We start from the raw sequence: 56,823 nt of genomic DNA on the forward strand, positions 1-56,823 counted from the left end.
CGACGTTCGGCGGCAGGTTCACGCCGAACTGCTTGATCATGTTGGCTACCGACTGGCTGGTGAACTTCACCTGGTTCTTGTCACCGGTACCGTCCAGGCCGACCACCAGGCCGTAGCCGATCAGCTGGTTGCCGCGGATGCCTTCGATATCCACCAGATCCATCAGCGGCACCGCCTGCGCCGGCAGTTGCCAGCACAGCGCGACGACGGCAAGAAACAGCTTCACTCGCATCGGGAATCTTTCCACTTAGAGGGGGAACAGCGGGCTGGAGAAGAAGCGCGTCAGCCAGCCGGCCGAGTTGCTGTCGTTGAGCACGCCGCGCCCGGCGTAGGAGATCCGCGCGTTGGCGACGTTCTGCGACGACACCTGGTTGAAGCGGTTGATGTCGTCCATGCGCACCAGGCCGGTCAGGCGGATGTACTCGTCGCCCTGGTTGAGCTTGAGGTTCTTCTCGCCCTTGACCAGCAAGGTGCCGTTGGGCAGCACGCGGTGTACGGTGACGGCGATCGAGCCACGCAGGGTGTTCTGCTGCGAACTCTTGGCCGAGCCGTTGAATTCACGCTCGCCGCTCGCCGAGCTTTCGACGTCCGGGTAGCGCTTGCCGAGCACGGTGGGGATGCCGATGCCGACGCTCGACTCCTTGCCGAAGCTGGTACCGGCGCTCTTGCTCGACTGGGTCGACTCGTCCAGCACCACGGTGAGGATGTCGCCGACCCGCACCGCGCGCCGGTCGCTGATCAGCGAGCCGCCGTAGCCGGAGCGGAACAGGCCGCCGCTGGTGGTCGGCGGCAGGCTGTAATCCAGCTCCAGCGGCTCGTACTCGCTGGAGTCCTCGTCCGGCAGCAACTCGTTGAAGCTGGCGCAGCCGCTGAGCAACAGCAGCAGGGCGAGCAGGATCGGCGTACGCATCATCGGACTCAGACGGTCTGGTTGAGGAACTGCTGCATGCCGGAGGCGGCGTCGAGCACCTTGGCGTTGGCCTCGTAGGCGCGCTGGATGGCAATCATCGCCACCATCGCCTCGACCACCTGCACGTTGGAGCCTTCCAGCACGCCCTGCTTGAGTTGGCCGAGGCCTTCCTCGCCCGGCACGCCTTCCACCGGCTCGCCGCTGGCGACGGTTTCGCGGTAGAGGTTGCCGCCCAGCGCTTCCAGACCGCCCGGGTTGGTGAAGTTGACCAGAGTGATCTGCCCCAGCTCCGACGGCAGGGTGTCGCCCGGCAGCACCGCGGTGACGATGCCGTCGGCGCCGACGCTGAAGCCGGTGCTGCCCTGCGGCACTTCGATCGCCGGGTTCAGCGGCAGGCCCTGGGCGTTGACCATCATGCCCTCGGCGTTGAGCTGGAACTGGCCATTCTCGGTGTAGAGGATGTCGCCGTTGGGCGCCTCGACCTGGAAGAAGCCGCGGCCGACGATCGCCAGGTCCATCGGCTGGCCGGTGGTCTGGATGCTGCCTTCGGTGAACACCTTCTGCGTGCCGGCGACGCGCACGCCGCTGCCCAGCTGGATGCCCGACGGCACGGTGTTGATCTCGTCGGCCTGCGCGCCGGGCTGCTTCTCGATGCTGTAGAACAGGTCCTCGAAGACCGCGCGGTCGCTCTTGAAGCCGTTGGTGTTGACGTTGGCCAGGTTGTTGGCCACGGTCGTCATGGCCATGTCCTGGGCGGCCAGGCCGGTCTTGCTGACCCAAAGGGCGGAATTCATGCGTTATCTCCCGATCAGCTGCCGCGGATCATTCGGTTGCCGGCGTCGGAGAGGTCCTCGGCGGCTTTCATCATCTTTACCTGGGTTTCGAACAGGCGGTTCAGGCTCATGGTCGAGGCCAGCTCGTCGATCGCCGAGACGTTGCTCGCCTCGAGAAAGCCGCTGACCAGGCGCACGTCTTCGCTGGGCGCGGCGGGCTGGCCGTCGCGGGTCACCAGCAGGCCGGCGGCGTTCTTGGTCAGGTTGGCCGGCGGCACGTCGACCAGGCGGATGCGGTCGACCTCGGCCATCACCCAGTCGCCGGGCGCCATGATCGACACGGTGCCGTCGTTGCCGATCTCCATGCGGTCATGCTCGGGCAGCACGATGGCACCACCCTCGCCGAGCACCGCACGGCCGTTGAGGGTCAGGCGACCTTCGGCATCGATCTGCAGGCTGCCCTGACGGGTGTAGGCCTCGCCCTCGCCGTCCTGCAGGACGATCAGGCCGCTGCCCTTGACGGCGAAATCCAGCTCGCGGCCGGTGGCCATCAGCGGCCCGGCGGCCAGGCTGACGCCGTTGTTCTCGACCACCGCCATGTGCCGGCTGTCGTAGCCATAGCCCTCGACGGCCACCGCCTGGGCACGCTCCAGATCGGCGCGAAAGCCGGGCGTGTTGACGTTGGCCAGGTTGTTCGAGCGCACCTGCAGCGACAGCATCGTGCGGCTGGCGGCGGTCATCGCGGTGTATCCCAGACGGTCCATGGGTCAGCCTCAGAGTGCGTTGAACAGAACCTGGGTCAGTTCCTTGTTGGTGGAAATGACCTGGGTGTTGGCCTGGTAGTTGCGCTGGCCTTCCATCAGGCCCACCAGCTGCTGGGTCAGATCGACGTTGGAGCTTTCCAGCGCGCCGGAGGCCAGCGTGCCGTACTGGCCGACACCCGGTGCGCCGAGCATCGCCGCGCCGGAGGCGGCGGTTTCGTTCCAGGCGGTGCCGGAGATGTTCTTCAGCCCCTCGGCGTTGACGAAGCTGGCCAGCACCACCTGGCCCTGCAGCAGACGCTCGCCGTTGGAGTAGCTGGCGTAGACACGGCCGTCCTTCTCCACCGCCATGCCGGTCTGCTCGCCCGCCGCATAGCCGGTGGCGCGGTTGCTGGTGACGCTGAATTCCGAGCCGTACTGGCTGCTGCCGGTGTAGTCGAGGTCGATCGCCAGCGGGGCGACGCCGCCGGTCAGCGCGGCATTCAGGGTAACGGTGCCGATCGGCGCGGCGAGCACGCCGGCGCTGTCGAAGCTCAGCGGCTGCGCGGCGCCCAGCGAGGCGCCGTCGATGTAGTAGTGGGCATCCCAGTTGTTGTCGGCGGTCTTGACGAAGTACTGGGTCAGGGTGTGTTCCTTGCCCTGCGAGTCGAACAGCTTGGTGGTGTAGGTGGAGTTGTAGCTGTCGGCCACCAGCGGGTCGAAGGCCACCGCCGGCACCTCGCCGTTGGCGTCGAGGTTGGCGACGAAGCTCAGCGCGTCGGTGGCGCGTGCCGGCAGGCCGCCGGAGCGCAGCTGCAGGTCGCTGACGGTACCGGTCTGCAGGTTGCCGGTGGCGTCGGCCGGATAGCCCTGCAGGCGCTGGCCGAGGCTGTTGGTGATGTAGCTGTCCTTGTCGGTACCGAAGATGCCGGCGCGGGTGTAGGCGACGTCGCCGTTGCTGGCGCGGGTGACGAAGAAGCCACCGCCGGAAATGGCCAGGTCGAGGGTGCGGTTGGTGGTGGTCAGCGCGCCGCCCTGGCTGATGCTCTGGGTGGTACCGATCACTTCCACGCCCATCGCCTGGGTTTCGGCGTAGAGGCTGCCGAAGTCGGTGCGCGAGGACTTGAAGCCGACGGTGCCGGAGTTGGCGATGTTGTTGCCGATGGTGTTGAGCTGTTCGTTGACGGCGGAGAGGCCGGTCAGGGCGATGTTGAAACTCATGGTTGCGTCTCGTCTCTGCTGAAGGGAGGTTCGGGCGGCACGCGGCGCCATCAGGCGCTGGCGGCGCCCTGACCGAACTCGAGGATGTTGTAGAACGGCACCGAACCGACGCCCTGGACCTGCAGCACCGGCCCTTCGGCACTGACGCGCACGTTGTCGACCCGTCCGGCGACCTCCGCCTGCGGGTACTCGCCGTTGTCCGACTCGATCGCCACGCTGTAGCGCCCCGCGGGCAGGCCGAGGCTGGCCGGATCGATCTGGAACGGCACCGCGCCGGCCGAGCGGGCGCCCAGCTCGACGGCGGTCTGCACGCCGTTGGAATCGGTCAGCACCAGCGAGGTGCGATTGGAGGCGTGCTCCAGGCTGAACTGGCCGCTGACGACCGTGCCATCCAGCTCCAGCGTTTCGACCGCGACGCTGACCTGCTGGCCGACCAGCCCGGAGGCGGTGAGGGTCTGCAGGTTGTCCATCAGCACCAGGTTGTTCTGCGCCAGGCTGGCCATGTTCTCCATGCTCTTGACCTGGGACATCGCCGAGAACTGGTTGAGAAACTCGGTGCTGTCGACCGGCTTGGTCGGGTCCTGATACTTGATCTGCGCGACCATCAGGCTGATGAAGTTGTTCTCCATGGTGGTGGCGTCGCTGATGTTGACGGCGCGCTTGACCTGCTCGATGGAGTTGCCGGCCAGGCTGGCGTCCAGCGCGGAGTTGACGCTACTCATCAGACTTCTCCTAGACGCAGCAGGCTCTGCTGCATGCTCTTGACGCGGTTGAGCACCTCGACACCGGTCTCGAAGCTGCGCGTGGCCGACATCATGTCGGTCATCTCCTCGATCTCGTTGATGTCGGGGTAGTAGACGTAGCCTTCGTTGTCGGCCAGCGGGTTGCCCGGCTCGTAGCGACGCTTGGGCTCGGCGCCGGAGGTGACCACGTCGAGCACCTGCACGTGAGCGCCGCCGAGGCCGACGCCGCGGGTCAGCGAGTTGTTCTCGTACACCGCGGCGAACATCGGTTTGCGCGCCTGGTAGGTATCCGCAGCGCTGCTGGCGGCCGAATCGGTGTTGGCCAGGTTGCTGGCCACGGTGTTCAGCCGCACGGTCTGGGCGTTCATCGCCGAGCCGGCGATGCGGTAGATGGAATCGAATGACATCAGCGGCCCTCGATGGCCTGCTTCAGGCCACGGAATTTCATGGTCAGGAAGGTCAGGCTGGTCTGGAAATCCATGGAATTGCGCGAGAATTGCGCCTGCTCGACCGACAGCTCGACGGTGTTGCCGTCCTGCGAGGCCTGCGTCGGCACGCGGTACTGCAGGCGCGGATCGCTACCGGCAATGCTCTGGCGCGGTGTTTCGCTGTCCTGCAGGCGCTGCATCTCCTTGCGGAAATCGATGTCGCGCGCCTGGAAGCCGGGGGTGTCCTCGTTGGCGAGGTTGGCCGCCAGGATCTCGCTGCGCTGCATGCGCAGCTCGAGGGCGCGTTCGTGGACGCCGGTCACCTCTTCAAACCGTATACTCATTCGCCGATACCCTTGAAGCATGAGTGGGCGGACAACCGTCCGCGCCTCTGGTCGGGCATGGATTGCAGGAATCGTGCCGCCCCCAATACGGTAATTAAGTCATTGTTTTATACAGGAATTTCAGAAGGGCGCGACGCCCGGACCACCCGCTCGCTTCCGCATGGGCGCGGCGGGCGCCGGCCAGGCGGAAAGGTCGCTTCCGCCCTGCTCGCCCTCTGCCTGGTCCACTCTGCCGCGCAGGCGCAGCCAGACGACGGCGCGGCGCCGGCGAACGCGCCGCGGCAGATCGAGCAGGCGATCGAGCAGTTCCTGCGCGAGGGCCTGCAGCGCGAAGCCGCCCGGCGTGGCTGGCAGGGCATGACGTTCAACCACGCCAGCAGCCTGCCGGGCAATACGGCACAACTGCCGGCCTGCAGCCTGCCGCTGCAGCTGCGCGCCAGTGGCGAGGCCGTGTCGCTGCTGGAGCGCCAGCGCCTGGAGATCCGCTGCCCGGCCGGCGACGGCTGGTCCGTCAGTGTCACCAGCCAGGCCAACGTGTTCCTGCCGGCGGTGCACGCGCTGGGAATCATCGAACGCGGCCAGCTGATCACCCGCGATGACCTCCGGCTGCAGCGGATCAACATCGGCAAGACGCCGCGCGGCTACTTCAACCGTCTCGACGAGGTCGTCGGCAAGGCAGCCAAACGGCGTATCCGCGCCGGCCAGACGCTGACTCCCGCACTGCTTGCCCTGCCGCTGGCGGTCAAGCGCGGCCAGCCGGTGAAGATCGTCGCCAGCCACGAGGGCATCGAAGCCTCCACTGCCGGCGAAGCGCTGGGCGACGGCCAGCCGGGCGAGGTGATCCGCGTACGCAACGTGCGCAGCGGCAAGGTGATCGACGCCAAGGTGCTGGCCGACGGCGTTGTGACCAGCACGTTCTGAGCCGCCCGGCCGCCAGCGCAACTGCTAGCATGCTGACTGATACGCGCATGCCGCGCTCAGGCTGAACGGACAAGCCATCGATGCAATCGCCCCCCTCGCTCCCCGGCACGCTGCAGCTGCACACCGCGGCCGGGCGTGCGTGCCTGCGCATTGCCGGCGACTGGACGCTGGCGCACTACGCGACCCTGCGCGACGCGGTGGCGCGCATGCGGCCGCAGCTCGGGGCCGACAGCACGGTGGAACTCGAGCAGCTGGGTGCGCTGGACACCGCCGGAGTCGGCCTGCTGGTCGAGCTGCTCGGCGCGCAGCGCATTGCCGAGGTCGCCCAATGGGCACCGCAGCTGCCGCCCGAACGCCTGGCGCTGCTGCGCACGGTGGCGACGGCGCTGGCCCGCCCCGACGTCGCGCAGCCCCGAGCAGGCTATGAGTTCGGCGACCTGCTGGCACATATCGGCCGCACCATGCAGAACCTCTGGCAGCAACAGCGCGAGCTGCTCGGATTCATCGGCCTGACGCTGCAAACGCTGCTGACGAACCTGGCGCGCCCCCGGCGCTGGCGTCTGACCGCACTGGTGGCGCACATCGAGCAGACCGGACTGAACGCCATCCCCATCGTTGCCCTGCTGACCTTCCTGGTCGGCGCCGTGGTGGCCTTTCTCGGCGCCACGGTGCTGGCCGATTTCGGCGCCAGCATCTACACGGTCACCCTGGTCGGCTTCGCCTTCCTGCGCGAGTTCGGCGTGCTGCTGGCGGCAATCCTGCTGGCCGGGCGCAGCGCCAGCGCCTTCGCCGCACAGATCGGCTCGATGAAGGCCAACGAGGAGATCGACGCGATCCGCACCCTCGGCCTCAGCCCGGTGGAGCTGCTGGTGCTGCCGCGGGTACTGGCGATGCTGATCACCCTGCCGATCCTGACCTTCATCGGCATGCTCAGCGGCATCCTCGGCGGCGGCGTGGTCTGCGTGCTGGCGCTGGATATCTCGCCGACGCTGTTCATGACCATCCTGCAGCGCGACATCGACGTCAGTCATTTTCTCGTCGGCATCGGCAAGGCGCCGGTGTTTGCCTTTCTGATCGCGGTGATCGGCTGCCTGGAAGGCTTCAAGGTCAGCGGCAGCGCGCAGTCGGTGGGCGAACACACCACCTCCAGTGTGGTGCAGTCGATCTTCATGGTGATCCTGATCGACGCCATCGCCGCGCTGTTCTTCATGGAGATGGGCTGGTGAACGGCGAAGCGCTGATCCAGGTGCGCGGACTGGTGAACCGCTTCGGCCGCCAGACCGTGCACGACAATCTCGACCTGGATATCCGCCGAGGCGAGATCCTCGGCGTGGTCGGCGGCTCGGGTACCGGCAAGTCGGTGCTGCTGCGCAGCATCGTCGGCCTGCGCCGGCCGAACGCCGGCAGCGTGCGGGTGTTCGGCGAGGACCTGCTGGCGCTGCCGGCCGAGCGCCGCTCGCAGGTGGAACGACGCTTCGGCGTGCTGTTCCAACGCGGCGCACTGTTCACCTCGCTGAACCTGCAGGAGAACGTCGCGCTGCCCCTGATCGAGCATGCCGGGCTGGCGCGCGCCGATGCCGAGCATCTGGCGCGACTCAAGCTGGCGCTGGCCGGCCTGCCCGCCGACGCCACGTGCAAGTACCCCGACGAGCTCTCCGGCGGCATGGTCAAGCGCGCCGCACTGGCCCGCGCGCTGGCGTTGGACCCGGAAGTGCTGTTTCTCGACGAACCCACCGCCGGCCTCGACCCCATCGGCGCCGCGGCCTTCGATCAGCTGATTCTGACCCTGCGCGATGCGCTGGGCCTGAGTGTGTTCCTGGTCACCCATGATCTCGACACGCTCTACACCATCTGCGACCGCGTCGCGGTGCTGGCGCGCAAGCGCGTGCTGGTGGCCGATCGACTGGAGGTGGTCGAGGCCACCGACGACGCCTGGATTCGCGACTACTTTCACGGCCCGCGTGGCCGCGCGGCACAACAAGCCGCCCTCGTGCAGGAGAGTTCCTGATGGAAACCCGTGCCCATCATGTGCTGATCGGTCTGTTCACCGTGCTTGCGGTGGGTGGCGCACTGCTCTTCGCCCTGTGGCTGGGCAAGGCCAGCATCGACCGCGAGTACGACCGCTACGAGGTGAGTTTCAGCCGCGCGGTCAGCGGCCTGTCGTCTGGCAGCTCGGTGGAGTACAGCGGCATCAAGGTCGGCGATGTCGAACAGCTGTGGCTGGAGCCGGAAGACCCGCGCAAGGTCCGCGCACGCATCCGCGTTTACGCCGGCACGCCGATCAAGCAGGACACCCGCGCCCGTCTGGCGCTGGCCAACATCACCGGCAGCATGGTCATCCAGTTGCACAGCGGCTCGCCCGGCAGTCCGCCGTTGCAGGCCAAGCGCGGCGAACTGCCGGTGATCATCGCCGACCCGTCGCCGCTCTCGGCGCTGCTGGAGAACGGTGAGGACCTGATGTCCAACATCAACAACCTGCTGCGTAACGCCAACCAGCTGTTTTCCGCGGAGAACAGCCGGCGCATTGGCCAGACCCTGCAGCATCTCGAGCAGGCCACCAGTGTGCTCTCCGAGCAGCGCGCCGACCTCGGAGCGGCACTGACCCAGCTCAGCCAGCTCGGTCGACAGACCAACACCGTGCTGGAAGAAGTCACCCGCCTGACGCGCAACACCAACGGCCTGCTCGACGATCAGGGCCGCGCGCTGCTCGACAGCGCACAACAGTCGATGGCCGCGCTGGAACGCGCCACCAGCCGCCTCGACAGCCTGCTGGCGCACAACCAGGGCGCGCTCGACAACGGCCTGCAGGGGCTCGGCGAGCTGGGCCCGGCGCTCAACGAGCTGCGTGGCACGCTCGGTGCGCTGCGCCGGGTGAGCCAGCGCCTGGAAGACAACCCGAGCGGCTTCCTGCTCGGCCGCGAGAAGATCGAGGAGTTCACCCCATGAAGCGTGCATCGCTCTGCCGCATCGCCCTGGCTGCCATGGCGATGCTGCTGTCCGCCTGCTCGATCCTGCCGGACAGCGAACCGCTGCGCGTGTTCCTGCTGCCCAGCGCCATCACCACGCAGCCTCCGGCCACGCAGCCGGAACGCGAGCTGACGCTGCGGGTGCGCACACCGCAGGCCAGCCGGATCCTCGCCAGCCCGCGCATCGCCGTGGTGCCGCAGGGCCACCAGATCAGCGCCTACCAGGGCGCGCGCTGGAGCGATGCGGCGCCGACGCTGTTGCGTGACCGACTGATCGAAGCCTTCCAGGCCAGCGGCCAGCTGGCCTCGGTCAGCAGCGATGACGGCGGCGTGCACGCCGATCTCGAGCTGATCGGCGATCTGCGCGCGTTCCAGAGCGTCTACCTCGACGGTTCGCCGCAGGTGCTGATCCGTTTCGATGCCAGCCTGATCGACAGCGACAGCCAGCGCAGCATCGCCAGCCGCCGCTTCGAGATCCGTCAGCCGAGCCAGGATCCGCAGCTGGACGCGGTAGTCGAAGCCTTCGGCCAGGCCAGCGACGAACTGAGTCGTCAGCTGCTCGCCTGGGTGCTGGCGCAGTCAGGCGCCAAGCCCTAGGCTAGAGCGCTTGGCAGGTGCCAGATGGCACCTTGTTGATCTGGATGAATTTCCCGCAAGCCGTCTTCGCCTAGCATGGCGACGTCGCACTCGAGCAAGGACCCCGCATGAAACCGCCCCTCAAGAAAACGCTGACCAGAACCCTGCTGGTGCTGGCGGCACTCGCGGCTGTCGGCCTGATCGCCTGGTCGGAACTGCGCACCAACGGTCTGGGCGAGGCGTTCGCCAGCGGCAACGGGCGCATCGAGGCCACCGAGATCGACGTGGCGACCAAGCTCGGCGGGCGCATCCGCGAGATTGCCGTCGACGAAGGTGACTTCGTCCAGCCCGGCCAGGTGATCGCACGGATGGACACCGAAGTGCTCGAGGCGCAGCTCAACCAGGCGCGGGCGCAGGTGCGCCAGGCCGAGAATGCCATCCTCACCGCGCAGGCGCTGGTGGCCATGCGCGAGAGCGAGAAGGCCACCGCCGAGGCCGTGGTGCACCAGCGCCAGGCCGAGCTGACCGCCGCGCAGAAGCGCCACAAGCGCACCGAAACCCTGGTGGCGCGCAACGCCATGGCGCGCCAGCAGCTGGACGACGATCTGGCTGCCATGCAGAGCGCCCAGGCGGCGCTCGCCGCCTCGCGCGCGCAGGTGCTGACCGCCGAAGCCGGCATCGCTGCGGCGAAATCCCAGGTGATCGAGGCGCAATCGGCGCTGGAGGCCGCGCAGGCCAGCGTCACCCGGCTGCAGGCCGATATCGCCGACAGTGAGCTGAAGACCGATCGCGTGGCGCGCGTGCAGTACCGCGTGGCCCAGCCTGGCGAGGTGCTCGGCGCCGGCGGCAAGCTGCTCAATCTGGTCGACCTGGCCGACGTCTACATGACCTTCTTCCTGCCCGAGCGCCAGGCCGGGCGGGTGGCGATGGGCAGCGAGGTGCGCCTGGTAATCGATGCCGCGCCGCAGTACGTGATTCCGGCCAAGGTCAGCTATGTCGCCAGCGTCGCCCAGTTCACCCCGAAGACGGTGGAAACCGAGAGCGAGCGCGAGAAGCTGATGTTCCGCGTCAAGGCGCGCATCGATCCCGCGCTGCTGAAGAAACACATGGAGCAGGTCAAGACCGGCCTGCCCGGCATGGCTTATCTCAAGCTGGATGATGCCGCCGAATGGCCGGCGCACCTGCAGATCAACGTCAGCCCATGAGCGACCCGATCGTCGCGCGCCTGCAGGACGTCGGCCTGCGCTACGGCACCACCCAGGCGCTGGATGCCATCAGCCTGGACATCCCGGCCGGCTGCATGGTCGGGTTGATCGGCCCGGATGGCGTCGGCAAGTCCAGCCTGCTGGCGCTGATCGCCGGCGCCCGGCAGATCCAGACCGGCCGCGTGCAGGTGCTCGACGGCGACATGGCCGAGCGGCGCCACCGTCGCGACGTCTGCCCGCGCATCGCCTACATGCCACAGGGCCTGGGGCGCAATCTCTACCCGACGCTGACGATTGCGGAGAACCTCGAGTTCTTCGGCCGGCTGTTCGGCCAGGCGGCCGACGAACGTCGCTGGCGCATCGACGAACTGACCCGCAGCACCGGCCTGCGGCCGTTCCTCGACCGCCCGGCCGGCAAGCTCTCGGGCGGCATGAAGCAGAAGCTCGGGCTGTGCTGCGCACTGATCCATGATCCCGACCTGCTGATCCTCGACGAACCGACCACCGGCGTCGATCCGCTGTCGCGCAACCAGTTCTGGGAACTGATCGCGCGCATCCGCGCCGAGCGCCCGCAAATGAGCGTGCTGGTAGCCACCGCCTACATGGACGAGGCGCAGCGCTTCGATCACCTGGTGGCGATGGACGCGGGCCGCCTGCTCGCCACCGGCAGCCCGAGCGAGCTGCTGGCACGCACCGGCAGCGACAGTCTGGAGGAGGCCTTCATCGGTCTGCTGCCGGAAGAGAAGCGCCGCCAGCACCGCGAGCTGGTGATCCCGCCGCGCCAGCACAACGACGCCATCGCCATCGAGGCCCACGGCCTGACCATGCGCTTCGGCGACTTCGTCGCGGTGGACCGGGTGAATTTCCGCATCGAACGCGGCGAGATCTTCGGCTTCCTCGGCTCCAACGGCTGCGGCAAGACCACCACCATGAAGATGCTCACCGGCCTGTTGCCGGCCAGCGAAGGCCAGGCGCTGCTGTTCGGCAAGACGGTAGACCCGCACGACATGGCGACCCGCCAGCGGGTCGGCTACATGTCGCAGGCGTTCTCGCTGTACAGCGAGCTGAGCGTGCGGCAGAACCTCGAGCTGCATGCGCGGCTGTTCCACATCCCGGCCGAGCGGCGCGCCGAGCGCATCCAGCAGATGCTCGAGCGCTTCGGTCTGACCAGCGAGGCCGACAGCCTGCCCGGCAGCCTGCCGCTGGGCGTGCGCCAGCGTTTGTCGCTGGCCGTGGCGGTGATCCATAACCCGGAAATGCTGATCCTCGACGAACCGACTTCGGGCGTCGATCCGGTGGCCCGCGACGGCTTCTGGGAGCTGCTGGTGCAGCTGTCGCGCGAAGACGGCGTGACCATCTTCATCTCCACCCACTTCATGAACGAGGCGCTGCGCTGCGACCGCATCTCGCTGATGCACGCCGGCCGCGTGCTCGACAGCGACACCCCGCAGGCGCTGATGGCCAAGCGCGGGCTGCCGACGCTGGAAGAAACCTTCATCGCCTACCTCGAAGACGCCGCCGCCGAAGCCGAGCCGGCCACGCCGGACGGCCTGGCGCAGACGCGCACGCCCCCGGCGCCGGCTACCCGCGGCAACGCACAGCAGAGCCGCTTCAGCCTGCGCCGGCTGCTCAGCTACACCCGTCGCGAATCGATGGAGCTGCGCCGTGACCCGATCCGCGCCACTTTGGCCATGCTCGGCACGGTGATCCTGATGTTCATCATGGGTTACGGGGTCAGCTTCGACGTCGAGAACCTGACCTACGCGGTGCTCGACCGCGACCAGACCACCACCAGCCAGAGCTACCTGCTGAACATCGCCGGCTCGCGCTATTTCATCGAAAAAGCACCGCTGGCCAGCTACGACGAGCTCGATACGCGCCTACGCAGCGGCGACATCAGCCTGGCGGTGGAGATTCCCCCAAACTTCGGTCGTGACCTCAAGCGCGGGGCGGTGCCGCAGGTGGCGTTCTGGATCGACGGCGCCATGCCGATGCGCGCCGACACCATCAAGGGCTACGTGCAGGGTATCCACCTCACCTACTTGCAACAGCTGGCCCGCGATGCCGGCGTCGACGGCCTGCTCACGCCAGCCGACGTCGCCATCCGCTACCGCTACAACCCGGACGTGCAGAGCCTGCCGGCGATGGTGCCGGCAATGATCCCGCTGCTGCTGATGATGATTCCGGCGATGCTTACCGCCCTCGGCGTGGTGCGCGAGAAGGAACTGGGCTCGATCACCAACTTCTACGTCACGCCGACCACCCGCCTGGAGTTCCTGCTCGGCAAGCAGCTGCCCTATATCGCCCTGGGCATGTTCAACTTCGTCACCCTGGCGCTGCTGGCGGTGTTCGTCTTCGACATTCCGATCAAGGGCAGCATCCTCACCCTGTGCCTCGGCGCGCTGCTCTACGTCGCCTGCGCCACCGGCCTGGGCCTGTTGATGTCGTCGATCCTCAACAGCCAGATCGCGGCGATCTTCGGCACCACCATCGTCACGCTGCTGCCGGCCATCCAGTTCTCCGGACTGATCCACCCGGTTTCGGCGATGGAGGGCGTCGGCGCGTTCGTCGGCAAGCTCTACCCGACCAGCCACTTCCTCATCATCAGCCGCGGGGTGTTCTCCAAGGCGCTGGGGTTGGCCGAGCTGTACCCGTATTTCATCCCCATGCTGCTGGCCATTCCGCTGCTGACCCTGCTCAGCGTCGCGGGCCTGCGCAAGCAGGAGAAATGACATGGGTGCCACCCGCCGCAAGCTCAGCAACATCCTCCAGCTCGGCCTCAAGGAGTTGCGCAGCCTCTACCGCGACACAGCGATGCTGGTGCTGATCATCTATTCGTTCACTGTAGCCATCTACGAAGGCGCCACTGCCGTGCCGGAAGCGCCGCACCGCGCCAGCATCGCCGTGGTCGACGAGGACCGCTCGCAGGCCTCGCTGCGCATCATCAACGCCTTTCAGCTGCCCTACTTCATCCAGCCCAAGGCCATCAGCCATCAGGAGATGGACAGCGGCATGGACGCCGGCCTGTATACCTTCACTCTGAACATTCCACCGGGTTTTCAGGAAGACCTGCTGGCCGGCCGCCAGCCGACCATCCAGCTCAACGTCGACGCCACCCAGGTCAGCCAGGCGTTCACCGGCGCCGGGCACATCCAGCAGATCATCGCCAGCGAGACCAGCGAGTTCGTCAGGCGCTACCGCGGCGGCGACGCCCTGCCGATCGACGCGGTGGTGCGCACGGCGTTCAACCCCAACCTCAGCCGCGCCTGGTTCGGCGCGGTGAACGAGGTGATCAACCAGATCACCATGCTGGCGATCATCCTCACCGGCGCGGCGCTGATCCGCGAGCGCGAACACGGCACCATCGAGCACCTGCTGGTGATGCCGGTGACGCCGTTCGAGATCATGGTCGGCAAGGTCTGGGCGATGGGGCTGGTGGTGCTGGCCGCAGCGGCCTTCGCCCTGCGCTTCGTGGTGGAGAGCTGGCTCGACATCCCGATCGAGGGTTCGTTGCTGCTGTTCGCCGGCGGCACCGCGCTGCATCTGTTCGCGGCCACCTCGATGGGCATCTTCCTCGGCACCGTGGCGCGCTCCATGCCGCAATTGGCCCTCTTGGTGATCCTCACCCTGATCCCGCTGCAGATCCTCTCGGGTGGCGTGACCCCGCGCGAGAGCATGCCGGCGCTGGTACAGCAGGTGATGCTGTTCGCGCCGACCACCCACTTCGTCGAACTGGCCCAGGCAATCCTGTTCCGCGGCGCCGGCGCCGCGGTGATCTGGCCACAGCTGCTGGCGCTGACGGTAATCGGCGCCGTGTTCTTCCTCGGCGCGCTGGCGCGCTTGCGCAAGTCGCTGCGCTAGCCCGGCCGGCCCTGCACGACCCGGTTGCGTCCGCCGCGCTTGGCGCGGAACAGCGCCAGGTCGGCTTCGCTCAACAGGGCATCCAGCGTGCTGGAACCGTCCCGGCAAGCGCTGACGCCGAAGCTCGCGGTACAGCGAACCGTGCGCTCGCCATCGGCCACGGCCACCGCCGCGATCGCCAGGCGCAGACGCTCGGCGATCGCCAGCCCCTGGTCCCGCTCGGTATCGGCGAGGATCAGCGCGAACTCCTCGCCGCCCAGGCGACCCAGCACATCCGCCGGACGCACCAGAGGACGTAACGCCGCGGCGATGGCCCGCAGCAGCTGATCGCCCGCAGCATGCCCGCAGGTGTCGTTGACCTGCTTGAAGTGATCGATATCGAACATGACCACCGCCATCGGCCGCGGCCGACGGTTGTGCACAAAGGCCCGCTCGCCCAGTTCGAAGAACGCCCGGCGGTTGTTCAGGCCGGTCAGTTCGTCGGTCCGCGCCAACGCCTCGGCGCGCGTCATCGCCAGGTGCGCTTCCTGCTCGATGCGCTTGCGCTCGGTGATGTCGGTGGCGATTTCCAGCCGCACCAGGCGCCCGTCGGTCCAGGGTATCGCCTGATCGCGACACTGGTACCAGTGGCCGTTGGCGGTGTTCTGGAACTCCCAGACATGCACCCCGGTGGGTTGTCCGTGGGCGTCGAGCAGTTTTGCGTTGCTGCAGAACTGACACGGACCCTGCTGACCAGTCTGCAGGACCTGCCAGCAGGTCTTGCCCTGATAGGCGCCCCAGATGTTGCGCCCGTACTCGTTGAGATACAGCAGCTCGTACGTCTGCATATCGGAGACATAGACCAACGCATCCAGCCGGTCGAGGATACCGGCGATGCCATGCTCCTGTTCGCTGGGCGTACTGACCACCAGCGTATCGCGGCTACCGCCTGATACGGGACTCTGGGACAAGACGACTCTCCTCTGCACGCCGCTTATTGTTCAGCCATTCGGTACCGGATGAGGGCGGTTCCGGCAGTCTGCAGCCCTCGAGCCGGAGGCTCTGACAGCGAGCACAGCCTGGCGTTGCGCGATTATCCATCACACACCCAGTACCATAACGGCGACCCGCCGCCGGCACCACTCGGGGAATTTTTGTATCGCCAGCCGGTCTATCCAGCCGACACATGCTTAGAGCCTGACGCTCGATAGCGCGCCAAGGAAGCCTCATCACTATGCGCATTCTCGTTACCGGCGGCGCCGGATTCATCGGCTCCGCACTGATCCGCCACCTCATTCTCGATACCGAGCACAGCGTGCTCAACCTGGACAAACTGACCTATGCCGGCAACCTGGAGTCGCTGGCTGCCGTGGAAGACAACCCGCGCTATCAGTTCCTCCAGGCCGACATCGCCGATCGTGAGCGGGTCAGCGAGGCGCTGCTGGACTTCCAGCCGGACGCCATCATGCACCTGGCCGCCGAATCCCATGTCGACCGCTCCATCGACGGCCCGGCCGAATTCATCCAGACCAACATCGTCGGCACCTACCAGCTGCTGGAAGCCGCCCGCGCCTATTGGCAGAGCCTGCCCGACGGTCGCCGCCAGGCGTTCCGCTTCCACCACATTTCCACCGACGAGGTGTACGGCGACCTGCACGGCGTCGACGACCTGTTCACCGAGACCACGCCGTACGCGCCCAGCTCGCCCTACTCGGCGAGCAAGGCCGCGTCCGACCACCTGGTCCGCGCCTGGCAGCGTACCTACGGCCTGCCGGTGCTGGTGACCAACTGCTCGAACAACTACGGGCCGTTCCACTTCCCCGAGAAGCTGATCCCGCTGGTGATCCTCAACGCGCTGGATGGCAAACCGCTGCCAGTGTATGGCGACGGCTCGCAGATCCGCGACTGGCTGTTCGTCGAGGATCACGCCCGCGCGCTGCTCAAGGTGGTCAGCGAAGGCCAGGTCGGCGAGACCTACAACATCGGCGGCCACAACGAGCAGAAGAACATCGACGTGGTGCGTGGCATCTGCGCGCTGCTGGAAGAACTGGCGCCGAACAAGCCGGCCGGCGTGGCACGCTATGAAGACCTGATCACCTTCGTCAAGGACCGCCCGGGCCACGACCTGCGCTACGCCATCGACGCCAGCAAGATCGAACGCGAGCTCGGCTGGGTGCCGCAGGAAACCTTCCAGAGCGGCCTGCGCAAGACCGTGCAGTGGTACCTGAACAACCTCGAATGGTGTCGTCGCGTGCAAGACGGCAGCTATCAGCGCGAGCGCCTCGGCGCCCTGGAGAACATCGCATGAAAGGAATCATTCTGGCCGGTGGCTCCGGCACCCGTCTGCACCCCATCACCCTCGGCGTCTCCAAGCAGCTGCTGCCGATCTACGACAAGCCGATGGTCTATTACCCGATTTCGGTGCTGATGCTCGCCGGGATCCGCGACATCCTGGTCATCTCCACCCCGCACGACCTGCCGCAGTACCAGAACCTGCTGGGTGACGGCAGCCAGTTCGGCGTGCGTTTCAGCTATGCCGAGCAGCCCTCGCCGGATGGCCTGGCCCAGGCCTTCCTGATCGGTGAAGAGTTCATCGGCGACGATTCGGTGTGCCTGATCCTCGGCGACAACATCTTCCACGGCCAGCATTTCACCGAGAAGCTGCAGCGTGCCGCGCGCCAGGAGAAGGGCGCCACGGTGTTCGGCTACTGGGTCAAGGACCCGGAGCGCTTCGGCGTGATCGACTTCGACGAGAACGGCAAGGCGCTGTCCATCGAGGAGAAGCCGAAGAAGCCGAAGTCCAGCTATGCGGTGACCGGCCTTTACTTCTACGACAACGACGTGATCGAGATCGCCAAGTCGATCAAGCCGTCGCCGCGCGGCGAGCTGGAGATCACCGACGTCAACATGGCCTACCTCAAGCGCGGCGACCTCAACGTCGAACGCTTCGGCCGCGGCTTCGCCTGGCTCGACACCGGCACCCACGACAGCCTGCTGGAAGCCTCGCAGTACGTGCAAACCATCGAGCACCGCCAGGGTCTGAAGGTCGCCTGCCTGGAGGAGATCGCCTACCAGCAGAAGTGGATCGACCGCGAGCAGCTGCTGCGCCGCGCCGACGCCCTAGGCAAGACCGGCTACGGCCAGTACCTGTTCAAGTTGGCGGGTGAAGACGCATGAAGATCATCGAAACCAGCATTCCCGACGTACTGATCATCGAGCCGAAGGTCTTCGGCGACGAACGCGGTTTCTTCTACGAAAGCTTCAACGCCGCCGCCTTCGAAGCGGCGACCGGACTCAAGCGCCAGTTCGTTCAGGACAACCACTCCAAGTCCCAGCGCGGCGTGCTGCGCGGCCTGCATTACCAGATCCAGCAACCGCAGGGGAAACTGGTGCGCGTGGTGGCCGGCGAAGTGTTCGATGTCGCCGTCGACCTGCGCCGGAGCTCGCCGAGCTTCGGCCGCTGGACCGGCGTGCTGCTCAATGCCGAGAACAAACGCCAGCTGTGGATTCCGGAAGGCTTCGCACATGGTTTCGTGGTGCTCAGCGAGAGCGCCGAATTCCTCTACAAGACCACCGACTACTACGCGCCGGAGCACGAGCGCAGCCTGTTGTGGAACGACCCTGAGCTCGGCATTCAATGGCCGATCGACGAGCCGCCCCAACTGTCCGCCAAGGACCAGGCCGGCAAGCCCCTGCGTGAAGCGGAGTTGTTTGCATGAAGATCCTGATCACCGGCAGCCAAGGCCAGCTTTCGCGAGAACTGCAGCTCGAACTCGCCGGTGAGGGCAAGGTGCTCGCCCTCGGGCATCACGCCCTGAATCTCGCCGATGCCGAGCAGATCCGCCAGCAGGTGCGCCTGCTGCGCCCCGAGCTGATCATCAACGCGGCGGCGTACACCGCGGTCGACCCGGCCGAGCGGGAGCGCGAGCAGGCATTCGCGGTGAATGCCCAGGGACCGGGCGTTCTTGCCGAAGAGGCGGCCCGCCTGGGCGCGCCCTTGATCCACTATTCCACCGATTACGTGTTCGACGGCAGCAAGCCGCAACCCTACACCGAACAGGATCGACCCCATCCGCTGGGTATCTACGGCGCCAGCAAGCTGGCCGGCGAGCAGGCGATCCAGGCGGTAGCCGGCGAACACCTGATCCTGCGCACCAGCTGGGTGTATTCGCGTCACGGTCGCAACTTCCTGCTGACCATGCAGCGCCTGCTACAGGAGCGCGACCAGCTCTCGGTGGTGGCCGACGAGATCGGCGCGCCGACCTTGGCGCGCAGCATCGCCCGCGCCACCGGAGCGATGATCCGCAAGTGGCGCAACGGCGAGCGCGAGCTCAGCGGCCTGTACCACCTGACCGCCAGTGGCGAAACCTCCTGGTACGGCTTTGCCTGCAGCATCGCCGACCATCTGCAGCAGCAGGGCAAACTGAGCGCACGCATCGAACCGATCCGTTCCCGCGATTACCCCACGGCCGCCCAGCGCCCGCTCAACTCGCGGCTCGACTGCTCCCGCCTGCAGCAGGACTGGGATGTGCGCCTGCCGGACTGGGAAAGCGCGCTGCAGGAATGCCTGGGCGCTCCCTGCGCTGTCCAGCTGGCCGAGCGCGCCGCGATCCAGCAACGTCTGTAGCCTGCGCCCGTGGGACGGACAGCGGATCGACGCTGAACCTCGCCCTGCCGAACGTGCATAATGCGCCGGATTCACAGGCGCCCTCGCATGACCGCAACCGCACCTCCTCACCGCCCCCGCTGGCGCAACCTCATCCTGCTCGCGTTGCTGCTGGCACCGCTGCTGTGGCCGTTGCAACAGCTGGCCGAGCGTTACTACCGCAACGAACTGACCGAGCAGAACCGCCAGACGCTCGATCTCTACGTGGCCAACCTGCTCGGTACCCTCAACCGCTATGAAGTGATGCCGCGGATCCTCGGCGACCTGCCGGAGCTGCGCGCCGCCCTGCGCCAGCAGGGCCAGCCGCGGGTACAGGATCAGGCCAACCGCCTGCTCAAGCAGATGCGCACGCGTACCGGCGCCGACGTCATCTACCTGATGGCGCCGGACGGCACCACGCTGGCGGCCTCGAACTGGGACGAGGAAGACAGCTTCGTCGGGCGCAACTTCGCCTTTCGTCCATATTTCCGCCAGGCGATGGAGGGCCGCCTCGGGCGCTTCTTCGGCCTCGGCACCACCTCAGGCAAGCGTGGCTACTACTTCGGCGCGGCAGTGCGCGACGGTGAGCAGATCCTCGGCGTGCTGGTGGTCAAGGTCGATCTGGACAACACCGAAATGCTCTGGGGCAACACCCCGGAGCAGCTGATGGTGACCGACAACTTCGGCGTGGTGATCCTCACCTCGCGGCCGGAATGGCGCTTTCGCGCCAGCCGCGCACTGACCGCCGAGGAGCGCGAGCAGATCGCCTTCGACCAGCCCTACACCACCCTCGAGCCGCGCGACCTGACCCTGGACATCAACGCCTGGCTGATCCAGAGCCGCGAACTGAAGGAGACCGGCTGGAGCGTGCGCATCCTCGCGCCGATCAGCCTGGTGGAGCGCCCGGTGCGCACGGTGGTCGCGATCGGCAGCGCCACCCTGCTGGCATTGCTGCTGCTGCTCGGCCTGCTGATGCAGCGCCGCCGCCACTTCCTCGAGCGCCTGGCGCTGGATGCCCAGGCCCGCCGCGAGCTGGAGCAGCGCGTGCAGGAGCGCACCCGCGATCTGGAGGCGCTCAACAGCCGGCTCAAGGTCGAGGTGCTCGAGCGCGAGCAGGCCCAGCAGGAGCTGGTACGCGCCCAGGACGAACTGCTGCAGGCCGGCAAGCTGTCGGCGCTGGGCACCATGTCGGCCAGCATCAGCCACGAACTGAACCAGCCGCTGGCGGCGATCCGCAGCTATGCCGACAACGCCGGCGTGCTGCTCGACCAGCAGCGCAACGCCGAAGCCCGCGACAACCTCAAGCTGATCAGCGAGCTCACCGCGCGCATGGCCTCGATCATCGCCCACCTGCGCGCCTTCGCCCGCCGTGACCAGCACGCCCCCGAGCGGGTCGCCCTGCAGCCGGCGCTCGACGATGCCCTCGCCCTGCTCGCCAAGCGCCGCCAGGCGATGGCCGTCGAGCTGATCCGCGACGTACCGGAAGCCACGCTGTGGGTGCAGGCCGGCGAGACGCGGCTGCGGCAGATCCTTGCCAACCTGCTGGCCAACGCCCTCGATGCGCTGGCCGAACGCCCGCCGGTGCGGCGGATCTGGCTGCGTGCCGAGCAGCAGGGCGACGGCGTGCTGCTGACCCTGCGCGACAACGGCCCGGGATTTTCCGCCGATGCCTTGCAGCGCGCCCGCGAGCCATTCTTCACCACCAAGACCAGCGCCCAGGGCCTCGGCCTCGGTCTGGCGATCTGCGATACGCTGGTGCGCGCGCTGGGCGGCGAGCTGAGCCTCGCCAACCATCCCGACGGCGGCGCCCAGCTCAGTCTGTTCCTGCGCCGTGCCGAGCCCGGCGTCGCCTTCCCCACCGAGGACCACTTTCAATGAGCAGCGATACTCCGATCAGCGCGCAGGCGCAGGTGGTCCTGGTCGACGATGATCCGCACCTGCGCAAGGCCCTGAGCCAGACCCTCGATCTGGCCGGGTTGCAGGTGGTCTGCCTGGAGGATGCGCGCAGCCTGCAAGCGCGCCTGCCGGCGGACTGGCCAGGGGTGGTGGTCAGCGACATCCGCATGCCGGGCCTCGACGGCCTGCAGCTGCTGCAACAGTTGCAGGCGCGCGATGCCGAACTGCCGGTGCTGCTGATCACCGGCCACGGCGATATTCAGCTGGCGGTTCAGGCCATGCGCGCCGGCGCCTACGACTTCCTCGAAAAACCCTTCCCCAGCGAAGCGCTGCTGGACAGCGTGCGCCGTGCCCTGGCGCTGCGCCGGCTGGTGTTGGACAACCGCTCGCTGCGCCTGGCCCTGGCCGACCGCCAACAACTGTCGGCGCGCCTGCTCGGCCACTCGCCGGCCATGCAGCGCCTGCGCGAACAGATCGGTGCGCTGGCTGGCACCCAGGCCGACGTGCTCATCCTCGGTGAGACCGGCGCCGGCAAGGAAGTGGTCGCCCGCGCCCTGCATGACCTGTCGAATCGTCGCAACGGCCCCTTCGTCGCGATCAACGCCGGTGCGCTGGCCGAGTCGGTGGTCGAAAGCGAACTGTTCGGCCACGAACCGGGCGCCTTCACCGGCGCGCAAAAACGGCGCATCGGCAAGTTCGAGTTCGCCAACGGCGGCACCCTGTTCCTCGACGAGATCGAGAGCATGAGCCTCGACGTGCAGGTCAAGCTGCTGCGCCTGCTGCAGGAACGGGTGGTCGAACGCCTCGGTGGCAACCAGTCGATCGCGCTGGACATCCGCGTCATCGCCGCGACCAAGGAAGACCTGCGTCAGGCCGCCGACCAGGGCCGCTTCCGCGCCGACCTGTATTACCGGCTGAACGTCGCGCCGCTGCGCATCCCCGCGCTGCGCGAACGCAGCGAAGACATCCTCCTGCTGTTCCAGCATTTCGCCGAAGCCGCCGCGCAGCGCCACGGCCTGCCGGCCCGTGCGCTGCTGCCGGAACAGCGCGCACTGCTGCTGCGCCATGCCTGGCCGGGCAACGTGCGCGAGCTGCAGAACACCGCCGAGCGCTTCGCCCTGGGGCTCGAGCTGGGCCTCGAACTGCCGGACGCCAAGCCGCTGCTGACAACCGCCGGCGGCAGCCTCGGCGAGCAGGTCGATGCGTTCGAGCGTGCGCTGATCGCCGCCGAACTGGCGCGCCCGCACAGCTCGCTGCGCAGTGTCGCCGAAGCCCTCGGCCTGCCGCGCAAGACCCTGCATGACAAGCTGCGCAAACACGGCCTGAGTTTTGCCGATGCTGGCGGAAGCTCGCCCGATGAGGCGGACTAGTTGGCGGTTTTCCGCCATCTATCTTCTGACCCGATCGCCGGACCATCCTCCCGCCCGGCCTGACCAGCATCCCATGGCAGCGCCCGGGGCTGCCCGCAAAGCTGCGACCTAGACGGCTTTCCTGGGCTTTGCCGATTCAAAGCTTCATCTGCAGCTGGTACAACGCTTGGCGACGCGCGGTCGCGCCGGTCAGCTGGCACAGGCATTGCTCCAGTATCCGACGCACCTCGCGGAACCGGTCCGTCCGGCATCACCAAATGCCGCCTAGACTTGAACTGCTGGTCACTGCCGAATCGTCCCGCGGCGATTCCCCACAACAAGAGGAAACAACAATGTTCAAACTGACTGCCAAGGCGCTCGCCTGCGCCCTGTCGCTGAGCATCGCCGGTCTGGCCCAGGCGGCCGACCCGATCACCATCAAGTTCTCCCACGTGGTCGCCGAGAACACGCCGAAAGGCCAGGGCGCCCTGCTGTTCAAGAAGCTGGTGGAAGAGCGTCTGCCGGGCAAGGTTGAGGTTCAGGTTTACCCGAACTCCTCGCTGTTCGGTGATGGCAAGGAAATGGAAGCCCTGTTGCTTGGCGACGTGCAGCTGATCGCGCCTTCGCTGGCCAAGTTCGAGCACTACTCCAAGGGCGTTCAGGTCTTCGACCTGCCGTTCCTGTTCGACGACATCGCCGCGGTTGACCGTTTCCAGAAAGGCGAAGCCGGCCAGAAGCTGCTGCGCTCGATGGAAGACAAGAACATCACCGGCCTGGGCTACTGGCACAACGGCATGAAGCAGCTGTCGGCCAACAAGAAGCTGGTCGAGCCGAAGGATGCCCGCGGCCTGAAGTTCCGCGTACAGGCGTCTGCCGTGCTGGAAGAGCAGTTCAAGGCCGTACGCGCCAACCCGCGCAAGATGAGCTTCGCCGAGGTCTACCAGGGCCTGCAGACCGGCGTGGTCAACGGTGCCGAGAACCCGTACTCGAACATCTACTCGCAGAAGATGCACGAAGTGCAGAAGTACATCACCGAGTCCAACCATGGCCTGCTGGACTACATGCTGATCACCAACACCAAGTTCTGGAACGGTCTGCCGGCTGACGTGCGCAGCGAGCTGGAAGCCATCCTGGCCGAAGTCACCGTTGCGGTGAACAAGCAGGCCGACGAACTGAACCAGGGCGACAAGCAGCGCATCCTGGACGCCGGTACCACCGAGATCATCACCCTGACTCCGGAGCAGCGCGGCATGTGGCGCGACGCGATGAAGCCGGTGTGGAAGAAGTTCGAAGGCGAGATCGGTGCTGACCTGATCAAGGCCGCTGAAGCCTCCAACCAGGCTCAGTGACCCTGAACGCAGGGGCGGGCACAAGCCGCCCCTGCGCTTTACCTACGCAACGCTACACCGACAGATCAGTGCAAAGACAAAGCCGCTAGCGAAGGCGAGGCCCGCACCCCGGGCTGGATGGCATGGCCACGGTGATCCCGGGCGCGCCGCTTGGCTGGCTACAACAAGAGTCTTTTCATTGCTCTGTCCACCGGCCACAGCCTGGCTGGTCTATGGCGCACCCTCCGTGTTCGCCGGTCGAACAATCTGCAGTCCATCGGGAGATGTCATCCATGAACGCCCTCTGGCGCGTCTGGGACCACTTCGAGGAAGGTTTCATCGCCTTTCTGCTGGCCGCCATGACACTGGTGACGTTCGTTTACGTCATCCTCAACAACCTCTACACCGTCTTCTATGACCTGGCCGAGCGTTTTCCCGCGGCCGAGGACTTCTTCTTCACCATCGGTGACTACGTCATCGGCCTGGCCCAGGCCATGACCTGGAGCACCGCGCTGACCAAGGCGCTGTTCGCCTGGCTGATCTTCTCCGGCCTCGCCTATGGCGTGCGCACCGCCGGCCACATCGGCGTCGATGCGCTGGTCAAGCTCGCCCCGCGGCATATCCAGCGCATCATCGGCATCATCGCCTGCCTGTTCTGCCTGGGCTACGCCGGGCTGCTGAGCGTGGCCAGCTTCGAATGGATCCAGACCCTGTTCATCGCCAACATCGGCGCCGAGGATCTGGGCCACATCGGCATCAAGCAATGGCACATCGGCATGATCGTGCCGTTCGGTTTCGCCATGGTGTTCATCCGCTTCGCCGAAATCTTCGTGCGCATCCTGCGCAACGAGCAGACCGGCCTGGGGCTGGCCGACGAGGCGGCCGAGGCGGCGAAACTGGGTAACGAGGAGCCGAAGCAATGACCATCCTGTTCCTCTTCGTCGCGCTGTTCGCGCTGATGTTCATCGGCGTGCCGGTTGCGGTATCGCTCGGTCTGGCCGGCTCGCTGACCATCATGATCTTCAGCGAGGATTCTGTACGCTCGCTGGCGATCAAGCTGTTCGAAACCTCCGAACACTACACGCTGCTGGCGATCCCGTTCTTCCTGCTCGCTGGCGCGTTCATGACCACCGGCGGCGTCGCCCGCCGGCTGATCGACTTCGCCAACGCCTGCGTCGGCCACATCCGTGGCGGCCTGGCGATCGGTGCGGTGCTGGCCTGCATGCTGTTCGCCGCGCTGTCCGGCTCCAGCCCGGCGACCGTCGCCGCGGTAGGCTCCATCGCCATCGCCGGCATGGTGCGCTCGGGCTACCCGCAGGCCTTCGGCGCCGGCATCGTCTGTAACGCCGGTACGCTGGGCATCCTCATTCCGCCGTCGGTGGTGATGGTGGTCTACGCCGCCGCCACCGAAACCTCGGTGGGCAAGCTGTTCATGGCCGGCGTGGTGCCGGGCATCCTGCTCGGCGCGGTGCTGATGGCGGCGATCTACATCATCGCCGTGAAGAAAAACCTGCCGGCCCTGCCGCGCGCCTCGTTCCGCGAGTGGCTGTCCGCCGCACGCAAGGCGATCTGGGGTCTGCTGCTGATGGTGATCATCCTCGGTGGCATCTACTCGGGCATGTTCACCCCGACCGAAGCGGCAGCGGTAGCAGCGGTCTATTCGGCCTTCGTCGCGCTGTTCGTCTACAAGGACATGACCATCCGCGAAGCGCCGAAGGTGATCCTGGAGTCGGGCAAGCTGTCGATCATGCTGATGTTCATCATCGCCAACGCCATGCTCTTCGCCCACGTGCTGACCACCGAGCAGATCCCGCAGGCGATCACCGCCTGGGTACTGGAAGCCGGACTGCAGCCGTGGATGTTCCTGCTGGTGGTAAACATCGTGCTGCTGGTCGCCGGGGCCTTCATGGAGCCGTCGGCGATCATCCTGATCCTCGCGCCGATCCTCTTCCCGATCGCCGTCGAACTGGGCATCGACCCGATTCACCTCGGGGTGATCATGGTGGTGAACATGGAGATCGGCCTGATCACCCCACCGGTGGGGCTGAACCTGTTCGTCACCTCGGCGGTGACCGGCATGACCGTCACCGAGGTGATCCGCGCCGCCATGCCGTGGCTGATGATGCTGCTCAGCTTCCTGGTGATCATCACCTACATCCCGGCAATCTCGCTGGCGCTGCCCAACGCGCTGGGCATGTAGCCGCGTACGACCTTTCTCGTATCCATTCGCCCGGCCTTCGCGCCGGGCTTTTTTTTTGGCGCGTGGATCAGGCCGACAGCGGCAGCGCGGCGCGGCGGCGGAACCAGCCGGTGACCGACAGGCGATCGACCTGGGTGGGCAACACCTCGTGCGGGAAGTCGCCAGCCATGAACACCACCAGGGTTCCGGCTTCGGGGGGGATGTCGCGGCTCCGATTATCCTCCAGGTACAGACGCAGGACTCCGCCGTGTTCGGGCTGCCAGTCGGGATTGAGATAGAGCACGGCCGTCACGCTGCGGCTGTCATCGTCGCGGAAACGGTCCAGATGGGTCTTGTAGAAGGCGCCCGGCGGGTAGAAGGCGAAGTGGCATTCGAACTCTTCCAGCCCCAGAAACAGTTCACGGTTGAGCTGCTCGCGCAGGGCGTCCATCAGCTGCAGGTAAAGATCGCTCGCCGCTGACTGCCCGGGCTCGAGCCAGAGGATATGGTCGCCGCGTATGCCTTCATGCACCGCCTGGCTTTCGCCGCGTCCGACTGCGGCTGGCACCATGACTCCCTCCGCCTCGCGGCGGCGACATTCTTCGGCGAGGCGGAGGGTGTCATGGCCAGGGAGAAACGCACGCTGTACCGACCAGCCACGCGCGGCCAGGTCATCGATAAGAGTCGAAAACTGCAAGATCAAAGCTCCGAGAGATCAGGATCATCACGCCGCCACAGCGGGCCGCCCGACGCATCGGGGAACGATGCGCCCGCAGGACATTCAAGATGATTCGGGAATAGACGCAAGATCATGCGTCCGATGGCGCATTCTGCGCCCGCCGGAGCATTCAGGGAATGCCCGGATAGCGGGTCGCTGCAAACCTGAGCCAGACTGGCAGGACGGCGCAGAAACAGCCTGGAAGCTGGAAATTCGCTGACATAGAAAGAATTTCCAAACTGCTTTCAGCGCAGTGCTGCCAGCTTAAAAGGCCCGCCAGCGCACCGCCTGTGACAATTCGTCCATGCGTCGGCAACCCACTGCGCCAGCCCAGCTCGACAGTCGGCCGTGCGGCGTCGACAATGCCGCCTTCGTACAGGAGATCCCATGCGCGCCCTTCTCGCTTTCGCTCTATTGGCCATCAGCTTCGTCAGCCATGCCGATGTCTATGAAGAACTCTACGAAACCGCCGGCTGGGCCGATCAGCGCGCCAATTTCAGCGACGCTCTGAGCGCCGCCCAGCAGCGTTACAAGGACAGCCTGCCACCGGCGGTCTTCCAGGCTCTGGTGGACAACAGCAACCAGCGCTTCGCTAGCCAGGCGATGGATCAGCGTGCCCAGCAGGCGCTGCGCAGCCATCTGCCGGAACCGCAACCGGCGCTGCAGTTCTTCCAGTCGCCGCTGGGGCGCAAGATCGTCGCCGCCGAGGTGCAGGCGGCACGCCGCGAACAGCTCGCGCAGCACGTCAACGGCCTGCCGCGAATGGACGCTGACAGCAATCGGCAGCTGCTGATTCGCCATCTGACGCAGGCAATCCCGGCCAGCGCGGCGGGTGCCGAGGTCAGCCTGGCGCTGGCCGGCGTCGCCGCCGACAGCCTCAGTCAGATGCTGCCCGGCATACTCGGTGGCGGCCAGGCCCAGACCCTGCTGAACAGCCAGCGCGAGCGCCTGGTGCAGCAGATCGAAGGCGATCTGGACAACACGCTGCTGTATATCTACCGCTCGCTGTCCGATGCCGAGCTCGAGAAATACCTGCAGTTCGCGCAATCCGAGGCCGGCAAGGCCTACTACCAGGCCGCTCTGCAGGCGCTACGTGCCGGCCTGGCGGTCGGCGTCGACAACAGCGCAATCCAGGCACAGCGACAGGATCAGTGAGCGCCGGCGCGGCTCAGGGCTTCAGGCGCTCGCGCAGGAAGGCGAAATAGCGCTGGCGCAGCTCTTCGCTCTCGTTCACTAGGTGGTGCCGCGCGGCCGGCAGGCGCAGGATTTCCGGCGTGGCGAACTTGCGCTGCAGCACCGGCAGGTTGTGCTGCCAGTCCACCGTCATGTCCGCCTCGCCCTGGATGATCAGGGGCGACTGCGTGCTGTCCGGCGCGCTCTCGATCCGCGGAATCCAGCGTGACAGCGCACCGACCCAGGAGGTCGGCAGGATGGTCGCCTGCAGCGGGTCCTCAGTCTGCACGAACTGCAGGAAGCGCGTGTCGCTGGAGTTGTCGCTGAAGCTGCGCGGGATCTGCTGGACGAAGCGGCGCACCAGCTCGTAGCTGAGCCTCGAGCGCAACCAGGCGCGTGGCCGGATCAGCGGCGCCAGCAGGATGGTGCGCCCCAGCTCGGAGCTCTGCGGCTGGTGCAAGAGGTGATCGAGCAGGATCGCACCACCGGTGCTCTGCCCGAGTAGATGCCAGGGCCGCGGCAGATCGAGCTGGCGCGCTTGCTCGAACAGGCCGTTGAGGACGGCCTGATATTCATCGAACTCGTTGATGCTGGCCTGCGGCCCACTGGACAGGCCGTGCCCCGGCAAATCGCAGGCGAGCACCGCGAAACCCATGTCCAGGCCCCACTCGACGACATGCCGATACAACCCCATGTGATCGTAATAGCCATGCAGGATCAGCAGACTGGCGTGTGGCTGTTCCGGCCACCAGGCCTGCGCCACCACCTCGTAGTCATGTACGCGAAACCGCCCGAGGCGGCTGTGGATGTTGCGTCGCTGCGGCAGATCGAGGCCGTAGTAGGCCTGGTAGTGCCGCGCCTCGGGTGACAGCGCGGTCGTGTCACGCAGGGCGCCCAGTTGCTCACGCAGCAGGTCGGGTTGGATTCGCTCGGACATGGCCTTCTTTAGATCGATTTGCAATTTGCAGAGTGGTTGCGTCCCGGCGGCCTGCGCGGCGCCGGGTTTGCGTGCAGCAGGCGGGATATTCCGCTCTGCAGCCGAGCATGGCAAGCTGGCGCCCCCGCCACCGAGACCCGCCATGCCTAGCCGTCGCAAGTATCTCATCGCCGTGCTGATCGCCCTATTCTGGGCCGGCGCCATGCTGGCCGCGTTCTGGTGGTTCGAGGCCCGCTATCTGCGCACCTTCGAGGGCGAGCGCGCCGAACTGTTCTCCGGCGACAGGCTGCGTCTGCCCGCCGAACTGCAGGGCCCGGGGCCGGTGCGCTTCGTACACTTCTGGGACCCGGGCTGCCCCTGCAACGTCGGCAACCAGCAGCATCTGGAAGAACTGCTCAAGCGCTTCCAGGGCCAGGCGGTGGAGTTCTACGAGGTGCGCAAACCCGGCAGCAACGGCCGCCTGCCGAAACCGCTGGCCTCGCTGAAACCACTGAACAATCTCGAAGGTTCCGAGCAGCTCCCCGCCAGTCCGGCAGTAGGTATCTGGGACCAGAGTGGCGAGCTGGTCTATATCGGCCCCTACAGCGAGGGTGCGGTGTGCAGCTCGGATAACAGCTTCGTCGAGCCCATCCTCGACGCGGTACTCGCCGGCCGCACAGTGCGCGCCACCCACTCGCTGGCGGTAGCCTGCTTTTGCGACTGGCAGCAGTGACCGGCACGGAGAGGGTTCGGTAAACTTGATTGGAATCAAATGATAATTATTATCAGATGATAGAGAATCGCTTCCATCGCAGTCGGTGTCACTCCGACGATCCGCAACGGGAGCTTTTCAATGATTTCTCGCCTTCACCCGCTCGCCCTGGCCTGCCTGGCTGTCAGTACCTCATCCGCCTTCGCCTCCCCGCTGGAACTTGAGGAAACCGTCATCACCGCCAAGGGATACCAGGCCGCGACCCAGGACATTCCCCAGGCCATCGAGGTATTGCAGGCACAACCGAGCGAGACGGCGGCGCCCGCTGGCAGCCTGTTTCGTGGGCAGCCGGGACTTGCGGTGCACAGTGACGGCGCCTGGGGGCAGAACCCGGTATTGCGCGGACTGAAGAAGGAGAGCGTGGTGGTGATGGTCGACGGCGTACGACTCAACTCCGCACAGCCGCAGGGCTCGCTGGCTTCGTTCGTCGATCTCGGCCTGCTCGACCGCATCGAGGTGGTCAAGGGACCAGGCTCGGTGCTCTACGGCAGCGGTGCGCTCGGCGGCGTGGTCAACCTGATCACCCCGGAGGCGAACTTCACCGAGCAGGAACAGCGCGGCGGACGTTTCGGCCTCAGCGCCAGCAGCATCGACGATGGTTTCAGCGGCGCCGTGCTACTGCGCGATAGCAGCACCGACCACGCCCTAGTGCTCGGCGCCGCCGGGCGCAAGGTCGACGACTACGAAAGCCCGAGCGGGACCGAAGAGCGCACCGGCTACAGCTCCGACAGCCTCCTGCTCAAGTACAAGCAGAAGGTGAACGACGACATCAGCCTCAAGTTCAACTTGCAGCGCCACACCGACCGCGACGTTTGGTATCCCGGCTCGGCGCGAACCGGCACGCCGGCGCGACTCGGCACCGTGACCATGCACTCGCCGGAACAACGCCGCGAGCTTTACCAGGTCGGCGTGGAGAATCGCCTCGGTGAGGGCACCCTGAGTACCGACGTGTATCGCCAGGAGGTCTACCGCGAGATTCGCGCCTATTCCGAAAATCTCGGGCGCAATCAGGTGCGCAACGACGTCAGCTTCATCACCCACGGGCTGCGCAGTTCGTACCTGGTTCCGGTTGGCAATCATCTGCTGACCGTTGGCGGCGAGGGCTGGCGCATGACCGGCGACCCCGAGCGCCACATCCACAACAACCCACCGCTGTTCAACAACGATCAGCGCAACGACCCATTCAAGGACGGCGAGGTCAGTTCCTACGGCCTGTTCCTGCAGGACGAATTCGACTTGGGCCGAACCGCCATCGTGGCTGGCGCACGGCTGGACCACGTCAGCGGCGACGCCAAGCAGAAAGGCAGCGGCGCGGCCGCGCGAACCAGCGGCCTCAGCAGCAGCGACAACAACCTGTCCTGGTCGCTGGGTGCGACCCATCCGCTGACTGACACCCTCAACCTCTATGCCAACATCGGCCAGGCTTACCGCGCACCCGACCTGCGCGAACGCTTCGAGGATGCTGCGCGCGGTGACGGCTATTACCACATCGGCAATCCGCAGCTCGACGCGGAGCGCTCCACCAGCTTCGAGATCGGCCTCAAGGGCCATGGCAACGGTTTCGACTATCGTCTGGCGGCCTTCCATACCCGTATCGACGACTACATTGCCGGCCGTGTGACGGGCACCAACGCACCCAACGGACTACCGATCAAACGCACCGAGAATCTCGACGAGGTGGTCATCTACGGCCTCGAGGGCAGCGCCAGCAAGGCGGTCGGCGCCTTCGTAGTGGACGGCGGCTTCACCTGGCTGCGCGGCGAGAACAAACAGGACGACGAGCCGCTGTACCAGATGCCGGTCCACGAGCTGACCGTCGGCATCGGCCAGCCGGCCGAACGCGGCTTCTACTGGCACACCCAGCTACGTGCGGTGGCCGAGCAGAACCGGGTCGCCACGCGCTTCTCCAACGGCACCGAGGACGAAACTTCCGGCTTCGTCACCGCCGACGCCAGCATCGGCTGGGGCTTCGGCAAGGTCGGCGTGCTGCAGACCGCCAACCTCGACGCCAAGCTCAGCAACCTGTTCGACAAGGCCTATCATGAACACCTGGCCGATGGCGTCAGCGGCTACGAACTCGAGGCGCCCGGCCGCGGCCTTACCCTCGCACTCACAGGTAGCTTCTGAATGCTCCGCCGACTACTACTCGTTACCCTGCTGATCGCCAGTGCTCCCGCACTGGCAGACAAGCTGCCGCGCCTGGTGCTGGCCGGTCCCTCCTCGTCGGTCTCCAATCCGCTGATCCACATGGTGGAATCCGGCGCGCTGGCCGATCTTGCCGAGCAGGTCGAATTCGTCAACTGGCGTGATCCGGACCAGCTGCGGCTGATGGCGCTGAATCAGCAGGCCGACGTGCTGGCCATGCCGGTCAACGTCGCCGCCAATCTCTACAATCGCGGCGCGAAACTGCGGATGCTCAACGTCTCGACCTGGGGCCTGCTCTGGCTGGTATCGCGCGAGGCCGACCTGCAGACGCTGGACGACCTGCGCGGCAAGGAAATCACCATGCCGTTTCGCGGCGACATGCCCGACATCCTCTTCGGACTGCTGGCCGAACGCGCCGGCATCGATGTGCGCAAGGACCTGCGCCTGCGCTATGTCGCCACCCCGATCGACGCCATGCAGCTGTTGCTGATGCGCCGCACCGATCACGCCCTGCTGGCCGAGCCGGCCATCTCCATGGCCCTGCGCAAGGCCAGCGAAGGCCCGCTGGGGCTGGTCGCGCCGGATCTGTACCGCAGCGTCGACCTGCAACAGGAATGGGGTCGCCTGCTGCAGCGCGAAGCACGTATCCCCCAGGCCGGCATCGCATTGATGGCCAGCGTGAAGGACCAGCCGCAGATCGCCGCCCGCATCGCCCAGGCCTACGCCGATTCACTGCAATGGTGCAGAGCGAATGCCGACGCCTGCGGCCAGCTCGCCGCCAAGCATCTACCGATGCTCAGCGCCGAGGCCATCGCCGATTCGCTGGCTGTGGCACAGATGGACGCCGTACCGGCCGCCGAGGCGCGAGACGAAGTCGAGTTTCTCTTTGATCTGCTGCTGCAGAAGAACCCGGCGCTGGTCGGCGGCAAGCTGCCGGCGGAAGACTTCTACGCCCCGGCGAATGGCCGACCATGAGCCTTCTGCGCAGCTGGCTGAGTAGTCTGCCCGGCTATATCTGGAGCGGCTGGGGCGCGCTGGCCAGCCTGTTCCTGCTGCTGGCCGCCTGGGAGGCGGTCGCCAGCCACTATGGCGCGCTGGTGCTGCCGCCGCCGCTCGAGACCTTCGCGCGTCTCGGACAGTTGCTCGATGAAGGGGCCGCCTGGCCGGAACTGCTGGCCACCAGTCGCCGGGCGCTGCTCGGCTTTGCGCTTTCCGTGCTGGTGGGTAGCGCGCTCGGCCTCGCCGCCGGTGTTTCCATGACCGCGTCGATGATGGCGCGGCCGCTGGTTACCGTGCTGATGGGCATGCCGCCAATCGCCTGGCTGGTGCTGGCAATGCTCTGGTTCGGCGCTGGCGACGGCACCCCGGTGTTCACCGTGTTCATCGCCAGCTTTCCGTTGGTATTCGTCGGCGCGCTGCAGGGTACCCGCACGCTGGACAATCAGCTCAAGGACATGGCCCTAGCGTTCCGCCTGCCACGCCGCATGCTCTTCTTCGACGTCTACCTGCCCCATGTATTTTCCTATCTGTTTCCCGCCTGGATCACTGCGCTCGGCATGGCGTGGAAGATCGTAGTGATGGCCGAGTTGCTCGCCACGCAGGACGGCGTCGGCGCCGCCCTCGCGGTGTCGCGCTCACACCTGGATACCAGCGCCACCATGGCTTGGATTACCGCGGTCGTCGGCCTGCTGCTGGCCGTGGAATACCTGTTGCTGGAACCGATCAAGCGCGAAGTCGAGCGCTGGCGCGAGGTGGCGGCATGACGCAACTGCAAGTCCACGGACTGGGCCACGCCTTCGGCCGCGACGAGATCTTCAGCGCTATCGACTTCAACCTCAGCGCCGGTGAGGTCGTTGCGCTGGTCGGCCCGTCCGGCTGTGGCAAGACCACCCTGCTGCATCTTTGCGCCGGGCTGCTCGACGTGCAGGAAGGTCGCATCGACAACGGCTTCGGCAATCCGGCCAGCATGTTCCAGCAACCAAGACTGCTGCCGTGGAAGACCACGCTCGACAACATCGCACTGGGACTCAAGGCTCAGGGTGTCGCCCGCCAGCAGCGCGTGCAGCAGGCGCGAGCACTCGCCCTGCGGCTGGGCCTGAGCGCCGGCGATCTCGACAAGTTTCCGCACCAGCTCTCCGGCGGCATGCAAAGCCGCGTGTCGCTGGCGCGCGCGCTGGTCCTGCAACCCGATCTGCTGCTGCTCGACGAGCCATTCGCCGCGCTGGACATCGGCCTCAAGGAAGACCTCTACGCGCTGCTGCTCGCCGAGCAAGGCGTACGCGGCATGGGTGTGCTGATGATCACTCACGATCTGATGGAGGCAGTACGCCTGGCGGACCGCATTCTGGTCATGGCCGCCGAACCGGGGCGCATTGTCAGCCGCTTGGCGCTGGATGTACCGGCAGCGCAGCGCTCGGATGCCTGGATCTACCAGCACACCGCCGAGCTACTGCAACTGCCGGCACTGCGTCAGAGCTTCGGCCTGAGCACGCGTGCGCCACAGCCGCCGGCGCCAACCATCAGGAGCGCCATCCGCGAGGACACGCTTGTCGCAACGCCCATCAGGAAGCGCTCGGGATGCTGAGCACCTTGAATCGCCGGCTCCGCGGATGGCCATTGCTGCTGTGCAGCTTCCGCCCGCTGTTTCTCGTCACCCTGCTACTCGGGCTGCTTGGCGTTGCCAGCTGGCTCGGCTTTCTCGGTTTCGGTCTGCCGCTGCCTGCCGTTCCAGGTGGCCCGGTGGTCTGGCATGCCCATGAGCTGCTGCTCGGTTTCGGCCTCGCCGCGGTCGCAGGCTTCGTCCTTACCGCGGTGCCCGAGTTCACCGTCACCGCGGCATTCGGTCGGCATGTCGGGCTCGGCTTCCTGCTGCTGTGGCTGGCTGCCCGACTGTGTTTTTGGCTATCCGGCATCATCGGCCCCTGGCCGGCGGCTTTGTGCAACAGCGCCTTCGCCTTGGCATTGCCGGTGCTGCTGGCGCCACGCCTGCTGGGCGACCCGTTGCGCCGTCAGTACGGCTTCTTCGGCGGCCTCAGCGCGCTGGCGCTGGTGACGCTTGGCTTTCACTTCGATGCCGTCAGCGGTCACTATCCGATGCGCTGGCTGCACGCAGGCATCGGCGTGATGATGGTGCTGATCGTGGTGGCGATGAGCCGCATCTCCATGCGTATTCTCAACGATGCCATCCAGGCCCGCCGGGACGCCGGCCATGAGGTGGACGAGGATTACCGCGCGCGGCCGCCACGGCGCAATCTGGCGATCTTCTGCATCAGCCTGTTCACTCTCGGCGAATGGCTGGCGCTGCCGGAACCGCTCAACGGCTGGTTGGCGCTGGCCGCGGCAGCGGCCGTGTTCAATCTGCTGAACGACTGGCACATCGGCCGGGCGCTGCTCGAACGCTGGTCACTGCTGCTCTACAGCGTCTACTGGCTGATGGCGCTGGGCTATGCCGCATTGGGCGTTTCGCTGCTGGCCGACGGTTCTGCCAGCAGTGCGGGCCGTCATCTGCTGACCCTGGGCGCCATGGGCGTATCGATTCTGGGCGTGCTGTGCATCGCCGGACGCACGCACAGTGGGCATGCGCTGGATCAGCGCCACTGGGTGCCAATTGCGGCGTCGCTGCTGGTGCTGGCCGCCCTGCTGCGTGCGGGCGCTGGACTGACCGGCGCGCCGTCGCAGGCACTGACGCTTCTGGCCGGCGTGGGCTGGCTGGCGGCCTTCGCGCTCGCCCTGCGCTATCTGGCGCCGGTCTGGCTGAGCCCACGACCGGATGGTGGCACCGGCTGCGAGGAGCCGCTGGATGAGCACGCCACGGGGGCCGGCTGCCAAGTCTGAACACGGCTGAGACATCCCGGCGCTGGGGCGGACCACAGGATAGAACGGCGAGACGTTTTCCTCCTGCGTCGAGCTGCCCACGGGAGAGGCGAGCACATGGGATAGGCGGTTAAGCGCCGCGCTATCCTGGTTAATATGGCGGCGGTGCAAACGGAAAGGGCGCCTCGTCGCGCCCTTTCCGTGTCTTATCAGCCCTGCGTCGAAGGCGGCACCACGGCCTTGCGGCTGTCGATCACCTGGCGCCAGGTCGGCGCGTTGTTGCTTTCGTCCGCAGCCTGCTGCATCGCGCGGATGCGGCGTTTCTCGGTGCGCCGCGCGAGGTACCAGGCGAAGAAGGTCGCCAGCGACACGGTCAGCAGGATCAGACTGGCCACCGCATTGATCTCCGGCTTCACCCCCAGGCGCACGGCGGAGAAGATCTCCATCGGCAAGGTGGTAGAGCCGGGGCCGGAGACGAAACTGGCGAGTACCAGGTCGTCCAGCGACAGGGCGAAAGACAGCATGCCGCCGGCGGCCAGCGACGGCGCGATCATCGGCATGGTGATCAGGAAGAACACCTTCCACGGCCGCGCGCCGAGGTCCATCGCCGCTTCCTCGATGGACAGGTCCAGCTCGCGCAGGCGCGCCATCACCACCACCGCGACGTAGGCCGAACAGAAGGTGGTGTGGGCGATCCAGATGGTCACCAGCCCGCGCTGCGCCGGCCAGCCGATCAGCTGGGCCATGGCGACGAACAGCAGCAACAGCGACAGACCGGTGATCACTTCGGGCATCACCAGTGGCGCGGTGACCAGGCCGCCGAACAGCGTGCGTCCGCGGAACACCGGGATGCGGGTGAGCACGAAGGCGGCCATGGTGCCCAGCGCCACCGCGGCAATGGCCGTGTAGAACGCCACTTCCAGCGAGCGCATCACCGCGCCCATCAGCTGACTGTTGTCCAGCAGGCCGACATACCACTTCACCGACCAGCCGCCCCACACGGTCACCAGCCGCGAGTCGTTGAAGGAATAGATGACCAGGATGACCATCGGCAGGTAGATGAACAGCAGACCGAGCACCAGGATCAGGTTGGAGAAGCTCCAGCGTTTCATAGCTTGCCCTCCAGTTCCTTGGCTTGGTTTCTGTTGAACAGAATGATCGGCACCAAGAGGATCGCCAGCATCACCACCGCCAGCGCCGAAGCCACCGGCCAGTCGCGGTTGTTGAAGAATTCCTGCCAGAGCACCTTGCCGATCATCAGCGTCTCCGGACCGCCGAGCAGTTCGGGGATGACGAACTCGCCCACCACCGGAATGAACACCAGCATGCAGCCGGCGATGATGCCGTTCTTCGACAGCGGCACGGTGATCTTCCAGAAGCTGGTGAGGTTGCGCGCACCGAGGTCGGAAGCGGCCTCCAGCAGGCTCGGGTCGTGCTTCACCAGGTTGGCGTAGAGCGGCAGGATCATGAACGGCAGGTAGGAATAGACCACTCCGATGTACACCGCGGCATCGGTATTGAGGATCTGCAACGGTGCGTCGATCAGACCGAGCCCCTGCAGCAGGCCGTTGAGGATACCGTTGCTGCTGAGAATGCCCATCCAGGCGTAGACGCGGATCAGGATGGCGGTCCAGGTCGGCATCATGATCAGCAGCAACAGCACCGTCTGCAGATCCTTGCGCGCCCGAGCGATGGCATAGGCCATCGGGTAGCCGATCAGCAGGCACAGCAGGGTGCTGAAGAAGGCGATCTTCAACGAACCCAGGTAGGCGGCCAGATACAGCTCGTCTTCGCTGAGGAAGATGTAGTTGCCCAGGTTGATCAGCACCTTCAGCTGCTGTTCGGCGTAGCTGAAGATCTCGGTATACGGCGGAATGGCCACATCCGCCTCGGAAAAACTGATCTTCAGGACGATGGCGAACGGCAGCAGAAAGAACAGGAACAGCCACAGGAACGGGATGCCGATGACCAGCCGGCGACCATTGTTGAGCGCAAGCCGGCGGCTCATGCTTGCAGCACCACGCCGCTGTCGCTGAGCCAGTGCAGATAGACCCGCTCTTCCCAGGTCGGCCATTTCACGTGGCGCTCGGCGTTGGCGACGAAGGCCTGCAACAGCATCCCCGATTCCAGCTTGATGTAGTACACCGAGTGGCCGCCGAGGTAGGCGATGTCATGCACGATACCTTCTACCCAGTTGTAATCGGCCAGCTCGAGCACCGGCTTCTCCAGGCTCATCAGCAGCTTTTCCGGGCGCAAAGCGTAGGTCACACGCTTGTCCTGGGCGCGGGTGCTGATGCCATGCCCCACGTAGATCGGCCGCTCCAGTTGCGGGCAGGCGATCACCGCATGGTCTTCGAGGTCCTCCACCAGCTCGCCGTCGAACAGGTTGACGTTGCCGATGAACTCGCAGACCAGCCGACTCGCCGGCGTCTCGTAGATGTCCATCGGGCTGCCGACCTGGGCAATCCAGCCGTAACTCATGATGGCGATGCGCTCGGCCATGGTCATGGCCTCTTCCTGATCGTGGGTAACCATCACGCAGGTCACGCCGACCCGCTCGATGATCTGCACCAGCTCCAGCTGCATTTGCGAGCGCAGCTTCTTGTCCAGCGCCCCCATCGGCTCATCGAGCAGCAGCAGTTTCGGTCGCTTGGCCAGCGAACGCGCCAGGGCGACACGCTGGCGCTGACCGCCGGAAAGCTGGTGCGGCTTGCGCTTGGCGTACTGCGTCATCTGCACCAGCGCGAGCATCTCGCTGACGCGCTCGGCGATCTCCGCCTTGGACAGGCCATCCTGCTTGAGGCCGAAGGCGATGTTCTGCTCCACGCTCATGTGCGGGAACAGCGCATAGGACTGGAACATCATGTTGATCGGCCGCTCGTAGGGCGGCAGATCGGTGATGTCCTGACCGTCGAGGAAGATGCGCCCTTCGCTCGGCCGCTCGAACCCGGCGAGCATGCGCAGCAGTGTGGACTTGCCCGACCCCGAACCACCGAGCAGGGCAAAGATCTCGCCCTGGTGGATGCTCAGCGAGACGTCGTCGACTGCCACCGTCTCGTCGAATTTCTTGGTGACGCGGTCGATCTTCAGCAGCACCTGCTTGTTCTTGCTCTCGCCGGTGAGGGCTTTCTTGTAGGCGCTGGAGGCAACGGCCATGCGCGAACTCCCGAAAATGAAAAGGTTGGCCCGGCCAGCGCCGGGTCTGATGGTCGTTGCGGCGGGCGCGCGCGGACAGCGGCGCCCAGGGGTTTATTTCCCGGACTTCACCTTGGTCCAGCTGCGGTTCATCAGTCGCTGGATCTTCGCCGGCAGCTCGGCCGAGACGTAGAGGCGATCGAGTACTTCCTGCGGCGGATACACCGATGCGTCCTGGCGCACTTCCTGGTCCATCAGCTCGCCCGCCTTGAGGTTGGGGTTGGCGTAACCGACATAGTCGCTCACCGCGGCAATCACCTCGGGGCGCAGCAGGTAGTTGATGAAGGCGTGGGCCTGTTCGACATTGCTGGCGTCGGCGGGGATGGCGAGCATGTCGAACCAGAGGTTGCCGCCCTCCTTGGGAATCGCATAGGCGATCTCGATGCCTTTACCGGCTTCCTCGGCGCGGGCGGCAGCCTGGAACACATCGCCGGAGAACCCGGCGGCGACGCAGATATTGCCATTGGCCAGATCGGAAATGTACTTGGACGAGTGGAAATAGCGCACGTGCGGGCGTACCGCCAGCAGCTTCTCCTCGGCCTTGCGGTAATCGGCGCTCTTCTCGCTGTTGGGATCCAGCCCCAGGTAGTTGAGCATCGCCGGGATCATCTCGTCGGCCGAATCAAGGAAGGCGATACCGCAGCTGGCGAGTTTCGCCGCGTGCTCCGGCTCGAACAGCACGGCCCAGGAGTCGATCGTCTCGACGCCGAGCGCCGCCTTGACCTTTTCGACGTTGTAGCCGATGCCATTGGTGCCCCACAGATAGGGCACTGCGTGGGCGTTGCCCGGGTCGTTCTTCTGCAGCTGTTTGAGCAGCGCCGGGTCGAGATTTTCCCAGTTCGACAGCTTGGACTTGTCGAGCTTCTGGAAGGCGCCGGCACGGATCTGCTTGCCGAGGAAATGGTTGGATGGCACTACCACGTCATAGCCAGTGCGGCCGGCGAGCAGCTTGCCTTCCAGGGTTTCGTTGGAGTCGAACACATCATAGACGGGCTTGATGCCGGTCTCTTTCTCGAACTCTTCCAGCGTCGTTTCGCCGATGTAATCCGACCAGTTGTAGATGTGCACCGTGGCGGCGTGGGCCGTGGCGGTACCGGCAAACGCGGCGGCGATGATCAGCGACTTGAGAGTCGAGCGCATGGGTTGAGTCCTCTTGTTCCACGCCGCGCGTTACCCCGAGGGGAAAGCCGGGCTGTTTATTGGAAAAACCTCTAAAAATCAACTGGTGACGCAACAAATCCGAGTGTTGCGCGAGGAAAAGGTAGCGCGAGCGGTAGACCAGCTGGCACAACACCGGTTTGCGCGGCTATCCCTCGCCGGGTGTTCCCGATAGCACTGCTGCTGTCGGGACGCTCTACACTTCACAGCGGCACCGCAACGCCGGTCTCATCGACCGGCGTGCGGCGTCCGACGATCAACGCCCGGACTTGATCTTGGTCCAGCTGCGGGTCATCGCGCGCTGGGTCTTCGGATCGAGGTCGGGGAAGGTGTACAGCTTCTTCAGCACGTCCTGGCTCGGGTAGATGCCCGGGTCGGTGCGGATCGCTTCGTCCACCAGCGGAGTGGCGGCGGCGTTGCCATTGGGGAATTGCACGTAGTCGGTGATCGATGCCATGACTTCCGGCTTCATCAGGTAGTTGATGAAGGCATGGGCGCTCTCGACATTCTTCGCGTCGGCGGGGATCGCCAGCATGTCGAAGAAGCTGCCGGCCCCTTCCTTGGGAATCTTGTAGCCGACGTTCACGCCGTTCTTGGCTTCCTCTGCGCGGGCCTTGGCCTGGTAGATGTCGCCCGAGTAACCGATGGCCACGCAGCTCTCGCCATTGGCCAGGTCGGAGATGTACTTGGAGGAATGGAAGTAGGCCACGTGCGGACGGATCTGCATGAACAGCTCCTCGGCCTTCTTCAACTCGTCAGCCTTGCCGCTGTCCGGCGCATAGCCCAGGTAATGCAGGGCGGCCGGAAGAATTTCGGTCGGCGAGTCGAGGAAGGACACACCGCAGGACTTCAGCTTCTCGATGTTCTCCGGCTTGAACACCAGGTCCCAGGAGTCCACCGGCGCGTTGTCGCCCAGCACGGCCTTGACCTTGTCGACGTTGTAGCCGATGCCGATGGTGCCCCACATGTAGGGGATCGAGTACTGGTTACCCGGATCGCTCGGCTCCAGCGCCTTGAGCAGGTCCTTATCGAGGTTTTCCCAGTTCGACAGCTTGGACTTGTCCAGCTTCTGGAACACGCCGGCCTTGATCTGCTTGGCCAGGAACGGGTTGGACGGCACCACCACGTCATAACCCGAGCTACCGGCCAGCAGCTTGGCTTCCAGCACCTCGTTGCTGTCGAAGACGTCGTAGACCACCTTGATGCCGGTTTCCTTGGTGAAGTTCTCCAGGGTGTCCTCGGCGATGTAATCGGACCAGTTGTAGACGTGCAGTACCTTTTCCTGGGCCTGCGCAGCCCCGGCAACGGTGCCGGCGAGCGTCATGGCAAGTAGGGTCTTGGCGAAGGGATTCATCCGTGCAGCTCCTGTTGTCATCGTTTATATCGGGGCAGTGGAACAGGCCATGAACAGTACGGCGGCCTGGCAGTGTGTCGGCATCGACACAACCTCGGTGCGCTCTGGCCACGCGCAGCGCGCAGTCTGGCAAGGTCGGGGGCGCTTTTTCAACAAGCCGAACGCACCGTGGCAGCAATCGCTAACCTTAGCCCAGCCGGCCGCGTCTGCCGCGACGCTCAGCCGAGCACGTCCTTGGCCGTCGCGTCCAGGCACAGGCGCACCTTGCCGATCAGCTCGTCGATTTCGTCCTCGGCGATCACCAGCGGCGGCGAAACGATCATCGTGTCGCCGACTGCGCGCATCACCAGGCCGTTACGGAAGCAGTGCTCGCGGCAGAGCATGCCCACTCCCGGATCGGCGAAGCGCTCACGAGTCTTCTTGTTCTTCACCAGCTCCAGCGCACCGAGCATGCCGACACCGCGGGCCTCACCCACCAAGGGATGCTCGGCCAGCTCCTGCCAGCGAGATTGCAAATAGGGTGCCGTCTTCGTCTTCACCCGCTCGACGATCTTCTCCTCGCGCAGGATGCGGATGTTCTCCAGCGCCACCGCGGCAGCCACCGGATGCCCCGAGTAGGTGAAGCCGTGGTAGAACTCGCCACCCTCGTTGAGCGTGTGCACCACTTCGTCGCGCACCACCACGCCGCCCATGGGGATGTAGCCGGAGGTCAGCCCCTTGGCGATCGGCATCAGGTCCGGCGCCAGGCCGTAGTAGTCGCTGCCGAACCACTCGCCGGTGCGGCCGAAACCACAGATCACCTCGTCGGCGACGAACAGGATGTCGTAGCGTGCGAGGATCCCCTTGATTCGCGGCCAGTAGCTGTCCGGCGGAATGATCACGCCGCCAGCGCCCTGGATCGGCTCGGCGATGAAGGCCGCCACCTTGTCCTCACCGATTTCGAGAATCTTCTGTTCCAGCTGGTCGGCCACCCGCACGCCGAACTCCTCCGGCGAGAGCTCACCACCCTCGCCGTACCAGTAAGGCTGGTCGATGTGTTCGATGCCGGGAATGGGGAAGTCGCCCTGGCCGTGCATGGCCTTCATGCCGCCCAGGCTGGCGCCGGCCACGGTCGAGCCGTGGTAGCCGTTCCAGCGGCCGATGACCACCTTCTTCGACGGCTGGCCCTTGATCGCCCAATAATGGCGCACCATGCGCAGCACGGTGTCGTTCGCCTCCGAGCCGGAGCCGGTGAAGAACACGTGGTTCATGCCGGCCGGAGCGATTTCGGCGATCGCCTTGGCCAGCGCCAACGCCGGCGGGTGCGCGGTCTGGAAGAACAGGTTGTAGTACGGCAGTTCGCGCATCTGCTGCGCCGCCGCCTCCACCAGTTCCTCGCGACCGTAGCCGACGTTGACGCACCACAGCCCGGCCATGGCATCGAGGATCTTGTGCCCCTCGCTGTCCCACAGATAGACGCCGGAGGCCCGGGTGATGATGCGCGTGCCCTTGGCGTTCAGCGCCTTGTAGTCGGTGAACGGCGGCAGGTGATGATCCCGGCCCAGGGCCTGCCAGTGCAGGGTTTGCGAATCGCTCATCGGTCACCTCTTCGGCTGTATGTGGGTTGTCGGCGGATGAACGGAGCCTCATCCACCTGCGGCTGCCTTACACCGACAGCATCAGGAACTCCCGTTCCCAGGAGCTGATCACCCGGTTGTAGTTCTCCTGCTCGGCGCGCTTGACCGCGACGTAGCCGGTGATGAACTTCGGACTCAGGTACTTGCGCAGCTCGCGGCAGTTCTCCATGCGCTCCAGCGCCGTTTCCAGCGTCAGCGGCAGCCGCAGGTTGCGCCGCTCGTAACCACGTCCGCGTACCGGCGGGCTCGGCGGTAGCTCTTCGACCATACCGATGTAGCCGCACAGCAGGCTGGCGGCGATGGCCAGATAGGGGTTGGCGTCGGCGCCGGGCAGGCGGTTCTCCACCCGGCGGTTCTGTGGGTCGGAATCCGGCACGCGCAGCCCCACGGTGCGGTTCTCCTCGCCCCACTCGACGTTGACCGGCGCCGAGGTGTCGGGCAGGAAGCGGCGGAACGAGTTGACGTTGGGTGCGAACAGCGGCAGCAGCTCGGGGATGTATTTCTGCAGGCCGCCGACGTGGTGCAGGAACAGCGAGCTCATCGAGCCGTCCGGGTTGGAGAAGATATTGCGCCCGGTTTCCAGGTCCACCACGCTCTGGTGCAGGTGCATCGCGCTGCCCGGCTCGCCGGTCATCGGCTTGGCCATGAAGGTGGCGGCGACGTTGTGCTTGAGCGCGGCCTCGCGCATGGTGCGCTTGAACACCAGGATCTGGTCGGCCAGGTGCAGCGCCTCGCCATGACGGAAGTTGATTTCCATCTGCGCAGTGCCTTCCTCGTGGATCAGGGTATCCAGATCCAGGCCCTGGGCCTCGCACCAGTCGTACATGTCCTCGAACAGCGGATCGAATTCGTTGGCCGCGTCGATGGAGAACGACTGACGGCCGGTCTCCTGGCGGCCGGAACGACCAACCGGCGGCTGGAACGGCAGGTCCGGGTCCTCGCAGCGCTTGGTCAGGTAGAACTCCATCTCCGGCGCGACGATCGGCTGCCAGCCGCGGTCGGCGTACATCTTCAGCACGCGCTTGAGGATATTGCGCGGCGACAGTTCGATGGGGTTGCCCATCTTGTCGTAGGTGTCGTGAATCACCTGGGCGGTGGGCTCGATGGCCCAGGGCACGAGGAATACCGCGTTCGGATCGGGCCGACAGAACATGTCGATATCCGCCGGATCGAGCAGCTCGTAGTAGACCTCGTCCTCGACGTAATCGCCGGTGACGGTCTGCAGCAGCACGCTCTCGGGCAGGCGCATGCCCTTCTCATCGAGGAACTTGTTGGTCGGTGAAATCTTGCCGCGGGCGATGCCCGTCAGATCGCTGATCAGGCATTCCACTTCAGTGATCTTGCGTTCTTTCAGCCAGCCGGTGAGCTGGTCGAGCTTGGTAGCCATGATGACCTCAGGTTGCTGGTATGAGCGCTGCGTCCGATCAGCGCTGTCTCGCGCGCTCCTGGCAGGCTTCGGCGAAGCCGTGGAACAGCGCCAGGTAATGCGGGTGTTCATGCACCTTCCATTCCGGATGCCACTGCACGCCGAGGGCGAAGGTGCGGGCCTCGACCACGGAGAACGCCTCGATCAGCCCGTCCGGCGCCAATGCCTCGATGCGCAGGCCGTGGCCCAGGCGCTCGACGCCCTGCCCGTGTACCGAGTTGACGCGAACCAATGCGGGCAGGCCGAGACTTTCCAGCAGCCCGCCAGGCTGTACGTGGAGGTCATGGCTGAGGCCGTACTGCAGCTCCAGCGGCGCCTCGGGGTCCTCGCGATGATCCTGATACGGCGCCACCTCATGCACTTTCTGGTGCAGGCTGCCGCCGAAGGCCACGTTCATTTCCTGAAAGCCGCGGCAGATGCCGAATACCGGAATTCCGGCATGCACCGCGGCACGGATCAGCGGCAGGGTCAGGCGGTCGCGCGAGGGGTCATGGTGGGTGCCGACCGCGCTCGCCGGGCCGCCATAATGAAACGGCTCGACGTTCGACGGCGAACCGGTGAACAGCAGGCCGTCCAGGCTCTCTAATAACGTGCTCTGGTCGATCAGCTCGTCCAGCGCCGGGATGACCAGCGGCACGCCGGCGATTGCCGCGGCACGCAGGTATTTATCGCCGGCGATGTGGAAGCTGTGCTGGCCGATCTGGCGGGTGCAGGCGGAAACGCCAATCAATGGCTTGCGCGGCATGGAATACTCGTCTTCCGGTTCAAGGCTTACCGGAGAGTAGTCTTGTTCATTTTTATAGACAATAGCCGAACAAAGGCGCGCTCGACGTGCATTTCGTCCAGCGACCGGCGACGACAAAAATGCCCCGCAAATGCCCACAATGGGCCTTCATGGGGCGTCCGGCGTCGCTATTGACAGGCGTCAGGCTTTCCGATTGACTCCTAGACAAGCAGTCTGATGATTGAAATTTTTAACAATTAAGGTGCTTCATCATGCTTCCCCCGCCGCGTGCCGTTCAGCTCAACGAAGCGAACGCGTTTCTCAAGGAACACCCGGAGGTCCTCTACATCGACCTCCTCATTGCCGACATGAACGGGGTGGTGCGCGGCAAGCGGATCGAACGCGCCAGCCTGCACAAGGTGTACGAGAAAGGCATCAACCTCCCCGCCTCGCTGTTCGCCCTCGACATCAACGGCATCACCGTGGAGAGCTCCGGTCTGGGCATGGATATCGGTGATTCGGACCGCACCTGCTTCCCGATTCCCAACACGCTCAGCCGCGAACCCTGGCAGCGCCGCCCCACCGCACAGCTGCTGATGACCATGCACGAGCGCGACGGCACGCCGTTTTTCGCCGACCCACGGGAAGTGCTGCGCCAAGTGGTGAGCAAGTTCGACGCGATGGGCCTGACCATCTGCGCCGCCTTCGAGCTGGAGTTCTACCTGATCGACCAGGAGAACGTGAACGGCCGGCCGCAGCCGCCGCGCTCGCCGATTTCCGGCAAGCGCCCGCAGTCGACCCAGGTTTACCTGATCGACGATCTCGACGAATACGTCGACTGTCTGCAGGACATCCTCGAGGGGGCCAAGGAGCAGGGCATCCCGGCCGACGCCATCGTCAAGGAAAGTGCCCCGGCGCAGTTCGAGGTCAACCTGCATCACGTCGCCGACCCGATCAAGGCCTGCGACTACGCGGTGCTGCTCAAGCGGCTGATCAAGAACATCGCCTACGATCACGAGATGGACACCACCTTCATGGCCAAGCCCTATCCGGGCCAGGCCGGCAACGGACTGCACGTGCATATCTCGCTGCTCGACAAGGACGGCAACAATATCTTCGCCACCGATAACCCGCTGGAAAGCCAGGCCCTGCGTCACGCCATCGGCGGCGTGCAGGAGACCATGGCGGCATCGATGGCCTTCCTCTGCCCCAACGTCAACTCCTACCGCCGCTTCGGTGCCCAGTTCTACGTGCCCAACGCGCCCTGCTGGGGCATGGACAACCGCACCGTGGCGCTGCGCGTACCGACCGACAGCCCGGATGCCGTGCGCATCGAGCACCGTGTCGCCGGCGCCGACGCCAACCCCTACCTGCTGCTGGCGGCGGTACTGGCGGGCATCCACCACGGCCTGACCAACCGCATCGAGCCGGATGCACCGATCGAGGGCAATTCCTACGAGCAGGTCGAGCAGAGCCTGCCGACCAACCTGCGCGATGCCCTGCGCCAGCTGGACGACAGCGAGATCATGGCGCGCTACATCAGCCCGGACTACATCGACATCTTCGTCGCCTGCAAGGAAAGCGAGCTGGCCGAGTTCGAGCATTCGATCTCCGACCTCGAGTACAACTGGTACCTGCACACGGTCTGATCCGCTGACCGCCGCCCAGCACGCTGCCGGCGGCGTAGCGGCGCGCGCGGCCCTGCCTGGCGCCGAACAATCTCGCCTAGAATCACTCCATTCCTGACCGACCCTTCATTTTCCGCGAGGTCCCTCATGTCCCGTACCGTCACCGTCGCCGCCACCCAGATGGCCTGTTCCTGGGATCGCCAGGCGAACATCGCCAATGCCGAGCGGCTGGTGCGCGATGCTGCCGCCAAGGGCGCACAGATCATCCTCATCCAGGAACTGTTCGAGACCCCCTATTTCTGCCAGAAGCCCAACCCCGAATACCTGCAGCTGGCCACCTCGGTCGAGGACAATCCGGCGATCCGGCATTTCCAGAAAGTCGCCGCCGAGCTCAAGGTGGTACTGCCGATCAGCTTCTTCGAACTGGCCGGGCGCGCGCGCTTCAACTCCATCGCCATCATCGACGCCGACGGCACGCTGCTCGGCGTCTACCGCAAGAGCCACATCCCGGATGGCCCCGGCTACCACGAGAAGTACTACTTCAACCCCGGCGACAGCGGCTTCAAGGTCTGGCAGACCCGCTATGCGCGCATCGGCGTGGCGATCTGCTGGGACCAGTGGTTCCCCGAGACCGCCCGCAGCATGGCGCTGATGGGCGCCGAACTGCTGTTCTACCCGACCGCCATCGGCAGCGAACCGCACGACCCGAACATCACCTCGCGCGACCACTGGCAGCGCGTGCAGCAGGGCCATGCCGGCGCCAACCTGATGCCGCTGATCGCCAGCAACCGCATCGGCCGCGAAGAGCAGGACGGCTACGACATCACCTTCTACGGCTCGTCGTTCATCGCCGACCAGTTCGGTGCCAAGGTCGAGGAAATGGACGAAACCAGCGAGGGCGTGCTGGTGCACCAGTTCGATCTCGATCAGCTGGAGCACATCCGCAGCGCCTGGGGCGTGTTCCGCGACCGCCGGCCGAACCTCTATGGCCCGATCCGCACCCTCGACGGCCAGACGCCGTCTGAATGAACGTAGGGTGGAAAACGGCCAACGGCCTTTTCCACCGGTTGCACCCTCGGTGGAAAACGCTGCGCGGTTTTCCACCCTACGAGAGATACCGCGATGACCACCCTCACCTCCACGCCCCACCAAGACGGCTTCCACATGCCCGCCGAATGGGCACCACACAGCCAGACCTGGATGGTCTGGCCAGAGCGCCCGGACAACTGGCGCAACGAGGCCGGCCCGGCGCAGGCCGCCTTCACCGCCGTGGCCAAGGCCATCGCGCGTTTCGAGCCGGTGACTGTGTGCGCCTCGGCCGCGCAATACCTGGCCGCCCGCGAGCAACTCGACGATCCGCGCATCCGCGTGGTGGAAATCAGCAACGACGACGCCTGGGTGCGCGACACCGGGCCGACCTTCGTCATCGACGGCAAGGGCGGCCTGCGCGGCGTCGACTGGAGCTTCAACGCCTGGGGCGGCGAGGATGGCGGGCTGTATGCTGACTGGCAGCGCGATGACGAGGTGGCACGCAAGATCCTCGAGATCGAGCGCTGCGACCGTTACCGCACTGAAGGTTTCGTGCTCGAAGGCGGCTCGATCCACGTCGATGGCGAAGGCACGCTGATCACCACCGAGGAATGCCTGCTCAACCGCAACCGCAACCCGCAGCTGACGCGCGAGGAGATCGAGGCAGTGCTCGCCGAGCACCTGGCCATCGACAGGGTGATCTGGCTGCCGTGGGGCCTGTACAACGACGAGACCGACGGCCACGTCGATAACTTCTGCTGCTTCGTGCGGCCCGGCGAGGTATTGCTGGCCTGGACCGACGATGTCAACGACCCCAACTTCGAGCGCTGCCAGCAGGCGCTGCGCTGCCTCGACCAGGCGCGCGATGCCCGTGGCCGTGCGCTCAAGGTGCACAAGATGCCGATTCCCGGCCCGCTGTATGCGACCGAGGAAGAATGCGCTGGCGTGCAGCCGGCGGAAGGCAGCCAGACACGTGCCGCAACGATCCGGCTGGCCGGCAGCTACGTGAACTTCCTCATCGTCAACGGCGGCATCGTCGCGCCCAGCTTCGACGACCCGCACGACAGCGAAGCCGAAGCCATCCTGCGTCGACTGTTCCCCGAGCGCGAAGTGGTGATGGTGCCGGGCCGGGAAATCCTGCTGGGTGGCGGCAATATCCACTGCATCACCCAACAGCAACCGCTGCCGCGCTAAAGGCGTCACGGGCACAATCCGGGCGCCGACCCGAAAGAGCGCGTCAGAAGGAGGCCGAATGGACTTCCTGATCAATCTCGATGTAGACGATCTGGAGCAGGCCGTCGACTTCTACGGTTCGGTGTTCGGCCTGCGGGTCGGGCGCCGCCTTGCCGGTTTCGCCGTCGAGATGCTCGGCGGTCCCGCCCCGCTCTATCTGCTGCACAAGCCGGCCGGCACGCCCATCTCACCGGCGGGCAGTCAGCGGCGCCATTACCAGCGACACTGGACGCCGGTCCATCTGGATTTCGTCGTGGAGGACATCGAGTTCGCCGTGGACAAGGCGCTGCTGCATGGCGCACGCCTCGAACAGCCGATCACCACTCAGGTCTGGGGCAAGCTGGCGTTGATGGCCGACCCCTTCGGTCACGGTTTCTGCCTGGTGCAGTTCCTTGGCCGGGGTTATGACGAACTGGCGACCCAGACTGCCGAGGCGGTCGAGCCGGGGCGGTGCCATTGATCGCTGGCCGCCTCAGCCAACGATCACCTGGTTCTTGCCCAGTCGCTTGGCCTGGTACATCGCGGCATCCGCGCGGGCGAACACCGACGTCAGCTCGCTATCCTCGGCCTTCAGATAGGTCAGGCCGAAACTGGCGGTGACGCTGAAGCGTTGCCCGTTGGGCAGGCTGAACGACAGACGCTGGATCTCGCGCTGCAGACGTTCGGCGATTTGCTCGGCCAGATCCGGCTGGCAGCCCGGCAGCACTGCCGCGAATTCCTCGCCGCCGATGCGGCCGAAGACGTCACCACGCCGCAGCACCGAAGCACCGCACTGGGCGACGCGCTGCAGAACCTGGTCGCCGGTCTGATGGCCGTGCGTGTCATTGATCCGCTTGAAGTCATCGATGTCCAGCAGCAGGAACGCCAGCGGCGCGGCGAACTGCTGGGCGTGCTCGAATTCGCGCTGGGCGCAGTCGAAGAAGTGCCGACGGTTGCTGCTCTGGGTCAGCACATCGGTGGTGGCCAGACGCTGCAGTTCGCCTTCGAGTTGCTTCTTCTCGGTGATGTCCTCGGCGATGCCGACGATGATCGGCCCCTGGCCGTTCTCGGCGCGCCGGCCGAGGAAGCACTTGTCGCTCAGCCAGCGCAGCTGGCCGTCACCCCGGATGATGCGGTACTCGCGGGTTTCCACGGCGCCCTCGTCGAGCACCTCGAGCATGCTTTTCTGCGCGTACTCCAGATCGTCCGGATAGATGCTGTTGCGCCACTCGGCGTAGTCGGCGAGCAGCAGCGCCGCCGAACGACCGAAGATCGACTCGTAGGCAGGGCTCACGTAGACCATCCGCTGTGCCTGCCAGTCGAAGGCCCAGAGCACCGCGTTGACGCCACCGAGCAGGGTATTGAAAAGTTGATCGCGCTCGCTCAGCCGCGCGACCTCGCCCCGCGCATGCATCAGCGCCAACAGCGTCTGCGCATCCACTCCCGGCAGCATCCCCATCCCCGTTTCACTTCGCTTGCTCGCCAACTGCATGACCGTCTTCCTGAGCACGCCATGGCGACATCTGCGCGACGGCCCTGCATGGATTAAGAATGCTGATCAGAGAGTTGGCGGCGAGCAAAGTTCCAAGGGCGGTACCAACGGTCGCATGCGCCGATCAAAGGTCAGGCCAGCGCCGCAGCCGGGCGCAACGAATAGGTCTTCAGCTGCTCGGCGAACTCGCGTAACGACTGGATGCCGCTCTGCTCGGCGTCGTGTACCCACTGCTTGATCGCCGCCAGCATGTCGTGGCCGTTGCTGCTGGTCTTGCTCCAGATCTGCTGCAGCGCCAGGCGCTTCTCGTAGATCACCCTGAGCGCCTGGCTCTGCTCCAGCACCAGCTGGATGCGCGCCTGCTGCTCGTCCTGCAGCAGACTCGGCTCGCGCGCGAGCAGACGTCTGGCTCGGCGGAACTGCCGGTGCAGCGAGACGTCGACGCGGCTCAGCTCCTGGCGCACCAGCGGCACGATCACCAGCTTGCGGTACTGCGCCATGATCTGGAACCGGTTGTTGAGGATCGCCATGGCGCTGTCCATGTCCAGCTGCTGCTTGCCCTCGACCCGATGGGCGATCGGCGCGGTGCGGTTGACCTTGGCCAGGCCGCACAGGCTGAACAGACGAATCCACGCCCAGCCCATGTCGAACTCCCACTTGCGCACCGACAGCTTGGCCGAGTTGGGATAGGTGTGATGGTTGTTGTGCAGCTCCTCGCCACCGATGAGGATGCCCCAGGGCACGAGGTTGGTCGCCGCATCGCGGCATTCGAAGTTGCGATAGCCGACGGCGTGGCCGAGGCCGTTGACCACGCCGGCGGCCCAGAATGGGATCCAGATCATCTGCACCGCCCAGACGCTCAGGCCGAGAACGCCGAACAACGCCAGGTCGAGCAGCAGCATCAACCCAATGCCGGCGTTGGGAAAACGTGAGTAGAGCTTGCGCTCGATCCAGTCGTCCGGGCAGTTCTTGCCGTAGATGCGCAGGGTCTCGGCGTTCTTCGCCTCGGCCATGTAGAGCTCGGCGCCCTTGCCCAGCACGGTAGCCAACCCCTTGTGCCGAGGGCTGTGCGGGTCGTCAGGGGTTTCGCACTTGGCGTGGTGCTTGCGATGGATGGCCGTCCACTCACGGGTGTTCATCGCCGTGGTCAGCCACAGCCAGAAGCGGAAGAAGTGCTTGAGCGCCGGATGCAGCTCCAGCGCGCGGTGCGCCGAATAGCGGTGCAGGTAGACGGTGACGCTGACGATGGTGACATGGGTCAGCAGGAGAACGGTCGCGACCAGCTGCCAGATCGACAGCTGCAGAAAGCCGGTATGCCAGGTCATGCGGGTGCCTCGCGGTGCAATGAAGACCACAGGCCCGCTCGCGGACCTGAAAGGCATTATCGCCCCCGACACCCTGAAAGCCAGCGCACCGAGGACCGGCCGTCGCCTGATGGCTGATTTTTATCCAGCCTTGCGCTGTGATTCGCCATGCCGTACCTGCCGGAGCAGCCAACCACTGCGACAAGCATCACAGATGGTCTACAATTCGCGCCGCGTGATATCACCAAGCCATCATTCATTCTTTCCTGGAAGAACCGCCAGCGATGCAGCGCATGCCTGACCATATCTTCCCGTGCCGCTCCGCTTCGCCGTCGCCTACCAGGCCCGCCGCGATTCGTTCGCAGCAGCCCGCGCGGCGCTGGACCAGCCCGTGCGGATGACCCCCCTGCGTCTGCCGACGCCACGGCGGATCTTCGGCCTCGGCAGCCTGCTGCTCGCCGTGCTGTTCGGCGCACTGGCACTCAACGACTATCTCGGTCGGGTCGCAGTCTGGCAGCTGGAGATTGCCAACCAGGGCCAGCTGCAGAGTCTCGCGCTGCAAAGTGCCCAACGCGGCCAGGAGCGCCAGGCGCAGATGCTCGCCGCCGCGCTGGGCAGCGATCCACGGCTGCTCGCCAGCATGCGTCAGATTGATCGCGAACTGCGCGCCGGCACACCGTGGGACGCGGCGACACTGACCCGGCTGCGGCAACAGCTGAGCGATACGCTGCAACCCGCCTGGCAGGCCATGCAGGCGCAACAGGGGCTGCAACTACAGCTGTTCTGGAGCGAAGCCGGCATCGGCGTGCTGCACATGCAGCAGCCCGACGCTTTCGGCGAGGCCCAGGCGGCCCGGCAGCCGCTGCTCGCGGCGGCATTGCGCGAAGGGCGGCCGCAGGCCGGGCTGGTCATCGATCAGCATGGTGCCAGCAGTCGTAGCATCGTGCCGCTGCGCTCCGGTGACGACGCCACCGGCGCAGTCATCGGCGCGCTGGAAGTCGGCTTCGGCAGTCTGCCCAAGCTGGACCAGCTAAGCGCACAACTGGGCGCCGGGCTGGCGCTGATCATCGACCGCAAGGCGCTGCCGGCCAGCACATCCGCACCGATCGGCGTGCAGCTGGGTCACGACAGCGACTGGCTGCTCACCGGGCACTCGGCCACGCAGATCCTGCACTGGGCGCAGATGAACCAGCTGCCGACGCCGGCCAACGACACGGCGCAAGGTTTGCTGCAGGCGGACGGTCGGACCTTTCTGGTCAACCAGATTCCGCTGCACGATGCCCGCGAACAGCAGCAGGGTACGCCGCTGGCCGCCGCCCTGGCCTGGCGCGACATCAGTCCGCTGGTGCGCGAGCACGCCAACGTCGACCAGCGCCTGCTATTGAAGTGGGGCATCGCCTGGCTGATCGCCGAGCTCCTGCTGTGGCTGTTGGTCTACCTGCTGCAGCGCCGGCTGATCGTGCAGCGCCAGCACCAGTTGAGCCGCCAGCAACATGCACGTAGCCATCAGCGCATGCTCGAACGCGCGCAGAAGATCGCCAGCCTGCTGCCGGGCATGGTCTTTCAGCTCAAGCGCTACGCCGACGGCCGCCACGCCTTCCTCTATGTCAGCGAGGGTGCCCGGGCGCTGTATGGACAGAGCCCGGAGAACCTGATCGGCGATCCCCAGCTGGCCACGGCCGGTGTGCATCCGGACGACCTGCCGCGCCTGCGTAGCACGCTCACCCGGGCGATTCGCGAGGGCAAGGCGGCCACCGAATTCCGCCTCGAGCATCCGCAACGCGGCACGCTCTGGATCGAGGGCCGCGCCAGCGCCGAGAGCCTGGCCGATGGCGCCGTGCTCTGGCACGGCTTCGCCACCGAGATCACCGAACTCATGGCCGCCACTCGGGCGCTGCAACAGAGCGAGAGCCGCTACCGCGGCATGGTCGGCAACCTGCCTGGCGCGGTGTATCGCTGCCGCAACGACGCCGAACGCCGCATGAGCTACCTGAGCGACGGCATCGAGCGACTCACCGGCTATCCAGCCAGCGACTTCATCGACAATCGCCTGCGCAGCTACCTCAGCCTGGTTCATCCGGATGACCTGCCGCGCGCGCGGCGCCCGGATGGCGCGGAGGTTTTCGAGCTCACCTACCGCATCCGCGACGCGCAGGGCCGCGGCCTCTGGCTACGCGAGCGCGGCCGCATGGTGCACGAGCAGGACGGCGCCGCCCAGTGGTGCGAGGGCTTCATCTGGGACGTCACCGCTCATATGCGCGCCGAGCAGGACATGCAGGAACGCGAGCGCTACCTGAGCATGCTGATCGACAATGTGATCGACGCGATCATCATCATCGACGAACGCGGCATCATCGAAACCTTCAACCACGCCGCCGAGCAGATCTTCGGCTACCGCGGCGAGGAGATCATCGGCCACAACCTTTCGCAGCTGATGCCCGAGCCGGATCGCTCCGCACATGACGGCTATCTCGCCCACTACGTGCGCAGCGGCCATTCCCGCGCCCTTGAGCAGAACCGCGAACTGGTGGCCCAGCGCCGCAATGGCGAGACCTTCACCATCGAACTGCGCGTCTCGCAGATCATGCACCACGGTGAACGCAAGTTCATCGGCCTGGTCCGCGACATCACCGAGCGCAAGCGCATCGAACGAATGAAAAGCGAGCTGGTGTCGATCGTCAGCCACGAGCTGCGCACCCCGCTGACCTCCATCGCCGGCGCGCTCGGACTGATTACCGGCGGCGCCCTCGGTGGCGCGCCGGCGCCCATGCAGCAGATGCTCGCCATCGCCCACCAGAACAGCCTGCGCCTGGGCCGGTTGATCGATGATCTGCTGGACATGGACAAGCTGGTCGCCGGCAAGATGGCCTTCGACATGCGCATCCAGCACCTGCGTCCGCTGCTGGAGCAGGCCATCAGCAGCAACCAGGGCTACGCCGACCAGCAGCAGGTGCGCTTCGTCCTGCAGGCGGCGGCGGACCCGCTGGTGGAAGTGGACGACAGCCGGTTGCAGCAGGTGCTGGCCAATCTGTTGGTCAACGCGATCAAATTCTCCCCGGTGGGCGGGATCGTCGAGCTTGCCAGCGAGCAGCGCGGCGATTGGGTGCGGGTCAGCGTGCGCGATCAGGGTCCCGGCGTACCGGAAGAATTCCGCTCGCGGATCTTCGAGAAGTTCTCCCAGGCCGACTCGTCCGACACCCGGCAGAAGGGCGGCACCGGACTCGGCCTGGCCATCAGCAAGGAGCTGACCGAACACATGCGCGGCCGCCTCGGCTTCGATTCCGTTCCCGGCCAAGGTGCCTGCTTCTGGTTCGAACTGCCCATCGCCGCGTCGGTCACGGCACCTTCGTGAGCGGCAACGGCCTAACCCTGATCCCTACCGCACAATCGGAGAACAGTGCATGAGCGAACTGCGACGTATCCTGCACGTCGAGGACGATCCGTCGATTCAGGCCGTTACCAAGCTGGCCCTCGAAGCGGTCGGCGGGTATCAAGTGTTATCGTGCACGTCGGGCGCCGAGGCTCTGGAGAAGGTCGAAGCCTTCGCGCCCGATTTCGTTCTGCTGGACGTGATGATGCCGGGCATGGACGGTCCCGAGACCCTGATCCGCCTGCGCGAGCGCATCGACCTGGCGCAGGTACCAGTCGCCTTCATGACCGCCAAAGTGCAGCCACGCGAGGTCGAGCAGTTGCTCAGCCTCGGGGCCCGCGACGTCATCATCAAGCCGTTCGATCCGATGCGGCTGGCCGAACAGATTCGCAGCATCTGGGCCGCTGGCCGATACTAAGAGGACTCGCCGCATTACCCGCGAGCCGTTCCAAGCAACCATGCAGGCTTTCATGCAGTCATCGCAACCGAGCCCGGCGCCCGCGCCGGCCCCTTCCGCACCTCGCGAACTGTCGCGCCTGGCGGCGCTGCTGCGCTACGAGATCCTCGATACGCCCGAGGAAGTGGAATTCGATGACTTCACCGCCCTCGCCGCGCGCTTCTGCGACACTCCCATCGCGCTGATCTCGCTGGTCGACGATCGCCGCCAGTGGTTCAAGAGCCGCGTGGGCCTGAGCGTCAGCGAAACTCCGCGCGACATCTCCTTCTGCGCGCACACCATCGCCGGCAGCGGCATCTTCGAAGTCTCCGACGCGCAGCAGGATCCGCGCTTCTGCGACAACCCGCTGGTCACCGGCGAACCGCATATCCGCTTCTATGCCGGCGCGCCGCTGAGCACTCCGGACGGCTATCGCCTGGGCACGCTCTGCGTCATCGACCGCGAGCCGCGCCAGCTCAGCGACGAGCAGCGCGACACACTGGAGCGCCTGAGCCGGCAGGTCATGCGCCTGTTCGAGGAGCGCCTGCTGGCGCACCGACACGCTGAACAGGCCGCGCTGCAACAGGCGATTCTCGACAGCACGACCACGGCGGTGCTGGTCACCGACCGCGAAGGCCAGATCGTCAGCCTCAATCCCACCGCCGAACGGCTGCTCGGCTTCGCCCCGCAGGAGTTGCTCGGCCAGCCACTGACCACCGCGTTATTCGATAAGCGCGCCTTGCAGCAGCATGCCGCCGCCCTCGAAGCCGAACTGGGCGGGCCACTGGAGTCCGACTTCGCGGTGCTCACCACGCCCCTGCGCAACTGTCGCCGGGAAATGTCGCGCTGGCACCTGCGCCACCGCAACGGCGGCGAGGTGCCGGTACTGATCAACGTCGCGCCGATCCGCGACGAGCGCGAGGCACTGCGCGGCTACCTGGTCAGCGCCTACGACTTGGCATACCAGGAACAGCTGCGCCTGCGCCTGCAGCAGATCGCCGCGCAGGTTCCGGGCATGCTCTTCCAGTTCCAGTGGCGGCCCGCGGCACCGGGGCGCTTCTTCTACGTCAGCGAGGGCGTCGAGCAGATTTACGCGCTCACCCCGGCCCAGCTGACCACCAGCATCGCGCCGATCTTCGCGCGGGTGCATGCCGACGACCGCCGGCGCATGCTGGAAAGCATTCGCCAAGCCGCGGCCAGCCTGAGTACCTGGCACATCGAGCACCGCGTCGATCACCCGCACAAGGGGCTGATCTGGGTCGAAGCCCGCGCCACACC

The 56,823-nt window shown here is 65.8% G+C and carries 52 protein-coding genes (2 of these 52 running past the window's edge); 31 read left to right on the top strand and 21 right to left on the bottom strand.

Features of this window, described 5'->3' with window-relative positions; all coding sequences use genetic code 11:
- The 8 genes in view from N8H22_RS03235 to flgB are tightly spaced (at most 50 nt apart) and all read right to left on the bottom strand, a layout consistent with a single transcriptional unit that may run on beyond the window.
- Positions 1-232, bottom strand: partial view of a flagellar basal body P-ring protein FlgI gene (locus tag N8H22_RS03235; protein ID WP_008567534.1) — the start only. 866 nt of this gene lie to the left of the window's left edge; only the first 232 of its 1,098 coding nucleotides appear in the window; it begins with the start codon at positions 230-232; its stop codon lies beyond the left edge, outside the window.
- 15 nt (positions 233-247) lie between these two features.
- Positions 248-910 carry a flagellar basal body L-ring protein FlgH gene (flgH, locus tag N8H22_RS03240; protein WP_177313789.1) on the bottom strand — a complete coding sequence of 221 codons (663 nt, stop codon included), beginning with the start codon at positions 908-910 and terminating at the stop codon, positions 248-250.
- A gap of 8 nt (positions 911-918) precedes the next feature.
- Positions 919-1,704, bottom strand: coding sequence for a flagellar basal-body rod protein FlgG (flgG, locus tag N8H22_RS03245; RefSeq protein ID WP_043298670.1), 786 nt, complete (start codon positions 1,702-1,704; stop codon positions 919-921).
- A gap of 14 nt (positions 1,705-1,718) precedes the next feature.
- Positions 1,719-2,447: a flagellar basal body rod protein FlgF gene (locus tag N8H22_RS03250; protein ID WP_155551306.1), complete on the bottom strand. Its 729-nt coding sequence runs from the start codon at positions 2,445-2,447 to the stop codon at positions 1,719-1,721.
- 9 nt (positions 2,448-2,456) lie between these two features.
- Positions 2,457-3,644, bottom strand: coding sequence for a flagellar hook protein FlgE (gene flgE / locus N8H22_RS03255; RefSeq protein ID WP_008567529.1), 1,188 nt, complete (start codon positions 3,642-3,644; stop codon positions 2,457-2,459).
- A gap of 50 nt (positions 3,645-3,694) precedes the next feature.
- Entirely contained in the window at positions 3,695-4,366 is a 672-nt protein-coding gene (locus N8H22_RS03260; RefSeq protein ID WP_264589176.1) for a flagellar hook capping FlgD N-terminal domain-containing protein, read from the bottom strand.
- A complete protein-coding gene (gene flgC, locus N8H22_RS03265; RefSeq protein ID WP_008567527.1) occupies positions 4,366-4,794 on the bottom strand; it encodes a flagellar basal body rod protein FlgC in 429 nt (142 codons plus the stop codon). The genes N8H22_RS03260 and flgC overlap by 1 nt, the downstream gene beginning before the upstream one ends.
- A complete protein-coding gene (gene flgB, locus N8H22_RS03270) occupies positions 4,794-5,159 on the bottom strand; it encodes a flagellar basal body rod protein FlgB (protein WP_264589177.1) in 366 nt (121 codons plus the stop codon). The genes flgC and flgB overlap by 1 nt, the downstream gene beginning before the upstream one ends.
- Positions 5,160-5,261: 102 nt before the next feature.
- Here flgB and flgA point away from each other — a divergent pair, with 102 nt between their 5' ends.
- The 8 genes from flgA to N8H22_RS03310 all read left to right on the top strand — a co-directional run bounded on the left by flgA (position 5,262) and on the right by N8H22_RS03310 (position 14,688).
- Entirely contained in the window at positions 5,262-6,080 is an 819-nt protein-coding gene (flgA, locus tag N8H22_RS03275) for a flagellar basal body P-ring formation chaperone FlgA (protein ID WP_264589178.1), read from the top strand.
- Positions 6,081-6,160: 80 nt separating this feature from the next.
- On the top strand, positions 6,161-7,306 hold the full coding sequence (locus N8H22_RS03280; protein ID WP_264589179.1) for an ABC transporter permease: 1,146 nt from the start codon (positions 6,161-6,163) through the stop codon (positions 7,304-7,306).
- On the top strand, positions 7,300-8,088 hold the full coding sequence (locus N8H22_RS03285) for an ATP-binding cassette domain-containing protein (protein ID WP_264589338.1): 789 nt from the start codon (positions 7,300-7,302) through the stop codon (positions 8,086-8,088). Before N8H22_RS03280 ends, N8H22_RS03285 begins: the two co-directional genes overlap by 7 nt.
- Positions 8,088-9,026, top strand: a complete 939-nt coding sequence (locus N8H22_RS03290) for an MlaD family protein (protein WP_264589180.1) — start codon at positions 8,088-8,090, stop codon at positions 9,024-9,026. Before N8H22_RS03285 ends, N8H22_RS03290 begins: the two co-directional genes overlap by 1 nt.
- Positions 9,023-9,643 (top strand): ABC-type transport auxiliary lipoprotein family protein, encoded by a 621-nt coding sequence (locus N8H22_RS03295; protein ID WP_264589181.1) that lies wholly within the window; start codon positions 9,023-9,025, stop codon positions 9,641-9,643. The genes N8H22_RS03290 and N8H22_RS03295 overlap by 4 nt, the downstream gene beginning before the upstream one ends.
- Positions 9,644-9,750: 107 nt before the next feature.
- The gene (locus N8H22_RS03300) at positions 9,751-10,827 is read left to right on the top strand and encodes an HlyD family efflux transporter periplasmic adaptor subunit (RefSeq protein WP_264589182.1); all 1,077 of its coding nucleotides are present in this window, start codon (positions 9,751-9,753) and stop codon (positions 10,825-10,827) included.
- Complete coding sequence (gene rbbA / locus N8H22_RS03305; RefSeq protein ID WP_264589183.1) at positions 10,824-13,559, top strand: ribosome-associated ATPase/putative transporter RbbA; 2,736 nt, start codon at positions 10,824-10,826, stop codon at positions 13,557-13,559. Before N8H22_RS03300 ends, rbbA begins: the two co-directional genes overlap by 4 nt.
- Before the next feature lies 1 nt (position 13,560).
- Positions 13,561-14,688 (top strand): ABC transporter permease, encoded by a 1,128-nt coding sequence (locus tag N8H22_RS03310; protein ID WP_264589184.1) that lies wholly within the window; start codon positions 13,561-13,563, stop codon positions 14,686-14,688.
- Here the strand turns inward: N8H22_RS03310 and N8H22_RS03315 are convergent.
- Positions 14,685-15,638, bottom strand: a complete 954-nt coding sequence (locus N8H22_RS03315) for a GGDEF domain-containing protein (protein WP_264589185.1) — start codon at positions 15,636-15,638, stop codon at positions 14,685-14,687. The genes N8H22_RS03310 and N8H22_RS03315 overlap by 4 nt on opposite strands.
- A gap of 263 nt (positions 15,639-15,901) precedes the next feature.
- Here N8H22_RS03315 and rfbB point away from each other — a divergent pair, with 263 nt between their 5' ends.
- The 9 genes from rfbB (at position 15,902) to dctM (ending at position 26,085) form a co-directional block, all read left to right on the top strand.
- The gene (rfbB, locus tag N8H22_RS03320) at positions 15,902-16,975 is read left to right on the top strand and encodes a dTDP-glucose 4,6-dehydratase (RefSeq protein ID WP_264589186.1); all 1,074 of its coding nucleotides are present in this window, start codon (positions 15,902-15,904) and stop codon (positions 16,973-16,975) included.
- Positions 16,972-17,844: a glucose-1-phosphate thymidylyltransferase RfbA gene (gene rfbA / locus N8H22_RS03325; protein WP_264589187.1), complete on the top strand. Its 873-nt coding sequence runs from the start codon at positions 16,972-16,974 to the stop codon at positions 17,842-17,844. The genes rfbB and rfbA overlap by 4 nt, the downstream gene beginning before the upstream one ends.
- Complete coding sequence (gene rfbC / locus N8H22_RS03330; protein WP_264589188.1) at positions 17,841-18,386, top strand: dTDP-4-dehydrorhamnose 3,5-epimerase; 546 nt, start codon at positions 17,841-17,843, stop codon at positions 18,384-18,386. Before rfbA ends, rfbC begins: the two co-directional genes overlap by 4 nt.
- Positions 18,383-19,294, top strand: coding sequence for a dTDP-4-dehydrorhamnose reductase (rfbD, locus tag N8H22_RS03335; protein WP_264589189.1), 912 nt, complete (start codon positions 18,383-18,385; stop codon positions 19,292-19,294). The genes rfbC and rfbD overlap by 4 nt, the downstream gene beginning before the upstream one ends.
- Positions 19,295-19,381: 87 nt before the next feature.
- A complete protein-coding gene (locus N8H22_RS03340) occupies positions 19,382-21,190 on the top strand; it encodes an ATP-binding protein (protein WP_264589190.1) in 1,809 nt (602 codons plus the stop codon).
- Positions 21,187-22,578: a sigma-54 dependent transcriptional regulator gene (locus N8H22_RS03345; RefSeq protein ID WP_264589191.1), complete on the top strand. Its 1,392-nt coding sequence runs from the start codon at positions 21,187-21,189 to the stop codon at positions 22,576-22,578. Before N8H22_RS03340 ends, N8H22_RS03345 begins: the two co-directional genes overlap by 4 nt.
- A 332-nt stretch (positions 22,579-22,910) precedes the next feature.
- Positions 22,911-23,906 carry a C4-dicarboxylate TRAP substrate-binding protein DctP gene (dctP, locus tag N8H22_RS03350; protein ID WP_264589192.1) on the top strand — a complete coding sequence of 332 codons (996 nt, stop codon included), beginning with the start codon at positions 22,911-22,913 and terminating at the stop codon, positions 23,904-23,906.
- 272 nt (positions 23,907-24,178) lie between these two features.
- Positions 24,179-24,808 (top strand): TRAP transporter small permease, encoded by a 630-nt coding sequence (locus tag N8H22_RS03355; protein WP_264589193.1) that lies wholly within the window; start codon positions 24,179-24,181, stop codon positions 24,806-24,808.
- On the top strand, positions 24,805-26,085 hold the full coding sequence (gene dctM, locus N8H22_RS03360; protein ID WP_264589194.1) for a C4-dicarboxylate TRAP transporter large permease protein DctM: 1,281 nt from the start codon (positions 24,805-24,807) through the stop codon (positions 26,083-26,085). Before N8H22_RS03355 ends, dctM begins: the two co-directional genes overlap by 4 nt.
- Positions 26,086-26,152: 67 nt before the next feature.
- On the opposite strand, the gene N8H22_RS03365 is transcribed toward dctM, so the two are convergent.
- The gene (locus tag N8H22_RS03365) at positions 26,153-26,761 is read right to left on the bottom strand and encodes a 2OG-Fe(II) oxygenase (protein ID WP_264589195.1); all 609 of its coding nucleotides are present in this window, start codon (positions 26,759-26,761) and stop codon (positions 26,153-26,155) included.
- 408 nt (positions 26,762-27,169) lie between these two features.
- Here N8H22_RS03365 and N8H22_RS03370 point away from each other — a divergent pair, with 408 nt between their 5' ends.
- Positions 27,170-27,937, top strand: a complete 768-nt coding sequence (locus N8H22_RS03370) for a DUF2059 domain-containing protein (RefSeq protein ID WP_264589196.1) — start codon at positions 27,170-27,172, stop codon at positions 27,935-27,937.
- A gap of 13 nt (positions 27,938-27,950) precedes the next feature.
- Here N8H22_RS03370 and N8H22_RS03375 read toward each other — a convergent pair whose 3' ends face one another.
- Positions 27,951-28,892, bottom strand: coding sequence for an alpha/beta hydrolase (locus N8H22_RS03375; protein WP_264589197.1), 942 nt, complete (start codon positions 28,890-28,892; stop codon positions 27,951-27,953).
- A gap of 142 nt (positions 28,893-29,034) precedes the next feature.
- Between N8H22_RS03375 and N8H22_RS03380 the strand changes: the two genes are divergently transcribed.
- The 6 genes from N8H22_RS03380 (at position 29,035) to N8H22_RS03405 (ending at position 35,622) form a co-directional block, all read left to right on the top strand.
- On the top strand, positions 29,035-29,604 hold the full coding sequence (locus N8H22_RS03380; protein WP_264589198.1) for a DUF6436 domain-containing protein: 570 nt from the start codon (positions 29,035-29,037) through the stop codon (positions 29,602-29,604).
- 120 nt (positions 29,605-29,724) lie between these two features.
- Positions 29,725-31,770, top strand: coding sequence for a TonB-dependent receptor (locus N8H22_RS03385; protein WP_264589199.1), 2,046 nt, complete (start codon positions 29,725-29,727; stop codon positions 31,768-31,770).
- Positions 31,771-32,763 carry an MqnA/MqnD/SBP family protein gene (locus tag N8H22_RS03390; RefSeq protein ID WP_264589200.1) on the top strand — a complete coding sequence of 331 codons (993 nt, stop codon included), beginning with the start codon at positions 31,771-31,773 and terminating at the stop codon, positions 32,761-32,763. It abuts the gene before it with no gap.
- Entirely contained in the window at positions 32,760-33,551 is a 792-nt protein-coding gene (locus N8H22_RS03395; RefSeq protein ID WP_264589201.1) for an ABC transporter permease subunit, read from the top strand. The genes N8H22_RS03390 and N8H22_RS03395 overlap by 4 nt, the downstream gene beginning before the upstream one ends.
- On the top strand, positions 33,548-34,372 hold the full coding sequence (locus N8H22_RS03400) for an ATP-binding cassette domain-containing protein (protein ID WP_264589202.1): 825 nt from the start codon (positions 33,548-33,550) through the stop codon (positions 34,370-34,372). Before N8H22_RS03395 ends, N8H22_RS03400 begins: the two co-directional genes overlap by 4 nt.
- Positions 34,366-35,622 carry an NnrS family protein gene (locus tag N8H22_RS03405; RefSeq protein ID WP_264589203.1) on the top strand — a complete coding sequence of 419 codons (1,257 nt, stop codon included), beginning with the start codon at positions 34,366-34,368 and terminating at the stop codon, positions 35,620-35,622. The genes N8H22_RS03400 and N8H22_RS03405 overlap by 7 nt, the downstream gene beginning before the upstream one ends.
- Before the next feature lie 188 nt (positions 35,623-35,810).
- Here the strand turns inward: N8H22_RS03405 and N8H22_RS03410 are convergent, their stop codons facing one another.
- The 8 genes from N8H22_RS03410 to N8H22_RS03445 all read right to left on the bottom strand — a co-directional run bounded on the left by N8H22_RS03410 (position 35,811) and on the right by N8H22_RS03445 (position 45,095).
- Entirely contained in the window at positions 35,811-36,713 is a 903-nt protein-coding gene (locus N8H22_RS03410; RefSeq protein WP_264589204.1) for an ABC transporter permease subunit, read from the bottom strand.
- On the bottom strand, positions 36,710-37,609 hold the full coding sequence (locus tag N8H22_RS03415; protein WP_264589205.1) for an ABC transporter permease subunit: 900 nt from the start codon (positions 37,607-37,609) through the stop codon (positions 36,710-36,712). Before N8H22_RS03415 ends, N8H22_RS03410 begins: the two co-directional genes overlap by 4 nt.
- Positions 37,606-38,757 carry a polyamine ABC transporter ATP-binding protein gene (gene potA / locus N8H22_RS03420; protein ID WP_264589206.1) on the bottom strand — a complete coding sequence of 384 codons (1,152 nt, stop codon included), beginning with the start codon at positions 38,755-38,757 and terminating at the stop codon, positions 37,606-37,608. The genes N8H22_RS03415 and potA overlap by 4 nt, the downstream gene beginning before the upstream one ends.
- 93 nt (positions 38,758-38,850) lie before the next feature.
- A complete protein-coding gene (locus N8H22_RS03425; protein WP_264589207.1) occupies positions 38,851-39,936 on the bottom strand; it encodes a polyamine ABC transporter substrate-binding protein in 1,086 nt (361 codons plus the stop codon).
- 274 nt (positions 39,937-40,210) lie between these two features.
- Entirely contained in the window at positions 40,211-41,308 is a 1,098-nt protein-coding gene (locus tag N8H22_RS03430) for a polyamine ABC transporter substrate-binding protein (protein ID WP_264589208.1), read from the bottom strand.
- A 218-nt stretch (positions 41,309-41,526) separates the two neighbouring features.
- Complete coding sequence (locus N8H22_RS03435) at positions 41,527-42,885, bottom strand: aspartate aminotransferase family protein (protein WP_264589209.1); 1,359 nt, start codon at positions 42,883-42,885, stop codon at positions 41,527-41,529.
- Positions 42,886-42,952: 67 nt separating this feature from the next.
- Complete coding sequence (locus tag N8H22_RS03440; RefSeq protein WP_264589210.1) at positions 42,953-44,311, bottom strand: glutamine synthetase family protein; 1,359 nt, start codon at positions 44,309-44,311, stop codon at positions 42,953-42,955.
- 37 nt (positions 44,312-44,348) lie between these two features.
- Positions 44,349-45,095: a gamma-glutamyl-gamma-aminobutyrate hydrolase family protein gene (locus N8H22_RS03445; RefSeq protein ID WP_264589211.1), complete on the bottom strand. Its 747-nt coding sequence runs from the start codon at positions 45,093-45,095 to the stop codon at positions 44,349-44,351.
- A 251-nt stretch (positions 45,096-45,346) separates the two neighbouring features.
- On the opposite strand from N8H22_RS03445, the gene N8H22_RS03450 reads away from it, so the two are divergent.
- The 4 genes from N8H22_RS03450 (at position 45,347) to N8H22_RS03465 (ending at position 49,424) form a co-directional block, all read left to right on the top strand.
- Positions 45,347-46,723 carry a glutamine synthetase family protein gene (locus N8H22_RS03450; RefSeq protein WP_264589212.1) on the top strand — a complete coding sequence of 459 codons (1,377 nt, stop codon included), beginning with the start codon at positions 45,347-45,349 and terminating at the stop codon, positions 46,721-46,723.
- 126 nt (positions 46,724-46,849) lie between these two features.
- A complete protein-coding gene (gene aguB / locus N8H22_RS03455; RefSeq protein ID WP_264589213.1) occupies positions 46,850-47,731 on the top strand; it encodes an N-carbamoylputrescine amidase in 882 nt (293 codons plus the stop codon).
- A gap of 93 nt (positions 47,732-47,824) precedes the next feature.
- Entirely contained in the window at positions 47,825-48,925 is a 1,101-nt protein-coding gene (aguA, locus tag N8H22_RS03460; RefSeq protein ID WP_264589214.1) for an agmatine deiminase, read from the top strand.
- 58 nt (positions 48,926-48,983) lie between these two features.
- Positions 48,984-49,424, top strand: coding sequence for a VOC family protein (locus N8H22_RS03465; protein ID WP_264589215.1), 441 nt, complete (start codon positions 48,984-48,986; stop codon positions 49,422-49,424).
- 12 nt (positions 49,425-49,436) lie between these two features.
- On the opposite strand, the gene N8H22_RS03470 is transcribed toward N8H22_RS03465, so the two are convergent.
- Together N8H22_RS03470 and desA are read right to left on the bottom strand one after the other, a co-directional pair.
- Positions 49,437-50,435 (bottom strand): sensor domain-containing diguanylate cyclase, encoded by a 999-nt coding sequence (locus N8H22_RS03470; protein WP_264589216.1) that lies wholly within the window; start codon positions 50,433-50,435, stop codon positions 49,437-49,439.
- A gap of 131 nt (positions 50,436-50,566) precedes the next feature.
- Complete coding sequence (gene desA, locus N8H22_RS03475) at positions 50,567-51,760, bottom strand: delta-9 fatty acid desaturase DesA (RefSeq protein ID WP_264589217.1); 1,194 nt, start codon at positions 51,758-51,760, stop codon at positions 50,567-50,569.
- A 376-nt stretch (positions 51,761-52,136) separates the two neighbouring features.
- On the opposite strand from desA, the gene N8H22_RS03480 reads away from it, so the two are divergent.
- The 3 genes in view from N8H22_RS03480 to N8H22_RS03490 are tightly spaced (at most 52 nt apart) and all read left to right on the top strand, a layout consistent with a single transcriptional unit that may run on beyond the window.
- Positions 52,137-55,091, top strand: a complete 2,955-nt coding sequence (locus N8H22_RS03480) for a PAS domain S-box protein (protein WP_264589339.1) — start codon at positions 52,137-52,139, stop codon at positions 55,089-55,091.
- A gap of 49 nt (positions 55,092-55,140) precedes the next feature.
- Complete coding sequence (locus tag N8H22_RS03485; RefSeq protein ID WP_264589218.1) at positions 55,141-55,527, top strand: response regulator; 387 nt, start codon at positions 55,141-55,143, stop codon at positions 55,525-55,527.
- Between the two features lie 52 nt (positions 55,528-55,579).
- Positions 55,580-56,823, top strand: the 5' portion of a protein-coding gene (locus N8H22_RS03490; protein WP_264589219.1) for a PAS domain S-box protein. The gene runs 1,177 nt beyond the window's last position; 1,244 of the gene's 2,421 nt are visible here — the first part of the coding sequence; its start codon is at positions 55,580-55,582; its stop codon lies beyond the right edge, outside the window.

Source organism: Stutzerimonas sp. S1, from assembly GCF_025966695.1.
Lineage (GTDB): Bacteria > Pseudomonadota > Gammaproteobacteria > Pseudomonadales > Pseudomonadaceae > Stutzerimonas.

Excerpts from the sequence above, each read along its gene's own strand:
- flgH (WP_177313789.1), bottom strand. The coding sequence starts at position 910 with ATGCGTACGCCGATCCTGCTCGCCCTGCTGCTGTTGCTCAGCGGCTGC.
- flgG (WP_043298670.1), bottom strand. The coding sequence starts at position 1,704 with ATGAATTCCGCCCTTTGGGTCAGCAAGACCGGCCTGGCCGCCCAGGAC.
- N8H22_RS03250 (WP_155551306.1), bottom strand. The coding sequence starts at position 2,447 with ATGGACCGTCTGGGATACACCGCGATGACCGCCGCCAGCCGCACGATG.
- flgE (WP_008567529.1), bottom strand. The coding sequence starts at position 3,644 with ATGAGTTTCAACATCGCCCTGACCGGCCTCTCCGCCGTCAACGAACAG.
- N8H22_RS03260 (WP_264589176.1), bottom strand. The coding sequence starts at position 4,366 with ATGAGTAGCGTCAACTCCGCGCTGGACGCCAGCCTGGCCGGCAACTCC.
- flgC (WP_008567527.1), bottom strand. The coding sequence starts at position 4,794 with ATGTCATTCGATTCCATCTACCGCATCGCCGGCTCGGCGATGAACGCC.
- flgB (WP_264589177.1), bottom strand. The coding sequence starts at position 5,159 with ATGAGTATACGGTTTGAAGAGGTGACCGGCGTCCACGAACGCGCCCTC.
- N8H22_RS03280 (WP_264589179.1), top strand. The coding sequence starts at position 6,161 with ATGCAATCGCCCCCCTCGCTCCCCGGCACGCTGCAGCTGCACACCGCG.
- N8H22_RS03290 (WP_264589180.1), top strand. The coding sequence starts at position 8,088 with ATGGAAACCCGTGCCCATCATGTGCTGATCGGTCTGTTCACCGTGCTT.
- N8H22_RS03295 (WP_264589181.1), top strand. The coding sequence starts at position 9,023 with ATGAAGCGTGCATCGCTCTGCCGCATCGCCCTGGCTGCCATGGCGATG.
- N8H22_RS03300 (WP_264589182.1), top strand. The coding sequence starts at position 9,751 with ATGAAACCGCCCCTCAAGAAAACGCTGACCAGAACCCTGCTGGTGCTG.
- rbbA (WP_264589183.1), top strand. The coding sequence starts at position 10,824 with ATGAGCGACCCGATCGTCGCGCGCCTGCAGGACGTCGGCCTGCGCTAC.
- N8H22_RS03310 (WP_264589184.1), top strand. The coding sequence starts at position 13,561 with ATGGGTGCCACCCGCCGCAAGCTCAGCAACATCCTCCAGCTCGGCCTC.
- rfbB (WP_264589186.1), top strand. The coding sequence starts at position 15,902 with ATGCGCATTCTCGTTACCGGCGGCGCCGGATTCATCGGCTCCGCACTG.
- rfbA (WP_264589187.1), top strand. The coding sequence starts at position 16,972 with ATGAAAGGAATCATTCTGGCCGGTGGCTCCGGCACCCGTCTGCACCCC.
- rfbC (WP_264589188.1), top strand. The coding sequence starts at position 17,841 with ATGAAGATCATCGAAACCAGCATTCCCGACGTACTGATCATCGAGCCG.
- rfbD (WP_264589189.1), top strand. The coding sequence starts at position 18,383 with ATGAAGATCCTGATCACCGGCAGCCAAGGCCAGCTTTCGCGAGAACTG.
- N8H22_RS03340 (WP_264589190.1), top strand. The coding sequence starts at position 19,382 with ATGACCGCAACCGCACCTCCTCACCGCCCCCGCTGGCGCAACCTCATC.
- N8H22_RS03345 (WP_264589191.1), top strand. The coding sequence starts at position 21,187 with ATGAGCAGCGATACTCCGATCAGCGCGCAGGCGCAGGTGGTCCTGGTC.
- dctP (WP_264589192.1), top strand. The coding sequence starts at position 22,911 with ATGTTCAAACTGACTGCCAAGGCGCTCGCCTGCGCCCTGTCGCTGAGC.
- N8H22_RS03355 (WP_264589193.1), top strand. The coding sequence starts at position 24,179 with ATGAACGCCCTCTGGCGCGTCTGGGACCACTTCGAGGAAGGTTTCATC.
- dctM (WP_264589194.1), top strand. The coding sequence starts at position 24,805 with ATGACCATCCTGTTCCTCTTCGTCGCGCTGTTCGCGCTGATGTTCATC.
- N8H22_RS03370 (WP_264589196.1), top strand. The coding sequence starts at position 27,170 with ATGCGCGCCCTTCTCGCTTTCGCTCTATTGGCCATCAGCTTCGTCAGC.
- N8H22_RS03375 (WP_264589197.1), bottom strand. The coding sequence starts at position 28,892 with ATGTCCGAGCGAATCCAACCCGACCTGCTGCGTGAGCAACTGGGCGCC.
- N8H22_RS03380 (WP_264589198.1), top strand. The coding sequence starts at position 29,035 with ATGCCTAGCCGTCGCAAGTATCTCATCGCCGTGCTGATCGCCCTATTC.
- N8H22_RS03385 (WP_264589199.1), top strand. The coding sequence starts at position 29,725 with ATGATTTCTCGCCTTCACCCGCTCGCCCTGGCCTGCCTGGCTGTCAGT.
- N8H22_RS03390 (WP_264589200.1), top strand. The coding sequence starts at position 31,771 with ATGCTCCGCCGACTACTACTCGTTACCCTGCTGATCGCCAGTGCTCCC.
- N8H22_RS03395 (WP_264589201.1), top strand. The coding sequence starts at position 32,760 with ATGAGCCTTCTGCGCAGCTGGCTGAGTAGTCTGCCCGGCTATATCTGG.
- N8H22_RS03400 (WP_264589202.1), top strand. The coding sequence starts at position 33,548 with ATGACGCAACTGCAAGTCCACGGACTGGGCCACGCCTTCGGCCGCGAC.
- N8H22_RS03405 (WP_264589203.1), top strand. The coding sequence starts at position 34,366 with ATGCTGAGCACCTTGAATCGCCGGCTCCGCGGATGGCCATTGCTGCTG.
- N8H22_RS03410 (WP_264589204.1), bottom strand. The coding sequence starts at position 36,713 with ATGAAACGCTGGAGCTTCTCCAACCTGATCCTGGTGCTCGGTCTGCTG.
- N8H22_RS03415 (WP_264589205.1), bottom strand. The coding sequence starts at position 37,609 with ATGAGCCGCCGGCTTGCGCTCAACAATGGTCGCCGGCTGGTCATCGGC.
- potA (WP_264589206.1), bottom strand. The coding sequence starts at position 38,757 with ATGGCCGTTGCCTCCAGCGCCTACAAGAAAGCCCTCACCGGCGAGAGC.
- N8H22_RS03425 (WP_264589207.1), bottom strand. The coding sequence starts at position 39,936 with ATGCGCTCGACTCTCAAGTCGCTGATCATCGCCGCCGCGTTTGCCGGT.
- N8H22_RS03430 (WP_264589208.1), bottom strand. The coding sequence starts at position 41,308 with ATGAATCCCTTCGCCAAGACCCTACTTGCCATGACGCTCGCCGGCACC.
- N8H22_RS03435 (WP_264589209.1), bottom strand. The coding sequence starts at position 42,885 with ATGAGCGATTCGCAAACCCTGCACTGGCAGGCCCTGGGCCGGGATCAT.
- N8H22_RS03440 (WP_264589210.1), bottom strand. The coding sequence starts at position 44,311 with ATGGCTACCAAGCTCGACCAGCTCACCGGCTGGCTGAAAGAACGCAAG.
- N8H22_RS03445 (WP_264589211.1), bottom strand. The coding sequence starts at position 45,095 with ATGCCGCGCAAGCCATTGATTGGCGTTTCCGCCTGCACCCGCCAGATC.
- N8H22_RS03450 (WP_264589212.1), top strand. The coding sequence starts at position 45,347 with ATGCTTCCCCCGCCGCGTGCCGTTCAGCTCAACGAAGCGAACGCGTTT.
- aguB (WP_264589213.1), top strand. The coding sequence starts at position 46,850 with ATGTCCCGTACCGTCACCGTCGCCGCCACCCAGATGGCCTGTTCCTGG.
- aguA (WP_264589214.1), top strand. The coding sequence starts at position 47,825 with ATGACCACCCTCACCTCCACGCCCCACCAAGACGGCTTCCACATGCCC.
- N8H22_RS03465 (WP_264589215.1), top strand. The coding sequence starts at position 48,984 with ATGGACTTCCTGATCAATCTCGATGTAGACGATCTGGAGCAGGCCGTC.
- N8H22_RS03470 (WP_264589216.1), bottom strand. The coding sequence starts at position 50,435 with ATGCAGTTGGCGAGCAAGCGAAGTGAAACGGGGATGGGGATGCTGCCG.
- desA (WP_264589217.1), bottom strand. The coding sequence starts at position 51,760 with ATGACCTGGCATACCGGCTTTCTGCAGCTGTCGATCTGGCAGCTGGTC.
- N8H22_RS03480 (WP_264589339.1), top strand. The coding sequence starts at position 52,137 with ATGACCCCCCTGCGTCTGCCGACGCCACGGCGGATCTTCGGCCTCGGC.
- N8H22_RS03485 (WP_264589218.1), top strand. The coding sequence starts at position 55,141 with ATGAGCGAACTGCGACGTATCCTGCACGTCGAGGACGATCCGTCGATT.